46 protein-coding genes and 10 pseudogenes (1 of these 56 running past the window's edge) are annotated in these 57,671 nt (G+C 56.3%); 37 read left to right on the top strand and 19 right to left on the bottom strand.

Annotated elements, in window-relative coordinates; translation table 11 throughout:
- The 6 genes and pseudogenes from SJQ66_RS12955 to SJQ66_RS12930 form a co-directional block, all read left to right on the top strand.
- Positions 1 to 328: the 3' portion of a LysE family translocator gene (locus SJQ66_RS12955; protein WP_024906151.1), read on the top strand. The gene continues 278 nt to the left of window position 1, outside the view; only the last 328 of its 606 coding nucleotides appear in the window; its start codon lies off the left edge, out of view; it ends in the stop codon at positions 326 to 328.
- Positions 329 to 391: 63 nt separating this feature from the next.
- Positions 392 to 1,345, top strand: a complete 954-nt coding sequence (locus SJQ66_RS12950; RefSeq protein WP_082103275.1) for a homoserine O-succinyltransferase — start codon at positions 392 to 394, stop codon at positions 1,343 to 1,345.
- 108 nt (positions 1,346 to 1,453) lie between these two features.
- Positions 1,454 to 2,806, top strand: coding sequence for a glutamine synthetase family protein (locus SJQ66_RS12945; RefSeq protein ID WP_320534511.1), 1,353 nt, complete (start codon positions 1,454 to 1,456; stop codon positions 2,804 to 2,806).
- A 58-nt stretch (positions 2,807 to 2,864) separates the two neighbouring features.
- Positions 2,865 to 3,035, top strand: a pseudogene (locus SJQ66_RS12940) (IS6 family transposase); the annotation flags it as partial.
- Positions 3,036 to 3,099: 64 nt separating this feature from the next.
- Positions 3,100 to 3,816 (top strand): annotated as a pseudogene (locus tag SJQ66_RS12935) (IS6 family transposase).
- 165 nt (positions 3,817 to 3,981) lie between these two features.
- Positions 3,982 to 5,304 (top strand): annotated as a pseudogene (locus SJQ66_RS12930) (IS5 family transposase).
- Between the two features lie 83 nt (positions 5,305 to 5,387).
- Here SJQ66_RS12930 and pdxR read toward each other — a convergent pair.
- Entirely contained in the window at positions 5,388 to 6,887 is a 1,500-nt protein-coding gene (gene pdxR, locus SJQ66_RS12925) for a MocR-like pyridoxine biosynthesis transcription factor PdxR (protein WP_320534510.1), read from the bottom strand.
- A 104-nt stretch (positions 6,888 to 6,991) separates the two neighbouring features.
- On the opposite strand from pdxR, the gene SJQ66_RS12920 reads away from it, so the two are divergent.
- The 6 genes from SJQ66_RS12920 (at position 6,992) to SJQ66_RS12895 (ending at position 13,892) form a co-directional block, all read left to right on the top strand.
- Positions 6,992 to 7,447: a GNAT family N-acetyltransferase gene (locus SJQ66_RS12920; protein WP_320534509.1), complete on the top strand. Its 456-nt coding sequence runs from the start codon at positions 6,992 to 6,994 to the stop codon at positions 7,445 to 7,447.
- Between the two features lie 189 nt (positions 7,448 to 7,636).
- Positions 7,637 to 9,046 (top strand): diaminobutyrate--2-oxoglutarate transaminase family protein, encoded by a 1,410-nt coding sequence (locus SJQ66_RS12915; protein WP_320534508.1) that lies wholly within the window; start codon positions 7,637 to 7,639, stop codon positions 9,044 to 9,046.
- Between the two features lie 61 nt (positions 9,047 to 9,107).
- The gene (locus SJQ66_RS12910) at positions 9,108 to 10,607 is read left to right on the top strand and encodes a pyridoxal phosphate-dependent decarboxylase family protein (protein WP_320534507.1); all 1,500 of its coding nucleotides are present in this window, start codon (positions 9,108 to 9,110) and stop codon (positions 10,605 to 10,607) included.
- Positions 10,604 to 12,022 (top strand): lysine N(6)-hydroxylase/L-ornithine N(5)-oxygenase family protein, encoded by a 1,419-nt coding sequence (locus tag SJQ66_RS12905; protein WP_320534506.1) that lies wholly within the window; start codon positions 10,604 to 10,606, stop codon positions 12,020 to 12,022. Before SJQ66_RS12910 ends, SJQ66_RS12905 begins: the two co-directional genes overlap by 4 nt.
- A gap of 20 nt (positions 12,023 to 12,042) precedes the next feature.
- The gene (locus tag SJQ66_RS12900) at positions 12,043 to 13,533 is read left to right on the top strand and encodes a methionine--tRNA ligase (protein WP_320534505.1); all 1,491 of its coding nucleotides are present in this window, start codon (positions 12,043 to 12,045) and stop codon (positions 13,531 to 13,533) included.
- Complete coding sequence (locus SJQ66_RS12895; protein WP_320534504.1) at positions 13,530 to 13,892, top strand: cupin domain-containing protein; 363 nt, start codon at positions 13,530 to 13,532, stop codon at positions 13,890 to 13,892. Before SJQ66_RS12900 ends, SJQ66_RS12895 begins: the two co-directional genes overlap by 4 nt.
- 80 nt (positions 13,893 to 13,972) lie before the next feature.
- Here the strand turns inward: SJQ66_RS12895 and SJQ66_RS12890 are convergent, their stop codons facing one another.
- Positions 13,973 to 14,698 (bottom strand): IS6 family transposase, encoded by a 726-nt coding sequence (locus tag SJQ66_RS12890; protein WP_320534503.1) that lies wholly within the window; start codon positions 14,696 to 14,698, stop codon positions 13,973 to 13,975.
- 43 nt (positions 14,699 to 14,741) lie between these two features.
- On the opposite strand from SJQ66_RS12890, the pseudogene SJQ66_RS12885 reads away from it, so the two are divergent.
- Positions 14,742 to 15,250: pseudogene (locus tag SJQ66_RS12885) on the top strand (IS5 family transposase); the annotation flags it as partial.
- On the opposite strand, the gene xopQ reads toward SJQ66_RS12885, so the two are convergent.
- Positions 15,217 to 16,539, bottom strand: coding sequence for a type III secretion system effector XopQ (gene xopQ, locus SJQ66_RS12880; protein ID WP_407691511.1), 1,323 nt, complete (start codon positions 16,537 to 16,539; stop codon positions 15,217 to 15,219). The pseudogene SJQ66_RS12885 and the gene xopQ overlap by 34 nt on opposite strands.
- A 663-nt stretch (positions 16,540 to 17,202) precedes the next feature.
- Between xopQ and SJQ66_RS12875 the strand changes: the two are divergent.
- From SJQ66_RS12875 to SJQ66_RS29700, 3 genes and pseudogenes are all read left to right on the top strand, one after another.
- Positions 17,203 to 17,358, top strand: a pseudogene (locus SJQ66_RS12875) (IS6 family transposase); the annotation flags it as partial.
- A 62-nt stretch (positions 17,359 to 17,420) separates the two neighbouring features.
- Positions 17,421 to 18,098, top strand: coding sequence for an IS6 family transposase (locus tag SJQ66_RS12870; protein WP_407691510.1), 678 nt, complete (start codon positions 17,421 to 17,423; stop codon positions 18,096 to 18,098).
- A 214-nt stretch (positions 18,099 to 18,312) separates the two neighbouring features.
- A pseudogene (locus tag SJQ66_RS29700) lies at positions 18,313 to 18,678 on the top strand (helix-turn-helix domain-containing protein); the annotation flags it as partial.
- Between the two features lie 13 nt (positions 18,679 to 18,691).
- Here SJQ66_RS29700 and SJQ66_RS12860 read toward each other — a convergent pair.
- The gene (locus tag SJQ66_RS12860; protein ID WP_320534433.1) at positions 18,692 to 19,834 is read right to left on the bottom strand and encodes an IS30 family transposase; all 1,143 of its coding nucleotides are present in this window, start codon (positions 19,832 to 19,834) and stop codon (positions 18,692 to 18,694) included.
- A gap of 64 nt (positions 19,835 to 19,898) precedes the next feature.
- On the opposite strand from SJQ66_RS12860, the pseudogene SJQ66_RS12855 reads away from it, so the two are divergent.
- A pseudogene (locus SJQ66_RS12855) lies at positions 19,899 to 20,678 on the top strand (IS30 family transposase); the annotation flags it as partial.
- Here the strand turns inward: SJQ66_RS12855 and SJQ66_RS12850 are convergent.
- Together SJQ66_RS12850 and SJQ66_RS12845 are read right to left on the bottom strand one after the other, a co-directional pair.
- Positions 20,586 to 24,656, bottom strand: coding sequence for a C80 family cysteine peptidase (locus SJQ66_RS12850; RefSeq protein WP_320534499.1), 4,071 nt, complete (start codon positions 24,654 to 24,656; stop codon positions 20,586 to 20,588). The pseudogene SJQ66_RS12855 and the gene SJQ66_RS12850 overlap by 93 nt on opposite strands.
- A gap of 92 nt (positions 24,657 to 24,748) precedes the next feature.
- Positions 24,749 to 24,985 carry a DDE-type integrase/transposase/recombinase gene (locus SJQ66_RS12845; protein WP_407691509.1) on the bottom strand — a complete coding sequence of 79 codons (237 nt, stop codon included), beginning with the start codon at positions 24,983 to 24,985 and terminating at the stop codon, positions 24,749 to 24,751.
- A gap of 381 nt (positions 24,986 to 25,366) precedes the next feature.
- On the opposite strand from SJQ66_RS12845, the pseudogene SJQ66_RS12840 reads away from it, so the two are divergent.
- From SJQ66_RS12840 to SJQ66_RS12830, 3 genes and pseudogenes are all read left to right on the top strand, one after another.
- A pseudogene (locus SJQ66_RS12840) lies at positions 25,367 to 26,066 on the top strand (IS6 family transposase).
- A gap of 111 nt (positions 26,067 to 26,177) precedes the next feature.
- Positions 26,178 to 26,878 (top strand): IS6 family transposase gene (locus tag SJQ66_RS12835; protein ID WP_320534498.1). Its coding sequence is split into 2 segments (ribosomal slippage): positions 26,178 to 26,265 and positions 26,265 to 26,878, totalling 702 coding nucleotides; the frame shifts between segments, so codons are not numbered across the junction.
- An 880-nt stretch (positions 26,879 to 27,758) separates the two neighbouring features.
- Positions 27,759 to 29,291, top strand: coding sequence for an ISNCY family transposase (locus SJQ66_RS12830; RefSeq protein ID WP_320534497.1), 1,533 nt, complete (start codon positions 27,759 to 27,761; stop codon positions 29,289 to 29,291).
- A 557-nt stretch (positions 29,292 to 29,848) separates the two neighbouring features.
- On the opposite strand, the gene SJQ66_RS12825 is transcribed toward SJQ66_RS12830, so the two are convergent.
- Positions 29,849 to 30,910: a HoxN/HupN/NixA family nickel/cobalt transporter gene (locus SJQ66_RS12825; protein WP_320534496.1), complete on the bottom strand. Its 1,062-nt coding sequence runs from the start codon at positions 30,908 to 30,910 to the stop codon at positions 29,849 to 29,851.
- Between the two features lie 352 nt (positions 30,911 to 31,262).
- Between SJQ66_RS12825 and SJQ66_RS12820 the strand changes: the two genes are divergently transcribed.
- The 6 genes from SJQ66_RS12820 to SJQ66_RS12795 all read left to right on the top strand — a co-directional run bounded on the left by SJQ66_RS12820 (position 31,263) and on the right by SJQ66_RS12795 (position 36,216).
- Positions 31,263 to 31,643, top strand: coding sequence for a DUF2946 family protein (locus SJQ66_RS12820; protein ID WP_320534495.1), 381 nt, complete (start codon positions 31,263 to 31,265; stop codon positions 31,641 to 31,643).
- A gap of 102 nt (positions 31,644 to 31,745) precedes the next feature.
- Positions 31,746 to 32,633, top strand: coding sequence for a hypothetical protein (locus tag SJQ66_RS12815; RefSeq protein WP_320534494.1), 888 nt, complete (start codon positions 31,746 to 31,748; stop codon positions 32,631 to 32,633).
- Positions 32,634 to 32,662: 29 nt separating this feature from the next.
- Positions 32,663 to 33,025 (top strand): copper resistance protein CopC, encoded by a 363-nt coding sequence (locus tag SJQ66_RS12810; RefSeq protein WP_024906168.1) that lies wholly within the window; start codon positions 32,663 to 32,665, stop codon positions 33,023 to 33,025.
- Positions 32,962 to 33,930, top strand: coding sequence for a CopD family protein (locus SJQ66_RS12805; protein WP_320534493.1), 969 nt, complete (start codon positions 32,962 to 32,964; stop codon positions 33,928 to 33,930). Before SJQ66_RS12810 ends, SJQ66_RS12805 begins: the two co-directional genes overlap by 64 nt.
- A 239-nt stretch (positions 33,931 to 34,169) precedes the next feature.
- On the top strand, positions 34,170 to 34,901 hold the full coding sequence (locus tag SJQ66_RS12800) for a DUF5677 domain-containing protein (protein WP_320534492.1): 732 nt from the start codon (positions 34,170 to 34,172) through the stop codon (positions 34,899 to 34,901).
- Between the two features lie 217 nt (positions 34,902 to 35,118).
- Complete coding sequence (locus SJQ66_RS12795; protein ID WP_320534491.1) at positions 35,119 to 36,216, top strand: hypothetical protein; 1,098 nt, start codon at positions 35,119 to 35,121, stop codon at positions 36,214 to 36,216.
- 620 nt (positions 36,217 to 36,836) lie between these two features.
- Here the strand turns inward: SJQ66_RS12795 and SJQ66_RS12790 are convergent.
- The 4 genes from SJQ66_RS12790 to SJQ66_RS12775 all read right to left on the bottom strand — a co-directional run bounded on the left by SJQ66_RS12790 (position 36,837) and on the right by SJQ66_RS12775 (position 42,160).
- Positions 36,837 to 37,397 carry a hypothetical protein gene (locus SJQ66_RS12790; RefSeq protein ID WP_320534490.1) on the bottom strand — a complete coding sequence of 187 codons (561 nt, stop codon included), beginning with the start codon at positions 37,395 to 37,397 and terminating at the stop codon, positions 36,837 to 36,839.
- Positions 37,398 to 37,548: 151 nt separating this feature from the next.
- The gene (locus SJQ66_RS12785) at positions 37,549 to 40,971 is read right to left on the bottom strand and encodes a UvrD-helicase domain-containing protein (RefSeq protein WP_320534489.1); all 3,423 of its coding nucleotides are present in this window, start codon (positions 40,969 to 40,971) and stop codon (positions 37,549 to 37,551) included.
- A gap of 1 nt (position 40,972) precedes the next feature.
- Positions 40,973 to 41,488, bottom strand: coding sequence for a hypothetical protein (locus tag SJQ66_RS12780; protein WP_320534488.1), 516 nt, complete (start codon positions 41,486 to 41,488; stop codon positions 40,973 to 40,975).
- A gap of 3 nt (positions 41,489 to 41,491) precedes the next feature.
- Positions 41,492 to 42,160, bottom strand: a complete 669-nt coding sequence (locus SJQ66_RS12775; protein WP_320534487.1) for a hypothetical protein — start codon at positions 42,158 to 42,160, stop codon at positions 41,492 to 41,494.
- 149 nt (positions 42,161 to 42,309) lie between these two features.
- On the opposite strand from SJQ66_RS12775, the gene SJQ66_RS12770 reads away from it, so the two are divergent.
- The 4 genes from SJQ66_RS12770 to SJQ66_RS12755 all read left to right on the top strand — a co-directional run bounded on the left by SJQ66_RS12770 (position 42,310) and on the right by SJQ66_RS12755 (position 45,572).
- Positions 42,310 to 43,395, top strand: coding sequence for a multiubiquitin domain-containing protein (locus SJQ66_RS12770; protein WP_320534486.1), 1,086 nt, complete (start codon positions 42,310 to 42,312; stop codon positions 43,393 to 43,395).
- Positions 43,392 to 44,777 carry a ThiF family adenylyltransferase gene (locus SJQ66_RS12765; RefSeq protein ID WP_320534485.1) on the top strand — a complete coding sequence of 462 codons (1,386 nt, stop codon included), beginning with the start codon at positions 43,392 to 43,394 and terminating at the stop codon, positions 44,775 to 44,777. The genes SJQ66_RS12770 and SJQ66_RS12765 overlap by 4 nt, the downstream gene beginning before the upstream one ends.
- A gap of 5 nt (positions 44,778 to 44,782) precedes the next feature.
- Complete coding sequence (locus SJQ66_RS12760) at positions 44,783 to 45,133, top strand: ubiquitination-like system serine protease family protein (protein ID WP_320534484.1); 351 nt, start codon at positions 44,783 to 44,785, stop codon at positions 45,131 to 45,133.
- Positions 45,134 to 45,299: 166 nt separating this feature from the next.
- The gene (locus tag SJQ66_RS12755; protein WP_320534483.1) at positions 45,300 to 45,572 is read left to right on the top strand and encodes a hypothetical protein; all 273 of its coding nucleotides are present in this window, start codon (positions 45,300 to 45,302) and stop codon (positions 45,570 to 45,572) included.
- 119 nt (positions 45,573 to 45,691) lie between these two features.
- Here the strand turns inward: SJQ66_RS12755 and SJQ66_RS12750 are convergent.
- Positions 45,692 to 45,832 (bottom strand): annotated as a pseudogene (locus SJQ66_RS12750) (IS5/IS1182 family transposase); the annotation flags it as partial.
- Here SJQ66_RS12750 and SJQ66_RS12745 point away from each other — a divergent pair.
- Positions 45,818 to 46,057, top strand: a pseudogene (locus SJQ66_RS12745) (Tn3 family transposase); the annotation flags it as partial. The pseudogenes SJQ66_RS12750 and SJQ66_RS12745 sit on opposite strands and share 15 nt — an antisense overlap.
- Before the next feature lie 450 nt (positions 46,058 to 46,507).
- Here the strand turns inward: SJQ66_RS12745 and SJQ66_RS12740 are convergent.
- The 4 genes from SJQ66_RS12740 to SJQ66_RS12725 form a co-directional block, all read right to left on the bottom strand.
- Positions 46,508 to 47,128 carry a type VI secretion system amidase effector protein Tae4 gene (locus SJQ66_RS12740; RefSeq protein ID WP_320534482.1) on the bottom strand — a complete coding sequence of 207 codons (621 nt, stop codon included), beginning with the start codon at positions 47,126 to 47,128 and terminating at the stop codon, positions 46,508 to 46,510.
- A gap of 3 nt (positions 47,129 to 47,131) precedes the next feature.
- A complete protein-coding gene (locus SJQ66_RS12735) occupies positions 47,132 to 47,686 on the bottom strand; it encodes a PAAR domain-containing protein (protein ID WP_320534481.1) in 555 nt (184 codons plus the stop codon).
- Positions 47,687 to 48,039: 353 nt separating this feature from the next.
- Complete coding sequence (locus tag SJQ66_RS12730; RefSeq protein WP_320534480.1) at positions 48,040 to 48,396, bottom strand: helix-turn-helix domain-containing protein; 357 nt, start codon at positions 48,394 to 48,396, stop codon at positions 48,040 to 48,042.
- Between the two features lie 5 nt (positions 48,397 to 48,401).
- A complete protein-coding gene (locus tag SJQ66_RS12725) occupies positions 48,402 to 48,704 on the bottom strand; it encodes a type II toxin-antitoxin system HigB family toxin (protein WP_320534479.1) in 303 nt (100 codons plus the stop codon).
- Positions 48,705 to 49,359: 655 nt separating this feature from the next.
- Between SJQ66_RS12725 and SJQ66_RS12720 the strand changes: the two genes are divergently transcribed.
- On the top strand, positions 49,360 to 49,740 hold the full coding sequence (locus tag SJQ66_RS12720; protein ID WP_320534478.1) for a hypothetical protein: 381 nt from the start codon (positions 49,360 to 49,362) through the stop codon (positions 49,738 to 49,740).
- Between the two features lie 21 nt (positions 49,741 to 49,761).
- On the opposite strand, the gene SJQ66_RS12715 is transcribed toward SJQ66_RS12720, so the two are convergent.
- Positions 49,762 to 50,031, bottom strand: a complete 270-nt coding sequence (locus SJQ66_RS12715; RefSeq protein ID WP_320534477.1) for a hypothetical protein — start codon at positions 50,029 to 50,031, stop codon at positions 49,762 to 49,764.
- Positions 50,032 to 50,322: 291 nt separating this feature from the next.
- Between SJQ66_RS12715 and imuA the strand changes: the two genes are divergently transcribed.
- From imuA to SJQ66_RS12690, 5 genes are read left to right on the top strand one after another with little or no spacing between them, the layout of a single operon-like run.
- Positions 50,323 to 51,021: a translesion DNA synthesis-associated protein ImuA gene (imuA, locus tag SJQ66_RS12710; RefSeq protein WP_320534476.1), complete on the top strand. Its 699-nt coding sequence runs from the start codon at positions 50,323 to 50,325 to the stop codon at positions 51,019 to 51,021.
- Positions 50,951 to 52,408, top strand: coding sequence for a Y-family DNA polymerase (locus SJQ66_RS12705; protein ID WP_320534475.1), 1,458 nt, complete (start codon positions 50,951 to 50,953; stop codon positions 52,406 to 52,408). Before imuA ends, SJQ66_RS12705 begins: the two co-directional genes overlap by 71 nt.
- 6 nt (positions 52,409 to 52,414) lie before the next feature.
- Complete coding sequence (locus tag SJQ66_RS12700) at positions 52,415 to 55,564, top strand: error-prone DNA polymerase (RefSeq protein WP_320534474.1); 3,150 nt, start codon at positions 52,415 to 52,417, stop codon at positions 55,562 to 55,564.
- 59 nt (positions 55,565 to 55,623) lie between these two features.
- The gene (locus SJQ66_RS12695; RefSeq protein ID WP_407691506.1) at positions 55,624 to 55,782 is read left to right on the top strand and encodes an H-NS family nucleoid-associated regulatory protein; all 159 of its coding nucleotides are present in this window, start codon (positions 55,624 to 55,626) and stop codon (positions 55,780 to 55,782) included.
- Between the two features lie 5 nt (positions 55,783 to 55,787).
- The gene (locus SJQ66_RS12690; protein WP_320534199.1) at positions 55,788 to 55,985 is read left to right on the top strand and encodes a hypothetical protein; all 198 of its coding nucleotides are present in this window, start codon (positions 55,788 to 55,790) and stop codon (positions 55,983 to 55,985) included.
- Between the two features lie 208 nt (positions 55,986 to 56,193).
- Here SJQ66_RS12690 and SJQ66_RS12685 read toward each other — a convergent pair whose 3' ends face one another.
- The gene (locus SJQ66_RS12685; RefSeq protein WP_320534473.1) at positions 56,194 to 56,814 is read right to left on the bottom strand and encodes an AcrVA2 family anti-CRISPR protein; all 621 of its coding nucleotides are present in this window, start codon (positions 56,812 to 56,814) and stop codon (positions 56,194 to 56,196) included.
- Between the two features lie 42 nt (positions 56,815 to 56,856).
- Positions 56,857 to 57,633 (bottom strand): hypothetical protein, encoded by a 777-nt coding sequence (locus tag SJQ66_RS12680; protein WP_320534472.1) that lies wholly within the window; start codon positions 57,631 to 57,633, stop codon positions 56,857 to 56,859.
- Between the last annotated feature and the right edge of the window lie 38 nt (positions 57,634 to 57,671).

Genomic DNA, 57,671 nt, shown 5'->3' with positions numbered 1-57,671 from the left:
AAAACCCTCTCCCAGCGACCAAAAAGTTGTCGTTTCGAGTCAAAATAAGATTTTTATCGATTCTCTGCTAGTCGCTTTAATCAACCCAAAAGGTTGGTTAGCGACCTTGCTTACCTATCCTGCTTTCATCAGCTCACATGTACCTTACATTCATCAAGCACTAACGCTGAGTGTGGTGGGCGTGATTGTTTCACTGATTATATACGGCGGCTACATGTTCCTCGCTCAAAAAGCACGAGCTGCCTTTGATAACGTCTCCATCATCAATAGGGTAACTGGGTCTTTTTATGCTGCGATCGCACTTTGTCTAGTGATCTTTTCCTGGTAACTCTGATGCAAAAATCGATAAATTATCGAACTAAGAAAGAAACATAGCGGAGGCTCAAAGCATATGTCAATCATAATTCCCAAAGGCCTACCCGCAGGTTACACGCTTGCGGCCGAAGGCATCATGGTTCTGGATAGAGAAAATAAGGGCTATACGTGCCTCCGACCGTTACGTGTAGGTTTGTTAAACCTTATGCCGAACAAAAGAAATACAGAAATACAGATAGCACGTTTGCTAGGCTCTACCGCGCTGCAAGTCGAACTGACGCTGATTAAAATAACAAGCCATTCGCCCAAGAACACGCCACCCGAGCATCTAGCATCTTTTTACCACGATTGGCATGAGCTTCAGGAGCAGAAGTTTGACGGGCTCATCGTGACTGGCGCGCCGGTCGAAACGATTCCTTTCGAACAAGTTTATTATTGGAATGAACTCACCAAAATTTTTCGGTGGACGCTAACCAACGTTCACAGGTGCTTTAATATTTGTTGGGCAGCTCAAGCAGCCATTCATTATTTTCACGGCATGCCCAAGTACACCTTATTTGAAAAAGCTTTTGGCGTATTTAAGCATCGCTGTGTAGGAAATAAATCTCCTTATTTGAAGGGACTATCTGACGACTTCGACATCCCAGTTTCACGCTGGACAGAAATGCGACAGACAGATATACCGCCCGATAGCGGTCTATCCGTTTTAATTGACTCGCCGCACACAGGCCTATGCCTACTCGACGATCCTAATCATAACGCGCTTCATTTCTTCAATCATATCGAATACGATTCGAACTCACTGGCCGATGAGTATTTCCGAGACAGAAAGGCAGGTAAATGTGTTAGTCGCCCGCGAAACTATTTTCCCGGTGACTGTGAAGCGTCAGCTCCGACAAATCTGTGGCGCAGTCACGCCCATCTCTTGTTCGGAAATTGGATTAATCATATTTCCCAATCAACTCCTGCCGATTTGAATCACATCGGTCAAGACTACTCTAGCACTACTTCAACCGGAGAAATTTCATGATCGATGACCTAAATCCTGCTAAAACCGACGTTACTGCTTTACTTGTAATAGCCTATTGGTAAAACTAGCATAAAAATTTATTCTTTACTGTTGGGTAGGAGTACGAAAATGACATTCGAAGAATTAAAGCGCGCTGTAGCCGCTGGTTCAATCGATACGGTACTTATGTGCATAGTAGATATGCAAGGCAGACTGATGGGAAAGCGCTGTCATGCAGCGTTTTTTGTCCGGCATGGCTACCAAGAAGCTCACGCATGCAATTACCTGTTAGCGGATGACATGGAGATGCTTCCAGTTGAAGGTTACCGTTGCGCCAGTTGGGACCGCGGATATGGAGACTTACTCCTCAAACCAGACCTTTCAACGATACGACCGCTGCCATGGTTGGACGCAACCGCACTTGTAATTTGCGATACCTTTGATGCTAAGGGCGCACCTATAGCACATTCGCCCAGACAAATTCTGCAGAAACAGATGCGCCGGCTAGCTGATTTGGGCATGCGCGCTGGTTTTGCATCGGAACTGGAATTTTATTTGTTTGATGAACCCTACGATGTGATAACTAAGAAAAGCTTTACTAACCTGAAAACATTTGGCACCTATAATCAAGATTACCATATTCTATCGACCACACGTCAAGAGTCTGTTATGCGTCCAATTAGAAATGGGCTTTACGAGGCAGGCGTTCCTATTGAATGCTCAAAAGGAGAAGGCGGACCAGGTCAAGGCGAAATCAATGTGCGTTATGCTGATCCACTGTTAATGGCAGATCACCATGTGCTAATCAAGCACGGTAGCAAGGAGATCGCGGAGCAGCACTGCAAGGCTATTACCTACATGGCTAAGTGGAATTATCAACTTGCCGGTTCCTCGTGCCATATCCACTCATCACTTTGGTCTCTTGACGGTCGGCCTCTTTTTTACGATTCGTCAGCCCCGAGTGGTATGTCTGCGTTGATGAGAAGCTACTTGGGAGGTCTGATGAAATACTCGAAAGACATTACTCTCTTGTTGGCTCCATATATAAACTCCTATAAGAGGTTTCAAATGGACACTTTCGCACCGACGAAGATTGCCTGGAGCCAAGACAACCGTACAGTTGGCTTCCGTGTTTGCGGCGAAGGTTCAGGCGCAATTCGAGCAGAGTGCCGTATTGGTGGTGCGGATCTTAACCCTTACCTCGCTTTCGCAGGTCTTATAGCAGCAGGCCTGGCGGGTATTGAAGAAAAGCTGGATCTGCCACCGCCGTTTGTCGGTGATGGCTATCGGGAGACCTCGCTACCAGAAATTCCGAAAACGCTTAGAAATGCTATTGAAATTACGTCAAAATCAGTATGGCTTCGCGAGATTCTGGGAGGTGAAGTGGTTGACCACTATGTGCACGCGGCGCAGTGGGAGCAAACAGAACATGATCGACGTATTACTGATTGGGAGTTGCGCAGAGGATTTGAGAGAAGTTGAGCCAGCATTTTCGGCTCCGCATTGTCACGTTGTCGAGGCGTTCGGGTAAGCTTGGCACATGAAAACCTCGTCCATTTACCGCGGCCATCGTTTCCCACCTGCCATCATCAGCCTTGCGGTGCGCTGGTACTTTCGCTTCTCGCTGAGCTTGCGCCACATCGAAGGATTATTGCTCGAGCGCTGCTTGATCGTCAGCTACGAATCGATACGGCGGTGGTGCGATAAATGGCTCTGGTGCAAATAGGCGGTGCGAATCGGTTAAAGTATTGAGCGTAACAATCACGTGAACGCTGATGAGCAAGCCAAAAGGTCAGAGCGGGCTGTTTGATGGCCGACATTTTGATCGCAAAATCATCATTCTGTGTGTTCGCTGGTACCTTCGTTACAAGCTCAGCCTACGCGATCTGGTGGAAATGATGGCAGAGCGCGGTTTATCGCTGGCTCACACCACCATCATGCGCTGGGTGAAACGCTTTACCCCGGAGTTCGTTAAACGCTGGAACCGATTTGCGATCCCTTCGGGTGGCTCGTGGCGAGTCGACTAGACCTATATGAGGAGTCGTGGCAAATGGGTCTATCTGTACCTGGCTGTCGATCGAGTTGGCCAGACGGTGGACTTCTTACTCAGGGCCAAACGCGATGTCGCAGCAGCCAAAGCCTTTTTTCGCAAGGCGATCATGCACCAGGGGCAGCCACCAGAGACTATCACGCTCGATGGTTACGCTGCCTCGCACCGAGCGGTGCGGGAGATGAAGGCCGATGGCCTGCTGCCCGAAGACACGAAGGTCCGATCCTCGAAGTATCTGAACAATATGATTGAGCAGGACCATCGAAACATCAAGTCCAGAACGAACGTGATGCTCGGCTTCAAACGGTTCAGAAACGCCTTGGCAACGATCTCAGGCATCGAATTGATGCATCGCATTAGCAAGGGCCAGTTCGATCTGACTAAAATCGGTCTCAAGGATACCGCTCTGCCTGCCGTATGGAATGCAGTTCTGTCTTCTTGATCAGATATCCTACATGTAAGAACATTCTCAACACTTTTACCTAGTCGGCCCTGAACGATTCGTAGAGCCGCGTGGCATAAGGCTTTGACGCTGTATCACGGTTGAGGGATTTGCAAGGAACGTGCATATTACGTGTTGAATGCTGCAAATTCTGACGAGGTTTTGATGGGTCCGAAGAAGGTGGTGCCCGAGAGAGATTTCTTTCGACAGCCGCTGCGCGAGCAGATCAACCTGAGGCATCGCTTGGTCAAGCTGAGCGACTTGATCGATTGGGAGCGCCTGAGCGTTGCGATGAGTGCGAGCTTCGTATCGTCGCGTGGGCGGCCGGCTAGTTCGCCGCGCTTGATCGCGGGTCTACTGTATTTGCAGCATACCTTTAACTTGTCCGATGAGGACGTGGTATGGCAATGGATCGAGAATCAGTACTGGCAGGTTTTTACCGGCGAGACGTATTTCCAAACGACGCCGCCAATCGATCCGTCGAGCCTCGCGCGCTGGCGCAAGCGCCTCGGTGAGGCAGGTGTAGAGGAGTTGCTGGCAGAGACGATCGAAGCGGCCAAACGTGCCCAGGTTGTTAAAAGCGCGAGTCTGAAGCAGGTCATTGTCGATACGACGGTGATGGAAAAAGCCATTGCGCACCCGACTGATTCGCGCTTGCTCGAACGCTGCCGCGAGCAATTGGTGACGACTGCATCACAACATGGTTTAGCACTGCGCCAGAACTACAATCGTGAAGCCCCGCGTTTGGCAAGTCAGATTGGTCGATATGCACACGCCAAGCAATTCAAGCGGATGAAGAAGGCATTACGAACGCTGCGTTCGCGCGTTGGTCGCGTCATGCGCGATGTAGAACGTCAAATTGACGGGGTCGCGCAACAAAGCCGCGCGGCACTCGAGACGCTGCTGCTCAAATCGAAACGGCTTCTCGCGCAACAACCCAAGGATAAAAACAAGCTGTAAGCGTTGCACGCGCCTGAGGTAGAGTGCATCTCAAAAGGCAAGGCCCGACGCCCGTATGAGTTTGGCGTGAAGGTGTCGATCACCACGACACATCGCGAGGGCTTGGTGATCGGTGCGCGCTCGATCCCGGGGAACCCCTACGATGGACATACGTTGGCCGAAGCCTTGGAACAGGCAGCGATTCTGAGTGACGTTAAAGCAAACATCGCGGTGGTAGATCGTGGTTATAGGGGCGTAGCGATAAGTGGGGTGAAGATCTATCACGCTGGTCTACGACGTGGCATTACGCGCGGGCTACGAGCGATGATCAACAGACGCAGTGCGATCGAGGCGGCGATTGGCCACATGAAGTCGGACGGCAAACTAGATCGGAACTGGCTCAAGGGTGCGCTCGGCGACGCGATCCATGCTGTCATGTGCGGCGCGGGCCACAACCTGCGGATGATCCTGAGGAAGCTGCGGTTTTTTTGCGCTCTGCTATTGGCTATGGCTCGGGGTGCGCAGTACGTCACGCCGCCAACAGCTTGACCATTTGCCAATCGAATTCCGTCAGGAAACGAATTGTTCAGGTCCGACTACCTATTTGCACCAGAACCGTTGGTGGCGGGCGGTCATGAGATAGCGCGCCTGGCGTGCTTGGGCTCGTTATTGCCGACGCGTTCATGCTGCTCGATGGCGGCACCGAACTGCGCCGCGGCTTGCTCGATGATCGCGTCGCGCAATCCCGAGTAACCCAATACGAATCCGTTATACATCCGGCCGTCACCGACCCGATAGCTGCTAAGCGGCTGGAGCATTAGACCGAAGCCCGACGCAACGCGGGCAATTTCAATGTCTTGGAGCGGCAACAAGATCTCTGACGAAAGATGCATGCCGCCCTGGCTCTCCTGCACGCTCAGGCTTGAACCGAGGTGGCGAGCCAGTGCAGCTTTGAGGCAGCTGCGGCGGTGGGCATACAACGTCCTCATGCGGCGCAAATGTCGCGCGAACAGACCGCTGTCGATAAATTCGGCCATAGCCAATTGCTCGGCCGGATGACCACGATGCACGAGTTCACGCAACGTGTGGGTGACGCGGTTCACCAGCATGGGCGGTACGACCATGAAGCCAAGCCGCAACGCGGGAAACATCGTCTTGCTGAACGTCCCGAGGTAGCAGACAGGCGCATTGGCAAACAAGCTCTGGATGGCGGGGAGCGGCTGTCCGTCGCGCCGGAATTCGCTGTCGTAGTCGTCTTCTATAATCCAGGCGCCGCATGCGCGAGCTCTTTCGGCGAGCGCGCTGCGCCGCCGCGTGCTCATCAGCCGGCCAAGCGGATACTGGTGGGATGGGGTCACGTAAATCAGCTTTGGAGGATGCTTTCGCCACTGGTCTTCGGTCGGTGCGAGTCCTTCGTGATCGACCTCAATGGGCACGACTTGCAGGCCAGTCGATCGGAAAGCAGTTCGTGCGCCGTTGTAGCAGGGGTTTTCCAACCAGCCGTACTCACCGGGATTCGCCAGCATGCGTGCGCACAGTTCCAGGCTGCTCTGGGTGCCGTCCGTGATGAAAACCTGCTCGATATCGCAACGCACGCCCCGGGAAATACGGATATAGGCCGCAACGGCCTTGCGTAATTCCGGCATGCCTTCGGCTGGTCCGTAGGCGAGATGCGCGGACTTGATGTTTCTCCATTCGCGCTCCACGCAGCGGCGCCATTGAACGAGCGGAAATTCCTCAAGCGATGGCAGCCCCGGTACGAATGGCAACATCGTGTCGGGTTCGGGGTTGGGATTCTCCAGTCCCATAACTCGATCGGCTAGGCGAAACGATTGCAAACAGCTTTCGCTTTCCTGGCTCGCATGAATCTTTCCGTCCCACGCGGTGACCGTGCCGTTTCGCGTGGCCACCACGAAACCTTCTTCCGCAAGCCTTTCGTAGGCATAGACCACGGAATTTCTCGCGATGTCAAGTTCTACCGCGAGTGTGCGCGTCGACACGAGCCGTGTGCCCGCGGGGATCTGCCCATCCATCAGCATGTCACGTAAGCATTTGTAAAGCGCTTCCTGCTGGCTTTGCCCGACCACACTTTTCTGTGCAGAGAATGATGATACTAGCGACGCTAGGTCCATATTGTGGTTCTAAACTTTTTTGAGGTAGTGGATCTTTTTCGGTGCCATTAAGCGCAGTATCATTCGCACTCCGACGCTGATGGTCGCTAACCAGATAATTCCGAATGAATTCAACGAACGTTAGAAAATATCAACCCGGAGACTTGGACGGGGTGGCACGACTATTTAATGAATACCGAATTTTTTATGGGCATAACTCGGACATTGGTCTCGCAGTCCGTTTCATATCGGACAGAATAGCAAATACTGAATCAGTCATTTTTGTAGCTGATGCCGACAGCGGGCCACTGGTCGGCCTGTGCCAACTATACCCGACGTTTTGCTCGGTAGCGGCCGCACCCATTTACATTTTATATGATCTCTTCGTCGCACCCAACGCCCGCCGTGCCGGTCTGGCGAAGCAGCTTCTGCTGGCAGCCATCGAGCAGGCGTCGACTGATGGCAAGGCCCGTGTGGATTTGACTACAGCCAAGCAGAATTTCGGTGCTCAGGCGCTATACGAAAGTCTCGGCTGGAAGCGTGACGAGATTTTCTATACCTACAGCCTTTCGATTCAATAAGGTTGCCCGGGTGCGCAATGTCGCGGGCATTGCGCGTCCGTTTCATGTCAAAGGTTTAAATGCTCGCCTGGCGTGGAACCCCGAGCAAGGCTCCCCGCATATGCTGCGCCTGGATAACGAGAGGTAAATTTTCAATGGACTCAATGTAAAACGGTTGGCAGAGTCTGTTCGCTTGTGGATAACAAGCCAATGAGTAAATTCATTCCGAGTGGGACGATGCAGAAATTTAAAGCGAGCAATACAACCAATCGGTATTTCTTGGATCGGCAGGCCAAGTTCGAATCGAATGCGCGCAGCTATCCGCGCAAAATACCGATCGCTATCCGCTCTGCAAGTGGTTCCTACATAACGGACGTTGAGGGTCGTCGATATCTGGATTGTTTGGCCGGCGCGGGCACACTCGCACTGGGGCACAACCACCCGGATGTCACCGAGGCAATCGGGGCGGTATTGCAAAGCGGCTTGCCCCTGCACACGCTTGACCTGACCACCCCGCTGAAGGATGAATTTTCGGAGAAGCTGCTCGGTCTGTTACCAGGCAATGCGTCCGACTGGCGACTGCACTTCTGCGGACCGACCGGGGCCGACGCGGTTGAAGCAGCATTGAAGTTGGCCAAGACGGCAACGGGACACGCGACGATTCTTAGTTTTTCAGGCGGTTACCACGGCATGACGCATGGTGCGCTGAGCGTGACCGGCAGCTTGGCACCGAAGCGCTCCGTATTGTCGCTGATGCCCGGCGTGCAATTCATGCCGTTCCCGTATAGCTACCGTTGCCCGCTCGGCTTGGGCGGTGCGCAAGCCGAGAACGCGCTTGCCACTTACCTGGAGTGCTTTCTCGACGACGTCGAAAGCGGTGTCACGCAACCGGCTGCGGTCATCGTTGAAGCGGTCCAGGGTGAAGGCGGGGTGATTCCCGCTCCAGATGCATGGCTGCGGCGCTTGCGAGCGGCAACGCAGGCGCGCGGCGTCGCGCTGATCCTCGACGAAGTACAGGCCGGCATTGGCCGCACCGGCGACTGGTTCGCATTCGAACGGTCCGGCGTCGTCCCCGATATGATCGTAATTTCCAAAGCGGTCGGAGGAGGGCTACCGCTTGCGGTGCTGGCTTATCGCAAGCAATGGGACGAATGGCTGCCGGGCGCTCACACTGGCACGTTCCGCGGCAATCAGTTGGCGATGGCGGCCGGCCTCACCACTATGCGCGTGATGGAGCGGGATGGAGTGTTGTCGCAAGTCGTCTCACGTGGCGAGCAATTGCGTGCCGGAGTTGACAAGCTTGCCGGCAAGCATGCCTGCATCGGCGATATTCGCGGCCGTGGCCTGATGTTCGGTATTGAAATCGTTGATAGGGCGCAGCCCGCCGACCCGCTAGGCAGCTATCCCGCCAATCCGGCACTGGCTACGCGCGTTCAGGCCGAGTGCTTCGCCAACGGGCTGATCCTCGAGCGCGGTGGCCGACATGGCACCGTGTTGCGTATGCTTCCGCCCCTGAACATCACTCAAGCTGAACTCTGCTGCGCCCTTGAGCGGCTCGATCACGCATTGTCCAGCGCGACGGAGAGCAAACCAGCAACCGAGGGGGCAGAACATGCGTAACAGCTCACTGGAAAGTCTGACGTCTTGTGGTGCAGGAAGCGGACAGCGGTACCGATTCGTGATGAACGAAGCGGTGCGGATGGCAGGCGCGTGGCTTGAAGAAGGAATTCTGTTCAACGGCGACACGCCCCAAGCACTTGGCGCTCGCCTGAGAGCTATCGAGGTACTGCCTCAAGTAGGCGTCGGCGACATACAAGCACTCACTGATGCGGCGCAAATCGTGCTCTCCCGGAGCTTGCAGGTTCATCATCCACTTTGCATCGCTCATTTGCATTGTCCGACGACTTTGAGCGCGCAAGGAGCCGAGGTGCTGATCAACGCTGCCAACCAATCAATGGACTCGTGGGACCAAAGTCCTGCAGCGACGGTACTCGAGCAGCACATGCTGTCGTGGCTACGCGATCGCATAGGCTACGGCACGGAGGATGCGGGCGTGTTTACGAGCGGCGGGACGCAGAGCAATTTGATGGCTCTGCTGCTGGCGCGCGACCATGCGGTCGCTGCACATTGGAAGCGTTCGGTACGCGAGCTGGGTTTGCCCGCCGATGCCGCTCGGCTCAAGGTGATGTGCTCGGAAAAGGCCCATTTTTCCGTGCGCCAGGCACTTTATCTGCTTGGGCTCGGCGGCGATGCATGCATCAATGTTCCGGCCGATCGCTACGATCGCATCGATATGGGGGCGCTCGAGGAGGCGCTTAAAAAAGCTGCGGACCGCGGCCAGATCGTGTTCGCGATCGTGGCGACCGCCGGCACCACTGATGCAGGCGCTATTGATCCGCTCTCCAGCCTGGCAGATTGCGCCGCGATGTATGGCATTTGGCTGCACGTCGATGCCGCGTGGGGCGGAGCCCTTCTGCTGTCAGAGAAATACCGGGGTCAACTGAATGGATTCGAGCGCGCCGACTCGGTCACTCTCGACTTCCACAAGCACTTCTTCCAGCCAATCAGCTGTAGCGCATTCTTGCTTAGAGACGGCCACCATTTCAACGCAATGCGGGAGCATGCCGATTATCTCAATCCTGCTGAAGACGAAGCGCTCGGGATCCCCAATCTGGTCGACCGGTCGCTTCAGACAACACGCCGGTTCGATGCGCTGAAACTGTGGACGAGCCTGCGCAGCCTCGGTGCGCGCCGCTTCAGCGAACTTGTCGACGCTGGTATTGACCTTGCGCGCGAAGTCGCCAAGACCCTCGAAGCTGACCCAGCGTTCGAGCTGATCCAGCCTCCCCAACTTGCCAGTGTCCTGTTCAGGCTTCGGGCGCCACATATAGACGAGCTTGAGCGCGACGCGCTTAACCAATCGGTGGCGTATGGGCTGCTGAACCAGGGGGTGGCCAACTTGGGCGTGACGCGCCGTGATGGCCGGACAGCTCTGAAAATGACGTTGCTCAATCCTGCCACCGATATGTTGCATATCGTCGATCTCATGCGGCACCTTAAGCGCTTGGCCATCGAATACGAGACGCAGACCATAAACGGTCCCCACGCCCAATCTCGTCCGCTGGTCCCGGAGGGAGTGGCGGTGTCATCAGTTGGGACGGCCTTGCGGGAGACCGCATGACTAGATTCATGGAATCCACACTGGTGCCCACGGGCATTCTAGACGTGGTCGGCGTCGGCGTTGGCCCGTTCAATCTGAGCCTGGCGGCACTGCTCGCTGAAGCGGGGCTCGACCGCGCGGTATTTCTCGAACGCAAGCCGAGTTTCAGTTGGCATCCAGGCATGTTGCTTGAGGGAGCCACGCTACAGGTGCCGTTTCTTGCCGACTTGGTGAGTCTCGTCGCGCCAACCAGCCGCTTCGGTTTTCTGAGCTACCTGCAAGCTCATGACCGTCTGTATAAGTTCTACTTCTTCGAGAATTTTCATATCCCGCGCCGGGAGTATGACCACTATTGCCAATGGGTCAGCAATCAGCTTACGAGCCTGCATTTCGGAAGCGAAGTTGTAGGCGTGGACGTGATGGACGATTGCTATCGCGTCACTACGCGGGAAGCGCACGAGGAACGCGTCTATTACGGCCGAAACCTCGTGCTCGGCACCGGGACACAACCATGGTTGCCGGCGTGCCTGCAGACGCTCGCACGACGATTTCCGGGAAAGATCATGCATACAGCCGACTACGCGGATCGCTTCGATATCGCGGGAAAACAGCAGGTGCTGGTGCTCGGATCGGGCCAGTCCGCGGCTGAGGTGGTGCATACAATGCTCGACAAGCAGTTCAATGACGAAAACGTGGCGCAATTCGACTTGCACTGGTATACGCGAGCCGCGGGCTTTCTGCCGATGGAATATTCAAAGTTGGGGCTCGAGCATTTCACGCCGGACTACACCACGTATTTCCACGGGCTTCCCCAAGACGTCAAGGACCGCGTGGTGCCTCAGCAAGGTCTCTTCTACAAGGGCATCAGCTTCAAGACCATAGCGGATATCTACGACCGCCTTTACCACCGCAGTGCCGGCGGTACGCCTGTTCCAGTACACTTGCGTGCTTATAGCGAATTGCGGCAAGTGGAGCCGACGGTGAACGGACAGCTCGACGCACAGTTCGTGCACCTCCAGACGGGGCGCGTATTTTCGATTGCGGTCGACGCAATCATAGCCGGCTCGGGCTACCGCTACTCGTTGCCATCGTGTCTCAGTGGACTCGGCGACAAACTGAACCTCGACGCATCGAAACGCTTAAAGATCGACGCCGGCTACCGGGTAGATCATCGTGGTCCCGGACAGATCTTTATCCAGAACGGGGAGTTGCACACACACGGTATTGGCGCGCCGGACCTCGGTCTCGGCGCTTGGCGGGCAGCACGAATCGCCAACCAGATTGCCGCGCGTGAACTGTATCGCCTGCCATCGAGGGTTGCATTTCAGGAATTCGGAGCGGGTGCTGATATCGGGATTGACCTTGTCGCCGGCCCGAACTTCGGCATCGGCTCGGGCGATACGTCGCCAGCGAGCCGTGCCTCTACTGTTTCATAGTCGAATATCGAGGTTGTTTGATGACCGCTTACGCCACTTATGTGCTCATCCCAGTGATGCCGACACCGAATGGCCCGCTCCATCTTGGTCACGTCGCGGGCCCGTTTCTCAAGATGGACATGCTCGCGCGGCACTTGCGACGCAATGGTGCAACGGTCGCGCTCGTCTCGGCGACCGACCCCTACGAGACCCACGTGCTGCCTCGCGCCGAAGAACATGACAAGCCAGTCGAGCAGATCTGTGCCGACTACCATCGGGGGATTGCCGGCTGCCTTGAGGCACTCGATATTCGCTACGACGCGTTTCTCAATCCGCTCGATCCACCGTACCGGGCGCGCCTTCACAGCATCACTTGCGAGGTACTTGCCGATCTGGACACGCAAGGCCTGCTGCAGCCATACGACGAACTTGTCCACATCAGCGGTCGGAGCGGGCGGATGATCGTCGGCAGTAGGATCGCCGGCACTTGCCCTTCCTGCGGCGTTGAAATGGGTGGCTACCACTGCGAGGCATGCGGCATAGAAGTGTCGCCGCGCGATCTAATCGCCCCGCGAGCGGAACCGGCCGACGCCACCATCGAGGTCACCGAGCGGGCCAGCGTTTTTCTCGATGCAGACGTCCCTGCGCTCACGCAGCGGATGCTGGAGATGCGGGTGCCGGCCGACGTCCGGCGTATCGCGGCGCGATTTATGCGGACTTCGGCTGGCAAGGTGCGGCTGTCGAATCCCGGCGAGTGGGGAGAGCCTTGGCCTGATGCGCGGGCCTCCGCGCCTTCGGTCGTGTTCACCTATACGGCGCTGTTCATGTTGTCGCTGCTCTGCGGCGAAGTCGCGCAAGACATCCTGGCGCTTGAGCGCAATCCGTTCGATGTGGCCTCTGGCACCGTGAACGTGACTAGCTTCGGCTTTGACAATACGGTGCCGTTCTGCGTGGGCGTGGAGACACTCGCGCAGCGTAGCCGCCTCTACCGCGGCTTCGATCGTTATCTAACGAATTTCTTCTACACGCTCGACGGCCGCAAGTTTTCGACGAGCCGTCAGCATTGCATCTGGGCCGACCAAGCGGTGCGGGAGTTGGGCGCATCGTCCGACGTGCTGCGCTATTTCCTCGCAAAAACCAGTCCGGAGGCCGGGCCGAGCGATTTTTCCCGCGATGGCTTCCAAGCGTTCCGCCGCATCGTCGAGCCCCGCTTGGCGCAGATGCAATCCGCTCTCGATGTCGGGCGGAGCGATGACGCAGTCGATCCGTATGCGGACACGCTCGCGCGACTCGTGGCCGACATGGATGCGACTTTCGACGTCGATCATTTCAGCGTGCGAGCGGCAACGCGTTGCATCGACCAATGGCTCGCGCTGGAATGGCGGCCACAGGCTGCCAGGCAGTATGTGCGCGGATTCTGCGTTCTTGCTTATCCGGTTATGCCGGGTGTCGCGTCGGCGCTGTGGAAGAAACTTGGATACTCGTGTTCCCCTAGCTACGTGGCCATCGCAGCATTGGAGGAACCCGTATGAACGGTCTTCACGATCCAGTCCTGTCGCCTATCGTCCTGGCTTTCCAGGCGCCCCACGTTTGGGAAACGGGTTTGCGTGTAGAAGAAATTGATTTCGGCTCTTTGCGCGCGGGCACCACGTTCGAGGCATCACGTTTCGAGGTTGCCATTGGCGGTTTTTCTCCGCCAGAAGAGCACCCGGAGCGAGAGATATGGATGATCGCAGCCGGGACTGGTAGGCTCTATTACCGCGGCGAAGTCACGGATGTGCGAAGCGGAGATTGCCTGACGTTCGATCCGAACACCGAGCATAGCGTGCATAACACCGGGGGCGAGCCGTTGCGCATCTTCTCCGTCTGGTGGACCGAGCGCGGGGCGTGAGGGTTCTGTCGCAATAAGAACTGAGGGCATTGTCACGTTGAGGATGATTAAGCGAAAAAGAGGCGCTTTACGGCTATTGCTTAAAGCGCAGACGGATTTTGGCCCTGGAGTGTCAAGTGATGCCACGATTCCAAGCGCAGCGTAAGCTCGCGACGATGTTCGGCTGCACAAATCAGGTGTCGTTTCAGAGCGAAATGCTGTCGAATCGGGCCGAAGTTCGAGAGGAAGCCCTGGGCACGTCGCCGATCTCTTAAGCCGCGCATGCGGCGCTCGCGTTCACGTGTTGGTTGATGGCTATTTTCGGCGCGGTTATTCACGCGTGCGGCAGCACGTACGAAGATGTGCTTCGTCTTGGCCAGCGCGGGCACTCGGGCTTTGGCAGCCGGATAGCTACGAAGCTGATCGGTCACGATGACGCGCGGTGCCGGGTGGTTGCGCAAAATCCTCATGAAGAACTGTTTGGCTGCGGCAGTATCTCGATGCTTTTGCAACAGGATGTCGAGTTCGCGACCGTGTTCGTCGACGGCACGCCATAGCCAGTAAGGCTCACCACGCAGACGCACGAACATTTCGTCCAGATGCCAGGTTTTGGCGATACGGCCGTTGATCTTTACCTGTGCGGCAAACCGGGCGCCGAATTTATCGCACCACCGCCGTATCGATTCGTAGCTGACGATCACGCCGCGCTCGAGCAATAATTCTTCGATGTCGCGCAGGCTCAGCGAGAATCGAAAGTACCAGCGCACCGCAAGGCTGATGATGGCAGGTGGGAAACGATGGCCGCGGTAAATAGATGAGCTTTTCATGTGCCAAGCTTACCCGAACGCCTCGACAACGTGACAATGCCGCCCGAACCCCACGGATCGCGCGCGTCCGGGTTCCAAGCATCACATCCTCGTAGACGCCAACGGCATTCCCGTCGTCGCCATCCTCACTGGCGCGAACACCAACGACGTTGCGCAACTGCTGCCGCTCGTCGAGGCGATTGCGCCGATTCGAGGCGAGCGTGGCCGACCCCTTAAAAAGCCTGGGATCGTCTACGCCGATCGTGGCTACGACTCCAAACGACATCGTCGCGCACTGCGCGAACGTGGCACAAGCCCGTGATCGCAAAGCGCCGTACCGAGCACGGTAGTGGACTCGGCACGTATCGTTGGGTCGTCGAACGCACTCACTCTTGGCTCCACAGTTTCCGCCGTCTACGCATTCGCTTCGATCGTCGCGCTGACATTCACGAAGCGTTCCTGAAACTTGGCTGCTCGCTCATCTGTTGGAAAATCTTCAGGCGTGCTAAGCACAACTTTCGAACTGGCCTCTTAAATAGTCAGAAATGCTGTGGCATATGTGGTTCAACATGATTCTCCGTCGACTGGGCAAGCGCGGACTTTACTAGAGCGGACATCAATAACTTCGCCTTCTCTGGATACGCAACCTCGTCTGAACCTATCTGCTCTACGCGACTGAATCCTTCTGCTTGAATAGCCTTTGGTTTAAATAGCAGTTTTGCCGCGTTAGGCACTGAAGCCAGTAATGTCAGAGGATCATACAGGTTCAGTTTCGTCACCTTAGGCCAGATAGCATCAAAGGACACATTGTTTTTATTGTCGTGTTGTCCTACATCGATTTGTGAGTTCGGCATGAACGTACGGAAGAACCAAGCGTTATCCAGGCCAGGAAGTAATCCATTTTGAATTCCCTCCCATAGGCCTTTTAGGGCACTCTTTTGAACATCTCTCAAGTATTGGCCCACTGGATGTCCACTCATTGCCATTCCTTCGTAGAATGATGGTGAAACGGCGGTTTTGTAGGCGGCCTCCTTTGTCACGATACGTAATGGAATGCCAAGCTCCTGTGCTTTGCGATAAAGACTGCGGGCAGCATCCAAGTCGGTGACGTTATTGTAGGCACGTGCATCAGGCTGTATAAAACCATCTGCGTCCTTTAAAGGCTCCACTCCGCCCATAATGGTGATATCGTCAACGCGCTCGCGCATAATCTCTGGGCAAGTAGTGATAAGCCCATTGAGATCACCCATGCCTGCGATCACGACAATACTAAGCGGATGTGGCGCATGCTTTAGGCGCAATCTCATATCCTGCAAGCTGTCACGATGAATTTCACTAGATGCGGCACGTAAAGCATGACCTTCTCGTAAAAACTTGGCATGCTCTTTAGACTGCAGCGGGTTCATTCTGTAATCTTGACCACGCGACACATGCACATCAGGCAATCGAAGTTTATTAAATACTCCCTTCGCCATCTCAGCACGTTGACATCGAACTTCAGCATCACCCAGCGTCGTAACCACATCCTTGATCTGTATAAAGCCTTCAATCTGCAGTTGCCTTCCCAAAGTATAAGCGACGACATCATCTGGATCTTTATTCGGGTCGCTAAAAAACCATACATCTTTCGGTAACTGTGGCTTTTGTGATCGCAGATCATTGATGGCAATGGTTTCGTCTGGGGTCAGACGATAGTCCGATGCGCTCAATTGTGCAAGTATTGTGTTTCGCGCCGCAATCAGCGAATCCGGCGGGCTTTCCAAGCGCCCCAAAATAGCACGACTTAGGCTTGCTTTCGGGGCGGAAGCCGACGTCAATCCGCATTCCGATTGGGTATAGGCTTGTTCGCTGGGCGACCGTATATCCGGGGAATGCCGGTCCACGGTTGAAGGAAGGTCGAAAACAGGCGTGTGCGCAGAATTTTGTAATGTATCGGTGAATGTGGGCTGTCCTGCAAGGGGAAGCGAAAACGTGCGCCTGAAGCGGTTTGTTGTCTGACGCTGTACAAAGGATGGCAAGGGTTCGGGGAACCTGGCGGAGTAGGAGACCAGTCGCCGGGACGGCCCTGAACCGGCGGTGCTAGCCGAGCCGAGAAAAGCGACTTGCTCGTTTGGGCCAGGCGATGACGTGAAGGCGTTATCATCCGGCGACTGCGGCTGGTTCGTGCGATTGATGTGCATTGTAAGGACGGAATTTTTTAGTTGGAAGAAAACCTGGATATTATTGGACTTGGCTAATTCCAGCGCTAGTCATTACGCGCCTTTCGATATTGATCTCACCTCTTCATTTTAACGAGTGGCGTTTATGGCATTAGCGTGTGCGGCGAACAGCTTGCTCCGAAAGCGCAATTGGCCGGTTTTGCGTACACTTCGCCCGGTAGGCGGCTACTCACCAGTAGGCTACGAGCTAATGGCAAGACTGGTGTATGGGCAGTCTAAAGGCGCGTGATTTCAAGCGGCGAGTTTCTGCTGAACCGGTTGATCGGGCATTGTCACGTTGTCGAGGCGTTCGGATAAGCTTGGCACATGAAAACCTCGTCTAGTTACCGCGGCCATCGTTTCCCACCTGCCATCATCAGCCTTGCGGTGCGATGGTACTTTCGCTTCTCGCTGAGCTTGCGCGACATCGAAGAATTATTGCTCGAGCGCGGCGTGATCGTCAGCTACGAATCAATACGGCGGTCTGTTATTCTAAAGGCCCCGAGCGAACAATCAGATCCATGAAGCAAAAGCTGACTGCGGCGATGGTGAAAGTGTTTAAACGGCTCTACTATCCGCTGGACGTGATGCTCCTATGTGTACGTTGGTATGTTGCGTATCCGTTGAGCTTACGGCACCTCGAAGAGATGATGGCAGAGCGCGGAATTGCTGTGGACCATTCGACCGTCCATCGCTGGGCGATCAAACTATTGCCGCTACTTGAAAAAGCGTTCCGGCGGTGCAAACGCACGGTGGGCAGAAGCTGGAGGATGGACGAGACATACGTTCGAATCGGGGGTGAGTGGCGATATCTGTACCGGGCCGTCGACAAAGCCGGCAACACCGTTGATTTACTGCTGCGAGCCCGCCGGGACAAGGTGGCCGCGCAGGCATATTTAGAGCGGGCAATCGCGCTAAACGGCGAACCCGAGACCGTGACGATTGATAAGAGCGGATCGAACCTCGCCGCTTTGAAAGCGATCAAAGCCAATCGGGAAATACCGATTAAGATTCGCCAGCAAAAGTATCTCAACAACATTGTTGAACAGGATCATCGCGCGATAAAACGTCGAACGCGGCCTATGACGGGTTTCAAGAATTTTCGCTGCGCACGCATGATCCTTGGTGGAATCGAGACAATGCACATGGTTCGCAAAGGTCAGATGAGCTACTGCGCTAAGGCACGCTCGACTTCTCAGAAATTCAACTCCTTATTTGTATAAGTATTCCTCTGCATATAGACATTCTTACACCATCCAGTTCTTATTGCGACATAACCGCTGATTCCGGTGGCACCCCGAAATCGGTCACGATGAACCGGAATACCCAGCCACGACAGTTCTTATCGCGACAGCCGCCCCTAAAATCGCCAAGGGCGGATTCAACCGGTCACTGCAACACCCCGATATTGATTGTTATAAAATCTGAGGTGTTGTCATGGCGAGCATATTTGGCCCGATGACGGATGCACGTAAGACCCGTATCTGGACTTTATGGCGAGGCGGCATTCCGATGAGCGAGATTGCGCGGGACATCGCAAAACCACCGGCGACGGTGTATTCGTACTTGCTTTACCACGGCGGGATTGAGCCTCGACAGCATATTCGCAGGCAGGGCAGTTTATCGCTGGAAGAGCGAGAGACTATTTCTCGGGAACTAGCGAGCGGTGCGAGCATGCGATCAATCGCTAAGAGCTTGAATCGGTCCGCCTCGACGATATCGCGCGAGATATCGCGTAACGGCGGCATTACTCGGTATCGCGCCTGCCATGCAGAGGCTGCTTTCTTCAAGCGATGTAAGCGGCGGATTCAACCGGTCACTGCAACGCGGCTTGAAGAACCTGTGCCGGGGTTTTGAACTTCAAGGTTTTTCTGGGTCTCGTGTTCAGCTTTTCCGCAATCTTGTCTAACTCCTTCTGCGAGAAGCCCGAAAGACAAGTGCCTTTCGGGAAATACTGACGCAGCAGTCCGTTAGTATTCTCGTTCGTGCCGCGCTGCCAGGGGCTGCTGGGGTCACAGAAGTAGACCGCCATATCAGTGGCAAGTGAGAACGCCTTATGCGCAGACAGTTCCTGACCTCTGTCCCAGGTAAGACTCTTCGATAACTCTCGGGGTAGTTTGTGCATCTGTCCGGCAAGAGCCTCTATCACGGTGAGTGCGCCTTTGTTCTTTACCTTGCATAACAGCGTAAATCGAGAATGTCGCTCAACAATTGTTGCGATCGCGCTGTTCAGCGAACCGACGATCAAATCACCTTCCCAGTGACCGGGTATCGCGCGATCTTCAATTTCAGCTGGACGCTCCCGAATTGAAACCGCTCCTTGAATGTTCCCGCGACTCGGCGTCTGGTGGTTTCTGGCACGCCGGAACATACGCTTCATACGAAGATGCTTTTTTAATTCTTCACGCAATACGCCACGCGTTTGAATAAAAAGGGACTTGTAGATCGTCTCGTGCGAAATACTCATGCCAACACCGGTCCCATTTTCCTGTCTCAGCCAGCCCGAAATCTGCTCAGGCGACCAATCCTGCTTCAGCAACGCGATAACCTGTCGACACAGCTTCGGATACCGGCGTAACAACAACGATTTAGGCCGCTTACATCGCTTGAAGAAAGCAGCCTCTGCATGGCAGGCGCGATACCGAGTAATGCCGCCGTTACGCGATATCTCGCGCGATATCGTCGAGGCGGACCGATTCAAGCTCTTAGCGATTGATCGCATGCTCGCACCGCTCGCTAGTTCCCGAGAAATAGTCTCTCGCTCTTCCAGCGATAAACTGCCCTGCCTGCGAATATGCTGTCGAGGCTCAATCCCGCCGTGGTAAAGCAAGTACGAATACACCGTCGCCGGTGGTTTTGCGATGTCCCGCGCAATCTCGCTCATCGGAATGCCGCCTCGCCATAAAGTCCAGATACGGGTCTTACGTGCATCCGTCATCGGGCCAAATATGCTCGCCATGACAACACCTCAGATTTTATAACAATCAATATCGGGGTGTTGCAGTGACCGGTTGAATCCGCCGCGGCCTAAATCGTTGTTGTTACGCCGGTATCCGAAGCTGTGTCGACAGGTTATCGCGTTGCTGAAGCAGGATTGGTCGCCTGAGCAGATTTCGGGCTGGCTGAGACAGGAAAATGGGACCGGTGTTGGCATGAGTATTTCGCACGAGACGATCTACAAGTCCCTTTTTATTCAAACGCGTGGCGTATTGCGTGAAGAATTAAAAAAGCATCTTCGTATGAAGCGTATGTTCCGGCGTGCCAGAAACCACCAGACGCCGAGTCGCGGGAACATTCAAGGAGCGGTTTCAATTCGGGAGCGTCCAGCTGAAATTGAAGATCGCGCGATACCCGGTCACTGGGAAGGTGATTTGATCGTCGGTTCGCTGAACAGCGCGATCGCAACAATTGTTGAGCGACATTCTCGATTTACGCTGTTATGCAAGGTAAAGAACAAAGGCGCACTCACCGTGATAGAGGCTCTTGCCGGACAGATGCACAAACTACCCCGAGAGTTATCGAAGAGTCTTACCTGGGACAGAGGTCAGGAACTGTCTGCGCATAAGGCGTTCTCACTTGCCACTGATATGGCGGTTTACTTCTGTGACCCCAGCAGCCCCTGGCAGCGCGGCACGAACGAGAATACTAACGGACTGCTGCGTCAGTATTTCCCGAAAGGCACTTGTCTTTCGGGCTTCTCGCAGAAGGAGTTAGACAAGATTGCGGAAAAGCTGAACACGAGACCCAGAAAAACCTTGAAGTTCAAAACCCCGGCACAGGTTCTTCAAGCCGCGTTGCAGTGACCGGTTGAATCCGCCAGGATTGAAAATTGAGATTGGGTAGCACGTTGGCATGTCTGGCGCTTCTGATGATCGCTGGTCTTGTTTTTGACTCGGTTTGGCAACATTCGCTACTGGATGGTGGGTAGAAAGTTTTGATCTTCTCAATACCGCCAATTCCAGAGGGCTCAAGGTGGCAGTGGATGCGACACGAGGTGGCGTAATATGCGGGGACGATATACCTGTTTGCCTCGCCGGCAGTCTGGTATCAATCTGCATCTGCACAGTGTGCGCTTGCGCATGCAATTGGCCACGATCGTCAACGGCAAGCGTGACTTTTCTCAGATTGGCAGGCTCACGGCCTGCATCGTTCCATAAGACCGTCTGCTTTCGCCCTTGCTTGTTGACAACGACTTCCCCATTGATACCCGAGACAGGTACGGAAATTCCTTTTTCATACAAGGCCTGTGCAAATCGCCCAGCTAACGACTCTGATGCCGCAGTGAGATTGTTGATCTCAGGTGCTGTGTAACATACACCGGTCAAGCTGATCTTGCGAGGGGCTGGGATACCTAGATCCCCAAGCAGCGCGACCAGAGAATCGGCTAGGATCTCTGGTCGTTGCGCTGCCATTGTCCCATCCTCGCGGAAATGTCCGACCAGCACACACTTAGCTTGCTGATGCACTTTCAAGGTGAGGGGATCGATCAGCGGGCCGCCAGGTGTGCTCACCGCTCGCCACTGCTTGCTCTCCGGATTCCATTCGATACACAAGGTCTCGCCAACATGTTTTTCGCACAACAGGCGGGCGGCTTGTGTCGATTTATCGTCCGCTTCCATTACCACCACAATACGGGCATATGGCGTTGAGGCATCGGCTACTACTGAATTCTGGGCTGGGGCGAATGAAAACGGTTGTCGCAGATGAACTTCAGCCTGACCCGTAGTTTTAGGAAAGGGGGCGCTTCTCACAACACGGTTGCGATTCGGCAACTCCAGAAGATTGTTTAGGTGTAGATCAGTGACCAGCTCAGAGAATCGGCCACCGGCAGAGCCCAATGCGCGAGTAATATCTTCTGCTGTAAAGCGTTGCCGTAACAATTGGAATTCTGAGGGCCCCTGGTCAACTCCTGGCGACGTTACAAATCTCTGAAGTTGTTGTGTCAATTCGCCGAAATTACTTCCGGCGCCGTCGAGAATATGCGCAATCTGATCCGCGCTTAGTCCCGCGTCTCTGATATGTTGGAAGACCGACGGTGCTCCATGGGGTCCCGGGCGTATAAAGTCTTGCAGATCTTGCACGATGTGGTCGAAATTGCCGCCCGCGCCATGCAAGACACTGGCGATGTTGTTCGTGCTTAGGCCCGCCGCGTTGAGCAGCTGGAGCACCGACTGATCGCCAAGATGTGCCTGCGGCGTGGCCAGATTGGTGAGCCCGTTGACGATGGGCAGAAAATTGCCGCCCGCGCCATGCAAGACACTGGCGATGTTGTTCGTGCTCAGGCCCGCCGCGTTGAACAGCTGGAGCCCTGACTGATCTCCAAGATATGCCTGCGGCGTAGCCAGCTCGGTGAGCCCGTTGACAATGGACAGAAAATTGCCGCCCGCGCTACTTAGGATACTGGCGATGTTGTTAGTGCTCAGGCCAGCCTCGTTGAATAGTTGGAACACAGATTGATTGCCAAGATGTGCTTGCGGCGAAGCCAGCTCGGTGAGGCCATTGACAATGGGCAGGAAATTGCCGCCTGCGCTACTCAGAATACTGGCGATGTTGTTCGTACTCAGGCCTGCCGAGTTCAACAGCTGGAGCACAGATTGATTGCCAAGATGTGCTTGCGGCGAGGCTAGATCGGTGAGCCCGTTGACGATGGGTAGGAAATTGCCGCCCGCGCTACTTAGGATACTGGCGATGTTGTTAGTGCTCAGGCCAGCCTCGTTGAATAGTTGGAACACAGATTGATTGCCAAGATGTGCTTGCGGCGAAGCCAGCTCGGTGAGGCCATTGACAATGGGCAGGAAATTGCCGCCTGCGCTACTCAGAATACTGGCGATGTTGTTCGTACTCAGGCCTGCCGAGTTCAACAGCTGGAGCACAGATTGATTGCCAAGATGTGCTTGCGGCGAGGCTAGATTGGTGAGCCCGTTGACGATGGGCAGGAAATTGCCGCCCGCGCCACTCAGAATACTGGCGATGTTGTTGGTGCTCAGGCCCGCCGCGTTGAACAGCTGGAGCACCGACTGGTTACCGAGATGTGCCTGCGGCGTGGCCAGATTGGTGAGCCCGTTGACGATGGGCAGGAAATTGCCGCCCGCGCCATTTAAAATACTGGCGATGTTTGTCGTACTCAAGCCGGTTGCATTGAACAGCTGTAGCACCGACTGATCGCCAAGATATGCCTGCGGCGTAGCAAGCTCGGTGAGCCCGTTGACGATAGACAGAAAATTGCCTCCCGCGCGATGCAACACACTGGCGATGTTGCTCGTGCTCAGGCCTGCTGTGTCGAACAGCTGTAGCACTGACTTCCCCCCAAGATATGCTTGCGGCGAAGCCAGCTCGGTGAGGCCATTGACAATGGGCAGAAAATTGCCGCCCGCGCTACTCAGAATACTGGCGACGTTGTTCGTACTCAGGCCTGCCGCATTGTACAGCTGGAGCAGCGACTGATCGCCAAGACATACTTGCGGCGAGGCCAGATTCGTGAGCCCGTTGATGATGGGTAGAAAATTGCCACCCACGCCATGTAACACACTGGCGATATTGTTCGTACTCAGGCCTGCCGCATTAAACAGCTCGAGCACCGACTGATCGCCAAGATGTGCATGAGGCGTGGCCAGATTGGTGAGCCCGTTGACGATGGGCAGAAAATTGCCGCCCGCGCCATTTAAAATACTGGCGATGTTATTCGTGCTCAGACCTGCCGCGTTAAACAACTTGAGCACCGACTGATCGCCAAGATATGCCTGCGGCGTAGCCAGCTCGGTGAGTCCGTTGACGATGGGCAGGAAATTGCCGCCCGCGCCATTTAAAATACTAGCGAAGTTCTTCGTACTCAGGCCTGCCGCGTTGAACAGCTGGAGGACCGACTGATCCCCAAGATATGCCTGCGGCGTAGTTAGCTCGGTGAGTCCATTGACAATGGGCTGAAAATTACCGCCCGCTCTACTCAGAATACTTGCAATGTTGTTCGTACTCAGGCCTGCCGCGTTGAACAACTGGAGCACTGACTGGTTATCGAGGTGTGCTTGCGGTGCGCTCAGATTGGTGAGCCCGTTAACGATGGACAGAAAATTGCCGCCCGCGCTACTCAAAATACTTGCGATGTTGTTCGTACTCAGGCCTGCCGCGTTCAAAAGCTGGAGCGCCGACTGGTTGTTGAGGTATGCTTGCGGGCTGGCCAGATTTATGAGTCCGTTGACGATGGGTAGGAAATTACCGCCCGCTTTACTCAGAATACTGGCGATGTTGTTTGTGCTTAGGCCTGCCTGATTCAACACAGCGACTGGCGACTGAAACTGTCCGGGCGGCACTTCCACCAGCGCGCTGATGTTCCCGACATTGGCGATGAAGTTCTCCGCCGAACCGCTGAGCATGCTCGCGATATTTTTAGGTTGAAATCCAGCGTCGATAAACGCCGCAATTGGGGCGTGTCCACCTTGTGGGGTGGGTGAGCTTAGCCGGCTAATCTCGTTGACGATAGATATGAACGTATTGTGATTGCCATATGCCTTATCCAACATACTCGAAATGTTGGCGTCACTAAAGCGCTGGGCGCGAGGCAGTTGAGGATTTTTGATGACGTCAACGAGCTCATTTAATGCCTGCAATCGCGCCTGCAAATTGATTCCGGATCTTTGCAGCACGGTCGTGGCTCTCTTCGTGTCAAAAAATGCCTGCAAGGCGACACTGGCATTGGATAAAATGTGCTGCTGAGCAATAGGCGTCTGGTGGCTACCACGACCGTTTATTCTTTTAAGCTGCTGTTCATTAAAGTTCCATGGCATGGCGATATTCCTCTGAGGGGGACGGTGGCTGTAAAGGGTTCTGTCGCAATAAGAACTAGATGGTGTAAGAACGTCTATATGTATAGGATTACTTATGCAAATAAGGAGTTGAATTGCTGAGCAGGTGAGCCTGCCTTAGCGCAGCCACTCATCTGACCTTTACGAATCATGTGCATGGTCTCGATTCCACCAAGGATGACGCGTGCATAGCGAAAAGTCTTAAAGCCCATCATTGGCCGCGCGCGACGTTTGATCGCGCGGTGATCCTGTTCAACAATGCCGTTTAGATACTTTTTCTGGAACCGGATCGAACTCGTGTCGCTGCGCATAATCCGGTGCTGAGCATAATCGCGAATATGCGAAGCTTCGCATATTCGCGAATCCGAGTCACCCTCGAACAGGCTTATAGTATTACGGCTGCCTTCGGGCCTCGAACTTAACGCCAATGCTTCGTTGAGCGACAAACAACTTCGCTGAGCCGCGCCACGCGGTTTGCAACTTCGCGGGCGATATGCACCTCCCGACCGAAGCAGAAGAGTCGACATGTCAAAAATATCGGCGGAAGGGGGCGTCAAGGCGCCTGCTGAATTCGTAGAGTCCGCTTCCGGCGAAGCTGTTGGCGCGCGAATTCCCGTGCATGCGAAGGCTAAAGGTTCTGTCGCAATAAGGCGGTCTGTTATTCTGAATACCCCGTGCGAACAATCAGATCCATGAAGCAAAAGCTGACTGCGGCGATGTCGAAAGTGTTTAAACGGCTCCACTATCCGCTGGACGTGATGCTCCTATGTGTGCGTTGGTATGTTGCGTATCCGTTGAGCTTACGACACCTCGAAGAGATGATGGCAGAGCGCGGTATTGCTGTGGACCATTCGACCGTCCATCGCTGGGCGATCAAACTATTGCCGCTACTTAAAAAAGCGTTCCGGCGGTGCAAACGCACGTTGGGCAGAAGCTGGAGGATGGACGAGACCTACGTTCGAATCGGGGGGAGTGGCGATATCTCTACCGGGCTGTCGGCAAAGCTGGAAACACGGTTGATTTTCTGCTACGAGCCCGCCGGGACAAGGCTGCCGCGCAGGCTTATTTCGAGAAGGCAATCGCGGTAAACCGCGAACCCGAGACCGTGACGATCGATAGAGCGGATCGAACCTCGCAGCATTGAAAGCGATCAACGCCAATCGGGAAATACAGATCAAGATTCGCCAGCAAAAGTATCTAAACAACATTGTCGAACAGGATCACCGCGCGATCAAACGTCGAACGCGGCCCATGATGGGCTTTAAGAGTTTTCGCTGCGCGCGCATCATCCTTGGTGGAATCGAGACCATGCACATGATTCGCAAAGGTCAGATGAACAGCGGCGCTAAGGCACTCTCGCCCGCCCAGCAATTCAACTCCTTAGTTGTATAAGTAGTACTATACATATAGGCGTTTTTTCCACCACTCAGTTCTTATGGTTCTGGTGCAAATAGGCGGTGTGAATCGGTTAAAGTATTGAACCTAACAATCAGGTTATCGCTGATGGGCAAGCCAAAAGGTCAGAGCGGGCTGTTTGATGGCCGACATTTTGATCGCGAAATCATCATTCTGTGCGTGCGCTGGTACCTCGCTACAAGCTCAGCCGGCGCGATCTGGTGGAAATGATGGCCGAGCGCGGTTTATCGCTGGCTCATACCACCATCATGCGCTTTATCCCGGAGCTGGTTGAACGCTGGAACCGCATCGCGATCCCTGCGGGCGGCTCGTGGCGGGTTGATGAGACCTATATGAGGATTCGTGGCAAATGGTTTTACCTGTACCGGGCTGTCGATCGAGATGGCCAGACGGTGGACTTCTTCAGGGCCAAACGCGATGTCGCAGCAGCCGAAGCCTTTTTTCGCAAGGCGATCATGCACCAGGGGCAGCCACCAGAGACTATCACGCTCGATGGTTACGCTGCCTCGCACCGCGCGGTGCGCGAGATGAAGGCCGATGGGCTGCTGCCTGAACACACAAAAGTCCGATCCTCGAAGTATCTGAACAATATGATTGAGCAAGACCATCGAAACATCAAGTCCAGAATGAACGTGATGCTCGGCTTCAAACGGTTCAGAAATTCCTTGGCAACGATCTCAGGCATCGAATTGATGTATCGCATTCGCAAGGGCCAGTTCGATCTGACTAAACTCGGTATCGAGGATGCCGCTCCGCCTTCCGTATGGAGTGCTGCTCTGTCTTCTTGATCAGATATCCTACATATATTTACGTTCTCAAAAATCTTACCTATTTGCACCAGAACCCGGTGGATAGTGCAGCCATCTAAACAGGTTTCCCATGCGCGGAGTCAGATTTTGTTTCAGGGATCGCATAGTTCAATTTGGATATCCAGAATACGAAAGCGCGTTATTACGACAAAATCTCCATAGCATTAATCGTGAAAATCTGAAAGACTATTCATTTAGGCATTACGATAAAGATGAAAATAAATTTTTTGAATAGTATTATGCCGCGTGGAATTCGAACGCCTTACTTCGCATCCCGAGACCGCTGGCAAATACCTGCTGGCAGCAAAGAAAAAATACAAACTGCCGTTCAAGTCTGTTTTTCGTAATACTGATCCTAAGCCCGGGCTGTAAATCGGAAAACCGGGTCATCTGCGCCATGGCAGTTCATTTGGTGTACCGTTTTCCACCAGCATCAAGCAACTTAATCGAGGCTTATCCTTTGAAGCGTTTATCATTGGTTCTGTTAGCTTTCCTCGCTAGCTGCGCTAGCTCTGGCGTCGTTCCTCTCGATAATGACAGGTTTATGATTTCTAAGAATACGGCAAAATTCGGCGGTGGTATTTCAGCGTCTGCCGCGTCCGAGGTAAACAAAGAAGCGAGCGACTTCTGCGCCAGGGAAGGGAAAAAAGTACAGGCCGTTGATCTGCAACTAACCCCCGGCCGTGCAGGCTCGTTGGGAAATGTAACCCTCCAATTTCGATGTATCTGATTTAACATAATTATATTTAGCAATCCTTTTGGTGTAGGTCCAAAATTCAGAGGTCGTGTTTCTCCCAAGTACAGATGTCGTTTTCTTGACCTACATTGGTCGGTGTAGCCCACCCAGGGAGCGCCGAGCATGGATGCGAGTGAGACGATTACCATGAGTATTTGTGAATTGGATCGGCTGAAGGTTATTCAGGCCGTACATGAGCGACGGTTAAAGCCTGGTCAGGCTGCGCAACGACTCGCGCTGAGTGTTCGCCAAGTCGAGCGCCTAGTAAAGCGCTTTGACGCATTGGGTGCTGTGGGTTTGGTTTCTGGTAAGCGTGGCCGTCGGAGTAATCACCAGCTTCCCGACGGGCTAGTTTGCCGCGCCGTGGCGTTGCTCCGCGAACGTTACGCCGATTTTGGGCCAACGTTGGCGTGCGAGAAGTTGCGCGAAGCGCATGGCATGGTTATATCGGTAGAGACGGTCAGAACGCTGATGAGGGCCGCAGGCTTATGGATTCCGCGTAAAGAGCGTCCGCCCAAGGTATATCAGCCGCGCAATCGCCGTGCGTGTTACGGCGAGTTGATACAGATCGACGGCAGCGACCACTATTGGTTCGAAGATCGGGCGCCGTCGTGCACGCTGCTGGTGTTTATCGACGACGCAACGGGCAAGCTGATGACGTTGCATTTTACCGAGACCGAATCGACGTTCAGCTATTTTGAGGCGTTGCAAAAGTACTTGGTTGCGCACGGCAAACCGGTGGCGTTGTACAGCGATAAATTCAGCGTTTTTTACGTCAAGAATCGGGCTAGCACGGCGGGCAAAGGCGTCACGCAGTTCGGCCGGGCCACGTATGAGCTTAATATCGAGACGTTTTGCGCGAATACGAGTCAAGCCAAGGGGCGCGTCGAGCGCGCGAATAAGACCCTGCAAGATCGCCTGGTGAAGGAATTGCGACTGCGCGACATCAAGACCAAAGAGGCAGCCAATGTCTATGCGCCCTCCTTCATCGCGGACTTTAATCAGCGTTTTGGCAAGGTGCCGAAGCGCGATTATGACGCGCATCGGCAGGTACGCGCCGATGAAGATTTGCGACAGATCCTGGCCTATCGGGAGCCGCGCAAGGTGTCTCAGGCGCTGACGCTGCAATACGACCGGGTGCTGTACATGCTACAAGATACGATCAGCAATCGGCGACTGATTGGCCGTTATATTGAGGTGGTCGAGTACCCGGACGGGGTGATCGAGGTGCAAGCTGATGGCGTAGTGGTGCCCTACCGCGAATACGATCGCATCACACGCATCGATCAAGCGGCGGAGGTGGAGAATAAGCGTTTATCGGCTGCCTTGGACGTGGCGCGGGCGTTGCAATCGTTACGGGACGATCGGCGCAGCTCGAACGCGCCTTCGCGGGCACATCGCGGCGAGATGGTGAATGCGAAGAAAGCGATTGAAGGTTTGAAGAGACAGCGCGCGATCACGATTGCCGACTATGGTAATGCGGTGCAACAATTCACGCAAAAAGCCCAAGCTGAACGGAAAAACCAAGCCAAAACCCAAAACAAAACCCGACATCTCTATTTAGCGGACGACACGACATCTGAACATTGCGACGACATTTGGTGTAGAAAATTTTTAGTAATGTCTGGTTTTCCTCAAACGGACCCCGTCCAGTAGCTATCTGCACCTTTGCAGCCACCGTAACGAGCGCCGGTTAGCGGTCAAAAGAAATTCTGAGCCGTACCCTATTTCGGACGCCAGCTGACCTTTGTTTGTCTGTCTGTCCGTCAGCGGTCGCTGGGGGAGTAGGTAGCGAGTGACGCAAATGGCCGGGGATCCGGCAGTTCACTGCGATACTGCAGTCGACAGCTATTCGGCCGAAACGGTCGCTCAGTGTGAGCGCTACCAATGTCTAAAGCGGGCTAGCAAGCGGTCGTTAATGATATGGCAGGTGAAAATCGCGGACGGCGGTCGCTTATCGACCCTGAGCGGTTTTATCCAGCCTCCTGATGCGGCGGCCGTTTGCCTGCGCAGACCGGGCACTCGAACCATCAATGCGGACTCACCTTCGTTAACGAAGCGGTTCTATAAACCAACCAAACACCGGCGCGCCGTCCCTGTGCTTTTCGCCCGGCAGCTGCGAAAGGCTGCCCGTCGAGCCACATGGTTTATCGTGTGACTTGACGGCAACTAGAGCGCGGAGGCACCTTCGTTCACCTGCGGCATGAGTCGGATCAGACTTGCTGACTCGTCTGCACCTCGTCAAGACGCCTCATTCTGTAAATGACGAGCGAGGCTATCCAGCTCAGCACAAAGATGCCAATGATGATGTAGCCGAGCGTGCCGAAGTTGTCGTTGAGCGAACCAATTGCGTTCCACGCTGGACCTTTCAGAGCGAACTGGTCTGCGAGCAGTCCGAGTGCCTCAATACCGCCGATCACCACTGCGACCACAATCGAAACGAGTGTGATCGTCATGTTGTAGTAGATCTTGCGCAAGGGTTTCTCGTAGGCCCAACCATAGGCACCCAGCATCAGATGGCCGTCGAGCGTGTCGACGAGGGACATCCCTGCGCTAAAGAGTACCGGAAAGACCATGATGGCCCACGGCGAAAGGCCCTTTGCTGCCTGAGTCGCTGCGATGCCGAGCAGACTGATTTCGGTTGCGGTATCGAAACCGAGACCGAACAGGAATCCGATTGGATACATGTGCCAGCCACGCGTCACGAGGCGAAAAAGCGGGCGGAAGAGGCGGGCAATGAGCCCCCGGTTTGCGAGCAGCATATCGAAGTCGTCATCGATATACGAGCCGCCTGCGCGGACATGCTTCCACGCGCGAAAGATGCCGCGCAGGATCAGGAAGTTCATGAGCGCGAGTGCGAAAAGGAAGAATGCCGAAACGAGCGTGCTGACTATTCCGCCAATTTCCTTGAAGTTGTCGAACCGTCCCTGAAGGGCAGACGTTGTCAGTGCGACGGCAACTGCGGCGAGCACTACCACTGTCGAATGGCCGAGCGAAAAGAAGAAGCCAACGGCGACGGGGCGCTTCCTTTCCTGCATCAGCTTGCGCGTCACGTTGTCGATGGCCGCAATGTGGTCGGCGTCGACGGCATGACGTAGCCCGAAGCCATACGCGAGCAAGGCCGTCCCAAGCAGAACGGGGTACGCGTGAAAGGCAACGAGTGCCCACACCCACGCGAGTACGTTGATGGCGATGAGCACGCCGTAAATGCCGAACAACTTGCTGCGGACTTTCGAGTCCGAGTCGTTGAAAATCTGGCGTAGATGGTCAAGCATCGTTAAACTCCCGGAATTATCGCGTTCCGTGTCAGGGTGAAGGATGACACTGAGAGGTCTGGCTCCGGGAAACTGACCGATATTCGGCTTCCCCCAATACAGTGGCGCGACCGCGCCGGAATCTCACCGGCTTCCCGCAGTGTCCGTGTTTAGGCATGGCCAGATGCGCTTATACATCACTGATACCGAAAAGTCGATTGCTTCGTGGGGCGTACGGATTCAGTAAGCGTCCCCGAATGCTTTCGCATTGCTTCTATTTTCGGGCTCGGATAATCCGCTGGATCACAGCCGAGGATCATTTCCCTGGCGTGGCATAATCCATAGCCTCCGCTTTCCATTTAATACGCGCGCCATGTACCGCGTTCGCCTCCATCGCCTTGGCTGCCTGCTGGGATTGCTTGCAATCCTGTTGGTGACGCTCGCGCCGGTGGTCTCGCAGGTGCTCGCGTCGCATCACCGTCTCAGTGATGCGCTGGCTACCTATTGCTCAGCCGATGACAAAGTTGGGTCGTCGACACATGACAGCAAGCCTGCGCACGGAGTTGCTCCGCATTGGCAGGCCTGCGCTTATTGCAGCGTGGTCGGGCATGTCCCGACGCTGCCCGGCAGTGCGGCTGGGCTCGCCGCACCGCTCGCCGCAAAGACGATGCCGGCCACCGTTGCGTCGGTCGCCGTTCGTGCTGGTGTAACCCACACGGTAGCGCAACCCAGGGCGCCCCCGGTTTTCTCCTGATCCCGTTTATGACTTGCAAATCTGCCGCTTTGCGCTTGCCGCAAGCGGCAGCTTGTCGCGCTTCTGCGCGACAGCATCGAACGACAACTGGAGATAACCAATATGCGAACCTTTATCAGTCGCTATGCGCCCCCGGCACGCTGCGCGCTGCTGGCCACCATTGCCTGCCTGGCCCATGCTTCCCCTGGTCATGCGCACGCCATCGCGGGCGACCGCGTATTTCCCTCCACGCTTTCCGTCGACGACCCAGGCGTTGGCGACGAAGCCAACCTCGAATTCGGGCACCAGCGTGTGCCGGGCGACGTCGGCGACCAAAGTATCAACAGCTTTAGCTTCGAGTACGACAAGCTCATCACGCCGCGGCTCGCCTTCTCCGTGGACGGCAGCTACGTCATGCAGAACAACCCGACGGCGCGCGGTTTCGACAACTTCGGCGTGGGCCTGAAGTACTTGCTCTACGTGAACGACGCGCATGAGTTCATGACGTCAGTGGGCGTGAACGCCGAACTCGGCGACACGGGCAGCCGCGCGATCGCCGCCAACTTCTCGACGATCTCACCCACGATCTTCGCCGGCAAGGGCATGGGCGACCTGCCCGACTCGCTCGCGTGGCTGCGGCCCGTCGCCATCACCGGCGAGGCGGGGCCATCGTTCACGACGGGCGGCGGCCAGCCGAACTCGTTCGACTACGGCTTCACGTTTCAGTATAGCCTGCCCTACCTCCAGCAGCACGTGCACGACCTCGGCTTGCCGCGGCCGTTGTCCAACCTGATCCCCCTAGTCGAAGTGCCCCTGTCGAGAAGCCAGGGGCAAACAACGGGAACTGTCAACCCCGGCTTCATCTGGATGAACCGCTACGGCCAGCTCGGCATCGAAGCGCAGATACCGATCAACCGGGCAAGCGGGTCGCACGTCGGCATCCTCGCCCAGGTGCACATCTTCTTCGACGATGTCGCGCCGCGCACGATCGGCAAGCCACTTTTCCAGTAAGCCCGCACATTCACACACGGAATACCGCCATGAAACTCGCTACTTTGCGCACGACTGTCGCCACGGTCGCGTTGCTGAGCGCCCCCCTCGCGTGGGCGCACGCTTATCCGAAGCATCAGGAACCGCCCGCGGGATCGACCGCGCCGGCCACGCTCAACGCCGTCGTGATCGACTTCGACGACGGGCTTGAGCCCGCGTTCAGTTCCATCGACGTGAAAGACGCGCAGGGCAAGTCTGTTATCCGCGAGAAAGCCAAGGTCGATGCGAACGACAACAAGCGCATGTCGGTGGGCCTCACTCCGTTGACGCCAGGCGTCTATACGGTTGCATGGGTGGCTGTCGCTGCGGACGGGCATCGCACGCAGGGGCACTACCAGTTTACGGTGAAGTGACCGTGGAGCCGCTCGTCGCCACGCAGATCGCCGTAGCAGCCGTGCAGAACGTGCTATTCGCGACGGCAGCCGGTTCCCTGGCTTGCGAGGCAGTGGGGAGCCGCAGCGGTATCGGCCCGCCGACCGCTCTGCGCGGCTGGCAGGCGGGTCTCTCGATGGTGTTGGCACTCACGACCCTCGCGTACCTGTGGCTGCAGGCAGCCGTAATGAGCGGCTCGCCACTTTCCGATGCAGGCGCCGCTGTCATTGCCGTGCTCACGCAATCGCACTACGGGGTTGCGTGGTCGGTCGGGTTCGTCGGTGCGCTGCTGGCGACGCTGAGCCGACTTTCCGACCGTCGCGGGCTGCCGCTGTTCATCGCGGGCCTGGTTGCTTGGGCCGCGGGCAAGGCCGCGGCCAGCCACGCGGCCGATGCGGGCGACTTCTCGGCGCGTGAAGCCATCCATGTCGCACATCTGTGCGCGACAGCACTGTGGGCCGGTAGCGTGATCGTCGCCGCAATTATGCTCCGACGCTCAGCGACCGCTCACGCAACGACAGAAAGAAGGGCAGCTTTCTGCGGTGAGCTATCGTACCTGGCGACGGCTGCGCTCGTCGTCGTGCTGGTCACCGGTTTATACAACGTGATGCAGGACACCGGGCAGGCAGACGTGCGGCTCTTCACGATGCCCTGGGGCCGGATACTTGCCGCTAAGCTCGTGTGCGTCGCTGCGGCCGTGGGATTGGGTGGCTGGAACCGGCTGGTGGTTCTTCCCGAACTTCGCGCGCAGGCGCATCAGGACGGCTCTGCTTTTATGGCCACACAGGAGCGCTTCCACGCGTGGCTGTTCGTCGAGGCGCTCGCCATGCTGGCCATTCTTGCGATCGCAGCCGTACTGGGGCATACGTCTCCGACAGGAGGTTGATGCTTGCCGAATCGCAGAGATATCACAATGTCCGACCATGGCCGATGAGCAGCCGTTCGATGAAACGACGCGAGCGTCTCTTCGTGGCCGATCAGTGACAATCTACCTGATTATTTCCGCGCTAGTATTGTGAGTCGGCAATCGGCCACCAAGGGACAGTCGGCTAGCTTCATCGAATGACCGAAGTTCGGCGTATATTCGACGCCGAATGGGTCCGCCACACGCGAGAAGGGAATCCAATGCCGAACATACCCGCAATGCTTGTGGCCGCGCACGATATAAAGGCACAGATCGATGGGCTGCTGGTGCGTGGGCGCGTGCAGGATAGTGGCGAACATCGTGTCGCTGCAACGCTGTGTCTGACTATCGCCGAACAGTTTGCGGCGACCCTGCACTTGATAGAGGGCGGCTTCTCGTCCCATGCACCAGTCATGGTGCGCTCAATGCTAGAGGGACATGCGAATCTGCTGAACCTAGTAAGCGACCCTGCGTTCGTCGACCAGATCAGGTACGACAACGCGCGTGCCGATCTCGTGTTGTTCACAGAATATGCGGCGGACCCCGAGATGCAGGGCAACGCGGACGCGAAGGAAACATTGGCCAGATGGAAAGCCGATGCGGAACCGGTGCGCGATGAGTTGGAAGCGAAGGGCTATGGCAAGCTCGACGTGTACCAGCGATTCAAGAGAGCAAACATTTCGTCTACATACGTGGCCTACCGCGTCTTTTGCTCGTTCGCACATAACCAACTCACAACATTGTTGGCGCGTCATGCTGACCGTTTCGAGCTTCGCTACCATGTCGAAGCGCCGAAAGCGCTAACTGCCAGCCTGCTGAATGTAGCCGTCAGCATTCTGTGCCAAGCGGTTGTAACGGCATCGCACTACACCGACCTGACCGACGCCGATCTGCGGCAAGTAATCGACGCTGCCGACGCAACATGGAGCGCAGCGCAGGCACTCGTCGAGTAGGCCCCGGTTAGCTGGGGGGCTGGAAGGGAAGTGCGCTGCATGGAGAGGGAAGCATGAGCGACCGGACCAGTCGCGCTACTTTACAAACGCCGGAGGCCAAGGCTCTAGTCGAGCGGCTTCCGCCGTTGGTTGGCTGTAAGATCAGCGTTCACGGTCACCGGTCGGGGTGCCGAACTGACTGATCAAATTCGCAGAAATCCTCATATTTACTCATGTTATGGCTGGCATCTATACACTTAACGCGCGCGGCAACGTGCTGCTCCCGGTTATCCGGAAGCACTACCGCTGGACTGATTCGCGCACCTTCCATGAGATTCAGCGCTTTCACATCGATTTCCTAACGATCCTTCGCGCGAAGGGTGTCAACTACTCGTCACTCCGAAGTGCGCTGACGCCGCAACCGACAAAGCACGAGGCGGCATTTCTTTTCGACGAGCATCGCTGCGAGAACACGTTCGTTCCGGGTGTGGAATGCGCCGACGCGCTGTTCAAGGCGCTCGACCGCGGAACGACGCACAGCATTCTTGGCGGCGAGTTGGTCGACGACAGGGACGAGATCGCACGCGCGCTGCTTCGCTGTTCAGCGATTGTCTCCAAAGACTTGAACTTCAAGCATCCATGCTTCTGCTACGTCATCTACGTCAACAACCTTTCCGAGGGCAGCGTCACCGCCATCGACAGCACGCTACGGACACACAAAGCCTACCTTGGCTACGTCCCTTGCACCTATGCAAGCCTTGCCAAGACATTCGTGTCGATGCATCTCGTGAATCTGGTGATCAAGCAGGGAAATACCGTCATCCTCGGACATGAGAATGACCGGCCGAACACCGAGAACTGCAACCTGCATCTCCATGACTACACAGCCCTTGGCCTCCAGCTAAAGAGCCTTCAGGCGATGTACTTCAACACCTTCTTGTCCTACAAGCCCGAGCAGATGTTCCTAAAGGAGTCGGACGACGATCTTGAAATCGCGTTGCGAGCGATGTCTAGGGAGATCGCCCCGCTTGATGAGTTCAGAGTTGTCATCGAGGACGACAAATTCGAGAAGTATCTGAAGACCGTGAAGCGTGGGAAAATGATGAAGGCTGGCCTCGCCGACTTGACCAAAGCGGAGCTGGAGGCGGCTATCCGCGAGAAACTGCGGATGAGCTACCTGTACAACATGGAGTGGGTCGATGAGCCCACGCACCAGCTCAGCAAGTTCAATATCATGCTCGAATTCGCGAGGGCAGACGGGTATCCGGAGCGAATGGTCGTTTCCCTCGAATACCGGCCCGTCGAGCGCGTGCTGCGACTGGTGACGGTTTCATGAGTTATTACGTTCTCGTGCGAACGCCGGGTCTTGATCTGCTGCAGCCGAATCGTGCAATTCCAGAAGGCCACTGCACCGGAAGGTGTCGGTCTGATCGGCCACCGGTCTCCAAAAGTCGTGGGAATATCGCGTCCGCTATTCGCTGCATTGCGGCCGTTTAGCGGTATATGGCGAACGGCCACACTGGGTCGATAGTGGCCTTTTGTCAGTAACACAAGGCGACGTAGAGAAAGCTACAAGTTTTGTTGAAAACGCTTATTTCTCTACAACATTAGTTGAAATTTGACGCTCCATATACAATTTTAGTTGAAAGGCGGGCTGGAATAAATCGCGATAATTCAATGACCTATTGGAGATTCCGGCAGATGCTTTGTATACAACATTAGTTGCGCAGGCGTATTATTCGAGTTCTCCCTCGATGCACCACACCGTGCTTCCCGCGGGTGCTCGCTCGACACGTATGCTCTTACGCGCTCATACCGAATGCGAGATGGGATAACCAGCCGCTTACGTGTAAACGGAATAACAGCGAAGTGCGACAGCGGTCCGACCACATCCGCTGAGAATAGGCGACAACCCACCGCTCCGAAATCTTCATCGCAGCGGCCGAATCTCTTCCCTTATTCTTCGATCGGACTCCAATTCAGCGCGGCTTCGATGCGTCGACGGTAGAGCGTATCGATCTGTCGGGGAGCATTGCGCACATACTGCTCGGCAATTTCGCGCTTTCGACCTTCAAGACCGACAAGATACGCGGTTACTTCATCAGCGCTCGCGCGATGCCCGTCCTGCCCGCCAAACTTCGGTGGGAGCGCTGTCCAGACGACGCCGTCTAACCCGCAGGACTGTGCCCAATGATTGAGCGTCGGCATCGCTGCGGGCGGCGAACCGTCCGAGCGTTGCCACACCCCGATATGCTTTTGCCAGTTCTTCTCCGGAATCTCTTCGCGTGCGCCAAGCGCGTGACGCGCACCTTCAATGTTCGTCGAGTCCATGAGCGCCCAAAGCACGCGCATGGGCTGACCACCTTCGTCAATCACCAGCGTTACTCGCCCGTCTTTCGACTGTCGCAGGAATTCGACTGGCGCAAGCGGACCGTCTTCAAACCATCCCCTCCGAATTGGGAGTCCCCGCACGTCCCAAACCAGTGACCCCCAGCCGAGGCACGCTATCGTCTGCATTTTTTCCCTCGCATTGAGTTGCTGCGACTGCCGCTACGTATCGCGATAGCTCGTGCCGCAATGCCGCCCCCGATGACAAATCTAACACAGGCTACTTTCGAAACAACAGTCGAGGGCCGGTTTCTGCCTCTCGCATGCGATGCGACGCACCTTACGTACTGCTCCCGATTTCCCGTATCTCAGGCCTAAACCGACCTTGTGGAACTGGCCCACACACGAAGAAAGCCGGACAGTTCGGACACGAATACGAAGAGGCACGTGCCGGAAATTTCCCGCTTCGGATCGCGTCCAAATTCTGCACAATCGTATCCCGACGGTTAGCCATTTTTCTGGACGTAAGGCCGATCGCCCTCTCTTGTCTGTCCGCCAAATACACCAACTCCGCGGTCGCATCTCGGAACGCGCGTTCAACTGCCGCCAAAAATGCAGCTGTACCCAGACTCTCATCGTCCTCAGAACGACTGTGACCTGTCATTACTCTTCGCACCTTGATGGCGCCATCCGAAGCAGTTAGCAGATCGTCCGGCGTCACGATTACCTCCTCCGCACCGAAACTAACCAGAAGTGCTTGAGTCGCCATCGGCAGGTAGCCCGCACGCGACTCGGCAAAAAACCGAATCATCGTTACAGCAAATTCGCGATAGTGCTCGAAATAACCGTGCTCTCCAAGGCCGTGCTCATGCAACTCCCTCTCCATCGCCGCATCAAGATGTTCGATGCTCAGCGGGCTTGTATCGGCGACCAGCTTTTGGCACAAGTTGCGAACTGCGTCATGCATTAGAAGGAATGGCGTGGCATCGCGCCGCCCTCCCGTTCGCAATACGTGCGTATAGAAAAAACGTCTTGGGCATCGCTCGTAGAGCGCCACCTGATGTTCACTCAATTGCAGCGGGCCATCCAGGTCCAAGGCAATCGGTTCGTCTTCGGGCGCCTGCGGAAGGGATTGCGAGGTTGCGACATTCTTTCTGATGAGATTCGCACCGATTCGAGACAGGAAACCTTCGGACAGCTGGCGACTCCGCCCCCCCCGATTCTTGGAGCAGGCGTACAGCACGAGCCTATCTCGCGCCCTCGACATGGCCACATAGAACAGGCACTCCTGTTCCTCCATACGACTGTGGTCCAGAAATTCGGCGACGGTCCCAGTAACCCCTTGAATCATCCCCGCAGGCGGCGGGCAAGCGGGCGCGGGTCGCCGACCTCCAGGAATAGTGTCCTCGTTTAAGCCGGGAATATGAACTGCACGGAACTCAAGGCCTTTTGCTCCGTGGATAGTCATCAAACGCACACCATCAACACCCTGCGCAGCCATAGGTAATTGTCGGAGGTCCCGATCGTCACTTAACCGAAGCAGCCTGCGGATACGCGCAAGCAAGCGGCTGATGGGTAATCCCGCGCCGGTCGGTTGTGACTTAACGAAGTTCATGAACTGCCAAATAGCGATGCCCTTCGCCCGTGACGCAATCGACTCGTCTCCAGCAATCCCCGCAGCGAGCCCGGTGCGGTCCAACAGTACCGCTGTGAGTACACTCCACGGTGAATGCAACACCGTCAATCCATTGAAGACCTTTTTCAGCCGCCCAAGCGCATCGATAGCGGCCTGATTCAACTCGGGAATGGCAGCTGCATCTTCCAGAAAAGAAAGGGGCTTCCCTTCATTGCGTCTCAAGTGAGCAAGCACACAAGCCACGTCCTGGAGATTCATCCGAAAGCCTGGCAGGTTCGCCAGTCTGACTAAGCCCATGGCGCGGGCGTCCACCATCAACGAGAGGAACGCCAGCAAATCCTTGACCTCTGCGCGCTCAAACAAACTGCCAAGAAAGAGGACGGGTATGCCCAACATCTCCAGACTGCGCGCAAGCTCAGAGAGCTTGGCGTTCCCCGTGCACAGAACCGCTTGGTCCCGGTAGGTAATTCCCTTTTCTTTTAGTTCTTCGATACACTCCGCTATTGCTACGGTTTGCTCATCCGGCCCAGCTGTAATGCGCAGTTCTGGTGGCGGCCCCGCTTCTTTTCGAAATGGCTTCAGTTCGCTGCCAGATCCACCAGCACGCATGTCGCGGGAAAAAGCGGAGTAAGCTTGGACGATTGCTCCAACAGAGCGGTAGTTCAGCTCCAGATGGCCGTCTGCGGCTTTCGGAAAATCCTCGTTGCCAAACCGGGAGACATTAAACGAGGAAGCTCCGCGGAAACGGTAAATCGATTGCTTGGCATCGCCTACGACCCACAAGTTTATGCCGGTCGGCTTTAGCGCCTGCAGCAGCCGTACGCTGCTTCGGTTGACGTCCTGATATTCGTCCACCACGATGTGGTCGTAAGTTGCTGCCAAGTGCGCCCGAGTCACAGAGTCGCGCTCCAGGAGCCACGCGGGCAGGTACACCAAGTCGCCAAAGTCAATGCAGTTGCGCTCGCGCTTCAGCCTCTCGTACGCGTCGTAAACTTCAGCGACCTCCTTGGCTTTGGCCGCTGCTATCCGCTCTTCCTCGGTGCCGGCATCACTTAACATCCGCTTCGCCAGTTGCGCGTACTCCTCGGGCCCAACGACTTCGTCCTTGGCGCGTGAAATCGCGCTCAGAATCTCGGTGATTTTGTCGGTTGGGTCGTACAGGTCGCGATAGTGCACCAAGTTCAAACGCGGAAACTCGTGCTCCAGAAGTTCTGCGGCCTCGGTCCGATCAAGCATTCGTGGCTCGCTGGATAATCCGAAGGCACGATGAAATCGACGAATCACATCCAATCCAAACGCATGGAAGGTGCCAACCCATAGAGCTGCTGCCGCTTCAGGCTGCTTTTGTGCGATACGTTCGGCCATCTCGCCAGCAGCTTTGTTCGAAAATGTGAGCAGCAGGATACGTCGCGGATCGACGCCCTCGGCCAGTAACCCCTCAACGCGGGTCACCAAAGTCTGCGTCTTGCCAGTACCGGGCCCCGCCTCGAGAAGATACGGAACTCCACGATGTTTCGCAGCCGAATCCTGCCTGTCGTTAAGGGGACGCTCTGTCTTTCCTTGCTCATCAACCGTCACTGCCGGTAGAAGAAGAGCATCGAGAAGTTGCTGAGCAACCACCTCATAAGGCGCGTCAAGCTTTCCTGCAATATCCGCGGCTGTCATGCCTTGCTCGATATGAAGCTTGCGTACATATGGCCTAGGAAGCAGGAACTCCCTTGCAAAGAGATCCATCTGGATCTCCCGCCGTTGTTTTCGACTATAGTCGACCACACGATCTTCGCCCACCGGCGACGGCTCGGAGCTACGCGCAAAATCGATCTTGTTCGAGGGCGTCGAGTCGTCGGCATCGCCGAGTAACGCGTGCCCGAGCTCATGCGCAACCAGTAAGGCCCGCTCGAACAATGAGCCTTTCTTTTCGTGAAGAATCAACGCCGAGCTGGGCATGAGCTTTGCCCGCCCACCGTCGAGCATAGCGCCGCCGGGGGTGACATCCTCAACGTCAAACCCCTGATGACAGGCCTCTTTAACTGCGAACTCGTATGCACTCCAAGGCGATAAGCCACGCTGGGCTGCTTGATTGTGCAGATCCGCTGCGCGTTGTCGAGCGAGTTCGACAGCATCCATGTTAGTTTTCCTCTCGCATCAATTCAGCGATTTCCGCTTCTGTCATTGATGCATCTCTCAGAAGACGCTCAAATCTGACCTGCTTGGGGATCTCAGGCGTTTGATCCGATTTGTGCTGCACGGCCACGGCACGAACCGGCCCGGAGAGCGCAAGCGAAAGCGCTTCGAATGTTGCGCCAACCTCGTTCGCGAACAGTCGAAGAAATTTCTTGGGTATCGTCTCAACTATCGCGCGGTGTTCAGCTAAAGCAGCTAGGACACTTCGACGTATGCCCAAGCGCTCAGCAATATCCCGTTGCCTAGCGATCGGCAGCGAATTCAATTCGTCCGATGCCTTCCGAGCTTCATCTATCGCTGAACAGGCCCGTTCTATTGCAACCGTACCTTTGGATGCCAAGGCATCTCCGTCAAGTTCTGCTGCTTGTAACAACTCCTCCAGCTCCGCACTCGAAGCACCCATAATCAGAGAAATTTGTGCATCCAGAAACCGCTGGTCCGGGGTCTTTTTAGCGTTCATGGCTCACTCCTTGGGTTCAAGCTTCGTCGCTGCACGCATCAAAACCTTCCACGCGTTGCGATATTCAGCTTCCGGCACTCCAAGTACAGAACGAACTTCCTCGTGGCTTTCGAGTGACTTTTCGATGATGACGCCAAGAATCCTCGCTGGCAGTGTCTCAGGCTCATACTGTGCCTTCAGGATCGCAAACAGGCTTTGCTCTTCCGCGTCGCTTTCCACGGCCTCCAACTGTTCTGCTGGAGTGCGATGGTCTGCTGAGGTCTCCTCCAGATTAAGGCCTTCGTCGCCGTCCTCTGAGGACGCGAGCTCGTGCTCCATGACTACCATGTCATCCTCTCTGGACTTGGTCTTCTCCAGACTCGAAGCCCAGCTCTTCATCACGCCGATAACCAATCCAACGAAATCCACTCGATTCTTCGGCCAGGCACGCACACCCATGCCAATGCGTTCGAGCGCCTCTTGAAAAAGGTCTTCCGGCTGATATTGACGCTTTAGATGAGGCTTCGCACGAAGAATCAAGGCGGCCACTGCCATCAGTCGCTTCTTCGTCGATACGTCGCCGTACAGACCATCGATTGCTTCAAGAATATCGGCCTCGCTCGCGACGATGTCGATAGGCCGGATATCCGTCGGGTCGTCCTTGGCGCGCTCATCATCTTCTTCCGTTCGCACTGTGCTTACTCCTTCCCATGCTCTTGTACGTGGGCGGCTTGCCACCGTTTAGAGTGTTTACTCTAAATTGTCTCAGCCGTGGCAAGCGAGGCGCGATGCAGAGCATGGGTATATGAGGGGGGCGGTTCCCCCGTTAAGGAAAAGCTCATATGAACCCCAGCCACAACGCTATCGTGCGACTTGCCAACGACGAAACGCTGAATTTTCGTGACGTCGAGGTACCGCATACCAACCCTACGGGTGCAGAGATCCTAGACGCGGACCATGCTTGCGGCCCCGACAGCATCCTCCTGCAGCGACTCTCCGGCGGCGACCTGGAGACAATCCGCCTCACCGAAATCCCGGACCTGAAAGCTGGCAACGAATTTATTGTAAGTCACGGGGACCGAACCTACTCCCTCACCGTCGATGGTGCGCAGATGGTGTGGACGGCCCGGCACATTTCCGGAGCAACCATCAGGAAGTTGGCACAGCTTGCCCCGAATCTTGAGCTGGTTTTCCTCCGTCATGGCCACGAGCAGCGCGTTATCGAAGATAGCGCCGTCATCGATCTGGGGCAGCCCGGCGTGGAACAGTTCGTCTCCTACCAAAAAATGTGGAAGCTGCGCGTTCAGGGCGTCACGCTGGAGTACGACGTCCCCCAAGTAAGGGTGGGCGACGCCATGAAACGGGCGGGCTTCGATCCGATGAAGGCATGGGACATTTATCTGCTCGTCGCGGGGCTCCCCAAGCAGAAGGTGGACGTAGAGTTCGTAGTGGACCTGCGCACGCCGGGCATTGAACGGATTCGCTTGATGCAGCGCAACGTTGACAACGGGGAGGCACCACTGACGGTTTCGCGCCGGGAGTTTCGGCTCCTGGGCGTCGACGAGGAACATCTGAACGCGACCGGCCTCCAGTGGGAGACAGTCAAGTGCAGTGAGCGGCGCTGGCTCGTGATTCACAACTACCCGCTGCCCTCAGGGTACTCGCCGGCAGTGGCGAAGCTCGCACTGGATATTCCGATTGACTATCCCCAGGCTCAGCTGGACATGTTTTATTTCCAGCCGGCAGTGGCGCGCGTCGATGGAGTGGCGATTCCTAATACCCATATTCAGGCCATCATCGAGGGGGTGCAGTTTCAAGGTTGGTCGCGCCACCGTAATGGCGCTCACCCATGGGACCCGTTCTCGGACAATGTAGCCACACAGTTGGCTTTGGTCGAGCACTCTCTGGCTCGGGAGTTCGGAGAATGATGCCCGCGCGCACCCTAACCATGACGCAGCGGCTACATGAGCAGTTGCAGCAGCATCTCTTTCGGGGTGATCTGAAGGAGGCTGCCGCTGTACTCGTGTGCACCCGCGCTCCCGGAACACGCCTGCGGCTTCTCGTGCAGCGCGTCATCCCGGTTCCCTATTCAGCGTGCAGTCGGCGCGACGATGTATCCATCACTTGGCCTTCCGAGTACATCGAGCAAGGTATTGACGCGGCCTGCGAGAAAGGGTTGTCGCTAATCCTCATTCACTCGCACCCGTACGGCACACCGGTGTTTTCCAACGTAGACGACGAGAGCGACCAGGAAATTATCCCTTGCATCTTTGCCGCTTGCGGCAGCATGCATGGCACCGCCATCATGCTGCCCAGCGGATTCATCTTTGGCCGGGTCTATGCTCAGGATATGACCGTTTCGCCAATCGACCTCGTCAGCGTTGTCGGATCGGATTTACGGTTCTTCTGGGCAGACGACGCTGCTCGTCGCGTAGAACGGCCGATGGCCTTCACGAGTGACATGACAGCCGAACTGGGTCGTCTGAGCGCCTGTGTCGTTGGCGTCTCAGGTACCGGATCCATTGTCGCCGAGCAACTCTGTCGGCTTGGCTTCGGGCGCGTTACGCTCATCGAGTTTGACAAGGTAGAAAGCAAGAATCTCAACCGCATCCTCAATACAACCAAGCGGGATGCTGACTGCGAGCTTCCCAAGGTGCAGGCCTTCGCAGATCGCGTCAATCAATACCGTAGCGAGCCCTATGTGCTTCCTGTTGACGCGAATGTCTTTACGCGAGAAGCGGTCCTGGCTGCGGCAGAGACCGACCTGCTGTTCTGCTGCGTCGACAAACTGCGAGCGCGAAGTGTTGCAGACAGGCTCGCACAAGCATTCCTTCTGCCTTTGCTCGATGTAGGCGTCGGCATCTCGACGCGGCGAACCGAGAACGGTGGATTGGCAGTCGATGAAGTCGTCGGCCGAGTTGACTACGTTCAACCCGAGGGAAGTAGCTTGCTCGACCGAGGCGTCTATACCGCCGCGTCGCTTCAGGCTGAGGCGCTACGTGACGTGGACCCAGCCGCCCACGCCGACCAGGTTCGTCGGGGTTACATAGACGATGTCCCCGAGCAAGCCCCAGCGGTTATCACGTTGAATATGCGTGCCGCTAGTATCTGTGTCATGGAATTTCTCGCTCGAGCATTCCCGTTCCGGCAGGAACCGAGCGATCGTTATGCACGTACGCGCTTTATGCTTTCTGAAGCCATCGAGGAGTTCACGGGAGAAGATGAATTCGCGTCGAGGCCATCTCCCATACTTGCCCGTGGTGACGAAGAGCCATTACTTGGACTGCCCGCCCTGGGCAACGAAAGGTGATACAGATGAGATGGCCCATTTGGATTCTTAGCCTTCTGGAGGAGATTCTTCCAGCCAGAAAGTTGGAAGTCGTCGAGGGGGAAACCCTCCCGGGGAAACTCCCTCGCCGCAACCTTGTGCTACTTAAGGATAGCGGGGAGAACTGGAGCGTTGGCATGCGTTGCCCGTGCGGCTGCGGGCAGCCAATTGAACTAGCTCTTATCCCCGAAGCTCGCCCTAAATGGAGGCTTCAGGTCGAGCATAACCACACACCAACGCTTTCACCTTCGATCTGGCTGAAAGAAGGCTGCCGTTCACACTTCTTTCTCCGGCATGGGCGTGTTGAGTGGGTCAGACCAAAGGATGCCCGGATGTAAGCGGCCGCAGAGGTGTCCGTAGCGATACAAAAACGAAGAATCGGGACGATTCGACCTGCTTCTGAACTGAAGTATCACCTTCGCCGCGAGACAAAATTGGCATCGACCGCCTGCTCCAACTGCGCAACGACACGAATCCAATAAACAAACAACCAACGCCACCGCCATGAATTTTCTCTACCCTTACATCTCCCTCTTACACGGGGCAGCGTGGAATATTCATCAATCGCTTGAAGGCATAGGAGTATTGAACTCCAGCTTTGTCGAGAGAGATGCAGCCGGCCACATCGTTTCCGGATACTGGTCGCCGGCGGAAGCAGTATTGCCGACACTTGGCTTCCTGATTCTCGTGGCGCTCAGCTTATCGGCGGCCGTAGCTGTCGCCGGCTATATTATCAACCGCAAAAGAGGCCTATTCATTGCGCTAGGGAAACACTGATTAATAGGCCAACGCGCGAGCTTGTCGGCGATGCTGACGCGCAAATTCCGGATGCCGAAGTGAAGCGCAGCGAATTCGGGGAAGTTTGCCCCGGGAAAGCGCCTCATTTCCTGCATTTTTCATACACGTGACGGACTACTCCCGTGAACCGACCGAAACCGGTTTTGCGCAATCACCAAGTTCGCCAAGCCGAACAGGCGGAACAGTTGCGCCGTGTTCTTCGCCAGTCCCTTGTAGCGCACCTTGCGATCAGCAACCAGTGCGCAAGGCTGATCGCCAACGCGATCATTTTTTACAACTCGGCAATCTTGTCGCGGCTGGTGACCAAGTACGAGACGGCCGGCAACAGCAAGGCGCTGGCACTCATCGCCAAAATTTCGCCGGCGGCATGGCGGCACCTCCTGCTCAACGGGCACTACACCTTTCAAAGCACCGGCAAGACGATCGACCTCGATGCGCTCGTCGCGGGCCTGGAACTGGAGTAGCAGAGTTTCTGGGGCGCCGGCGTCGTCCTGCAGCACCACGCCACCCAAATTCCACAATGCGAAATGGCGGAATTTTCTGGGATTCCCGCTTGGAACCCCTTATAGCATAGACTCAAACGTGTAGAATCCGTGTGCCGACGAACGTTAAAATCCATTGCAAAACTATTGCGCATGCGAGGTACGTGAGCACAGCGCGGGCGGAAGGACGTCTGGCAAACAAACAGAAACCGAGGACGGCAAATAAGAGAGTAGGAGCGAACAGGTATGCGAACAGGTCTATGGTCGAGTGGGTCGTTTGCGCGCAAGCATCTAATCCACCCCCGCATTCACCCATCGGCGGAGCACACAGCCGTCCAAACACGCCACATAAGCGACTGTCTATCGCTGCCCACACGATCACGCTAAGCAGCCCCGTAATCGCAAATCCGATCGTCCCGGCAAGGCGTCGCATCATTTAATTTCCCAAAAAAGAATCCGCTTTGAATTGCGAAGATCGGAAAAGCCGAAACGAGCGCCAGGGAATATCGATTGAATCCCTATTACGCGGCCAAATGTGGCGATCGCGTCCGGCGCGCTACTCACGGTTAAACGTGATCCGTTCCAAAGATCGATATGGCCGCCACTGGCATCCGATGCCGCTTCGCCGGTGCGTGTCCAGTAATGTGAAAACTGAATGATCCCGGTCCGGCCTTGTACCTTCGATTCCCAGTCTGGCCCGGTGATGTCCTCCGCTTTAGGCAAGCCCGCAAACGGCTGATGCTCAAGCCATTCGCCTAGCTCGTCGGCGCGTGTAGCAGTAGGCTTTCCGTCGAGAATAATGCGGCCGATCGTCGGAGAGCCCGACATAGGCGTCACGGTCTTTTGTGAAAAAGACTTCATTTCCACGCCGACGCGGTGCAGCGTGACGCTCATCCGAATAGCACATTGATCCGTGTAAGCGGGATTGTCGTACGGGTCGCCAGAAGGATAATTGGACCACAATTCTTGGAAGGTTATAGCTTTAACCGGAATTTCCCATTGCGAGCCGGTGGCTGCATGCGTGGTAACTTTGGAGTGTTTGGTATGTGGCATCCACTATTCCCCGTAGTGCTTTGCCAGCGCGTCATCGCCCCAATACACGGTATAAGTGCCCGGCGCGTCGCCTGTGTAAATGCGAGGCAAAATTCCACTTGCGTCAAGCCTTCCAAAAGACACACGCCCATCCTCGGTCTCGATGTAATACGGCAAACCCTCTGCCTTGTACTCGGTCGCCTTCACTTGCTCATCAAAGGCGCCTTTCTTGACCGACGTCACGCCACCAGTGGCGTTGAGGCTGGAAACGACACTACCTTGCCCTTCCACCATGTCATCACACCACGATTCGCCGCTCAGCATAGCGAGAATCTGTGGCGGCCGAGCACACTTGCAAAGCACGATATCTCCATCAAGTGCAGCCTCCCCCATCGTGCTGATGCGATAGGGACCGCCTGATTTTGCGATACGGCCGGTTTCCTTGCAAGCACTGCAGAAAGCGAGGCCTCCGATCAAAGCGACCCGATGCCCATACATCGTTACTTGAGGACCGTCGTGTGGCAGAACGGTGCCTCCGCTGGACAACGTGTCTCCTATCACAGCAATTCTGCGTTTCATGTATATCAGCTCGCCAGTACAACGTTTGCAGAGGGTTTGTATCTATGTTTTTCTATTAACGCTGTTTCGATGCGCGGTAGATTAAATAGATGGCGTGTACTGAAACCACGAATCCCATGTACCATCCAAAATTCGTTGCTATGAACCTAGCAGGATGGTCTGCTTCAAGCATAAAAGGCGACACGTCGGTAGGGTTTGACCCAGGTGGCAAACTCGACTCCCATCCATGCATCCACGCTAAGACACCACAAAGAATCATCGCCGTCATGATGGCGGCTCGCACTAAAAAAAGGATGGCGACGATTGCGAAATCTTTAGCTTGCTCTGCGGCACTAGTCACTCACAATCGTTTCCTAGGCAATGAGGACCTCAGCGGGGATCTTCAATTCGCGGCTCAAACGACGAATCATGGCTAAGCTTAGGCCACGCTTTCGATTCAGAACCTCGTAGACGCGATTCAAGTTACCGATATACGGTTGCATGTCGCGGGCCGTGAGTCCAGCCTGCTCCATACGGAACTTGATCGCCTCGATAGGATCGGGCAGGTCGAGCGGAAAATGCTCCGCTTCGTATTTTTCAAGCAGCGTAGCGAGAATTTCAAGTTGATCTCCGGCCGGTGTACCTGGTGCTGGGTCGGCATCAACCAAGCTTGAGACAATCTGCAATGCCTCATGGTAGTCGTGAGTGTTATGGATTGGGCGGATTTCCATTGTCGTTACTCCACTTCAACGGTTTCAGCATTGATCTTGTCGTACTCGCCGTGCGTACCAATAAATTTTATGTATATGACACCGATGCGGTAAGCAATGGCTACGATCAGCCGGTACTCGTTTCCCTTGATGTTGAACACCACACGATTTCGACCGACAAAACTTGCGCTCGCGTATCTGGCCTTGATGTCCTGAGGTGTCATCCATACCGCTTTAACGGCTTCTTCATGCCATGCAAGCACGGACTGCCGCGCGGCTGGGTGTTTGTCACAGAACGCCAACAGGATTTTTTTCGCAATGACTCTCATTGCCAAAGTGTAGTCCCGTATTGGGACTAACGCAAGTACCTCGTTATAACGGGTATGAACACGGTAAGCGCAAATTCCTATCATAAGCCTTGAAGTTATGACAATTCTTGCGCTTATACCAAAAACGGAATAAGCCGATGGCCTACTGCTTGAAATCCCTTGAGCTAAATGCCTGATCGAATTGCCGAGCTTACTGCACCTCGTCGCTGTGCAGGTACAGCGTGCGTCCGTGTCGGGTCGATGGCGGTCCCTCGTGCCGGCATGTCCCATGCGTATGCGCCAATGTCCGTTGCGCGGCCGACTGCTGCCATCGGCAGAGTCGGTGTCGAACGGCGGCTCTGGCCGAGCAACGGAAGTTGGCCGCTCGTTCGGGTACGGTTGCCCCAGTTAAGGATGGGAAGCTAGTATTTCTCGTTACCGTAACGCAAAATACCAGAAGATACCGGAGACCATCGTGGATTTGCCCACGGACGCAAACGTTATTCCGTTACCATTTACCGTAAAGAAAAAATGAGCAAGAGGACGGCCTAGAAAAGAAAACGCCCCGTCGAACGCGGAGCGCCAAAAAGCGTTTCGTGCGCGCCAGGCAGCTGCCATTAAATCCGTTACTGTAACGAAAAATATTGACGGCGATTCAGCGGAAATCCAACGACTGTTGGGTATTATCCGTGAGGTAGAAAATGAAGCAGAACGCAGAAAAAACGAAATCGCTCTATGGCGCTCCCGCATTGCTGAGTTGGAAAAGCTGATCCAAAAAAATGCCCGCGCGGCGAAGAAGACCATTCCGCAAAGATTGAATGTTAGACAGGCGCTAACAGGTCCAGAACCATATCTCGTAAAAATGTCGCTGGGACGTAGTCCGGCTCGTCGCAGATCATTCACGCTTGATCCCTCACGTTGGATGGATCTCGAACTGCTTGCGAAGTGGTTTGGAATATCAGAGGCCGAGGTGCTCGGACGTGCCATTTCGCTATTGCACCACGAGCTTACAGACTCGCTAGATTCGAAGGAGCGAGAAAAATACTACGGGGTTTAGAACCCAAGTGCCCTTATTGTTTCAAAAATCCGCAGACGCCGGTGAGCGCTCACATTCGCGAGCAGTACCAACACACTCGCCATGACAACCGCGGCACCAGCCGCGATCAAGGGACGAAATCCGCGGCAAACCGTCAAAGCGGGAGGGAGGACATTTCACGCCCAACTCTCGCCCGTTTTCTCTCGCGTAGAACGTGGGTTCTCCCCCTACCCCTGATCGAATCGCCTGATCGATCGTATCCGCACCAAATGCCGCGCGCATCTCGTCGATCCAGCGGGTGACAACGAGCATCTCTTCACGTAAAGATCCGCGCTTTTTATGGGTTTGCCCGCTGTCGCCGCTCATCAGTTGTTTGATATTGCTTTTAGGGTATTGCGTTTTTTGGACGCGCATTTGCGCAACTACCGCATCGCGAGCAAGCCATTCCGGCGAATGACACGGTACCGCATCCGTAAAAATTACGGCATCGCGCCATCCAGTTTCATCACATTGACGACGCTTCCCGCGTGGCGTTTGCCAAAATCCCAAACGTGAATGATACTGTACATCCATACAGCATTATTGCCTAGCGCTCCGATCATCATGATTGCCGCCCCCGAAACCATTCATCCAGCGCTGTGGCGGGCCTCCTCCCTTGGCCGGGGTGCCACGCGCTGCCTGGCGTCAGGACATGCGCATCTGGATACCGAATTGCCGGGTGGTGGCTGGCCCGTCGGCACTTTGGTCGATCTACTTACTCCACACGCAGGCGTCGGTGAGGTACGGCTGCTTCAGCCCGCGTTGACCTCCTTGGGAGCCCGTCCCATTTTCTTCGTCTCGCCGCCCCATAGCCCGAGCATGCAGGCCCTGGCCAATTGGGGCGTACCGACAGGCGGGCTCCACTTGGTCGAACCGCAAACCTTAGCCGACGCGCTGTGGTCGACCGAGCAGATTTTAAGGGCCGGCACCGCCGGTGCGCTGCTGTTTTGGCAACCACAAGTGCGCTCCGAAGCGTTGAGACGACTGCATCTGGCCGCACAAACCAGCGAGACGGCATTTTTTATGATCCGGCCATTGAATGCAGCCAATCTGGCCTCGCCCTCCCCGCTGCGGCTGCGCCTTGAGCCCGCGCCCGATGGCGTGTCCGTGTTTTTCTTGAAGCGGCGTGGCCCCGCGCGCGACGAGCCGCTTTTCGTGCCGCTTTACCCCTCACCTTTTGCGAGCAAGCGTCATGCGCCTGTGGATCGGCGTACATCTCCCCTACCTCTGCCTCGAAGCGTATCGGCCGACCTGGACGCCTGATGGCGCCGGTCTGGTTGTGCTTGAGCGCGAGAGCGTACTCGCGGTAAGCCGCGCGGCACGTGACGCAGGCGTCCACTCAGGCATGCGGCGCGCCGGCGCGCTTACGCTCGCGCCTCACGTCACCCTGGTCGAGCGCGATGAGCTGCGCGAGGCCGCGGTGTTGCAGGCCCTTGGGATGGCACTGCTGCGCTTCTCGCCGCAGGTGACGCTTGCAAGCGAGGCGACGGTGTTAATGGATATCGGGGCGAGTTTGCGCCTGTTCGGCGGCATCCGAGCGCTTCGCAGGCACGTGATCGACACTGTCAAAGTACTCGCGCTGACGGGCCGCGTGGCGCTCTCGCCGACCGGTACCGGGGCGTGGCTTCTCGCCAGGCGCGCGCAAATTGCGCTAAGCGAGGCGTCGTTGCGTCGCAAAATCACCCCCTTGCCAGTCGCGCTGTTGCCACAGGCGCGACCGGTGGCGACCTGGTTAGCAGGCGTCGGATGCCACACCTTGGGTGCGGTACTGCGCCTGCCGCGCGCAGGTCTGTCGCGTCGCGCTGATCCTGGCCTCTTACTGGCGCTCGATCGGGCCGTTGGCGCCGTCCCTGAAGGCTTTGCGTGGCTGATACCGCCGCCGACATTTGATGCCAGGCAGGAGCTACCTGATCGCACGGATCGCGCCGATCTGATCGCCTGCTACGCGCAAGCCCTTGTGGTCCAACTGACCGGTTGGCTGGCCGCGGGCTTTCGGGCGATTACCGCTTTGACCATACTGCTTGAGCATGAGCGCGGGCGAGACGCGGTCGCGCCGACAGAAATCAAGGTGATGTTCGCCGAGCCGGCCAACGAGACCACCCGTATCCAGCGCTTGATCAAAGAGCGCATTGAGCGCACCGAACTGCCGGCGCCAGCGATTGTGCTGCGCTTGCGCGTTGACGATGTTCGAGCTGCCGAGCAATTGAGCGACTCGCTCTTTCCTGAGCCCGGCGGCACTCCCGCCGATCACGCGCGCCTGATCGAGCTACTCGCCGCGCGCCTTGGCGAGGAGCGGTTGCGCAGGCCCGCACCGATTGCCGATCATCGACCAGAGGTCGCCAACCGGTGGGTTCCCTATCATCGCCCAGGGACAATCGCGCCGGCGAAACACTTGCGTCGCCCGCTTTGGTTATTGGACAAGCCGATCGAGCTTAAAACCCGCAATCACCGCCCCTTCTACGGAAGCGCGCTGCGTTTGGCATCCGCACCTGAGCGCATCGAGGCTGGCTGGTGGAGCGAACCATTCGCCGCGCGCGACTACTTCGTCGCGCAGGGCGCCGACCATCGCTGCTATTGGATCTATCGGGAACGCGGCAGTCTCTCCGACGATACCGACCCACGCTGGTTCCTGCACGGACTGTTCGGGTAAAACGCCATGCTCGCATCCGTCTTCCTACCCGCCTACGCGGAGCTTCAATGCTTCACGAATTTCTCGTTCTTGCGCGGCGCATCGCACGCCGAGGAACTGGTAACGCGCGCCAAGGCACTCGGTTATACGGCCTTGGCCATCACGGACGAGTGTTCGCTCGCGGGGGTGGTTCGCGCGCATGCCGAAGCGAAAGCGGCAGGGATGCCGCTGTTGATCGGAGCCTATTTCCAACTGAGCGGGCCGGATGGTCAACCCGATGCCTCACTAACGATCCTTGCCCGCAACCGAGAGGGTTACGGCAACCTCTCAGAATTCATCACCATGGCGCGCGCGCGTGCGGACAAAGGCACCTACCAGGTTGACCGGGACGACTTCGCACGGCCCGCACGCCCTTATGGCCATCTACGCGCCCTTCCCGACTGCACCGTGATCATCGGCACTCCGCCTGGTGCCGGAGCGGCGGTGGACCAAGCGTTTTTAACGCAAGTCGCTTGGGCTCTTGAAACTTTCGGCGCGCGACTGTGGATCGGCTTGGCGCTGCATGGCGGACCAGACGACGATTTACTGCGCGAGCGCGCCGAGAGCGCCGCCGCAGCGTACGGTGTGAAGATCGTCGCGCTCGGCGGGGTGTACATGCACGTGCGCTCCCGAAAGCCGCTTCAAGACACGCTCACAGCTACGCGACTGCGCAAGTCGATCGCCGAGTGCGGCTATGCGCTGGAACCCAACGCCGAGCGGCACCTGCGTGCGCGTCTGCGCCTGGCTAACGTGTATGCGCCGGCGATGCTTGCAGCAACGCTCGACGTCGCCGCGCAATGCGCTTTCTCGCTCGAGACGCTGCGCTATGAATATCCGGACGAATTGGCTCCCCCAGGCGTCACCCCCGCTGCCTATCTGCGCCAGGAAACGTATATCGGCGCGTGGCGCCGCTATCGCAACGGCATTCCCTATGTCGTACAGGCGCAGATCGAGCACGAATTGCAACTCATCGCGGATCTGAAATACGAGCCCTACTTTCTCACTGTCTACGACATCGTCCGATTTGCCCGCGAGGAAGGCATTCTTTGTCAGGGCCGCGGCTCCGCCGCCAACTCGGCTATCTGCTATTGCCTGGGCGTCACCGAGGTCGATCCACAGCGCGGCAATATGCTGTTTGAGCGCTTTATCAGCAAGGAGCGTAACGAGCCCCCTGACATCGATGTCGACTTCGAGCATCAGCGGCGTGAGGAGGTGATCCAGTACATCTATCGAAAGTACGGCCGTCATCGCGCAGCACTTGCTGCGGCGGTGGCCACGTACCGACCGAAAAGCGCGCTTCGCGACGCAGGCCGTGCGCTCGGTGTCGATCCGTCAATCATCGACAAGGTCGCCAAGTCCCACCACTGGTTCGACTCGAAAGAGGATTTGCTTGCGCGCTTTGTGGAAAGCGGCCTGGATGCCGATACGCCCATGATTCAGCAGTGGGCGAGGCTGGCCATCCAACTGCTGGGTTTTCCCCGGCATTTATCGCAGCACTCCGGTGGTTTCGTCATCAGCGCGGGCAAGCTATCGCGCATGGTGCCCATCGAAAACGCCGCGATGCCCGATCGTAGTGTGATCCAGTGGGACAAAGACGATCTCGACGCCGTTGGCCTGCTTAAAGTCGACGTGCTCGCCCTCGGCATGCTCACCGCGATTCGCCGCACGCTCGATCTGGTGTCGGAGCAACGCGGTGAGTTTTTTGAACTGCAGGACATTCCGCCTGAGGACAGCGCGACGTACGACATGATCTGCCAGGCGGACACGATCGGCGTATTCCAGATTGAATCACGCGCGCAGATGAGCATGCTGCCGCGTTTGCAACCGCGCACATTCTACGACCTGGTCATCGAGGTTGCCATCGTGCGCCCAGGCCCCGTACAGGGTGGTATGGTGCATCCGTACTTGCGGCGCCGGCAAGGCCTGGAGAAAATCTCCTATCCGAGCGACGAGGTGCGAGGCGCGCTTGAGCGCACCCTGGGTGTGCCGATCTTCCAGGAACAGGTGATGCAAATCGCCATGGTGGCCGCCGGCTTCAGCGCCGGCGAGGCCGACCAGCTACGCCGCGCGATGGCAGCATGGAAGCGCAAGGGCGGACTTGGCCACTATTACGACAGCATCGTCAACGGAATGCTTGAGCGCGGATACCAAAAGGCATTCGCGGATGCCTTGTTTGCACAGATCGAGGGGTTTGGCGAGTATGGCTTTCCGGAAAGCCATGCGGCAAGCTTCGCCCTGCTCGTCTACGCGAGTAGCTGGCTGAAGTGCCACTATCCTGCCGCCTTCCTCTGCGCCATGCTCAACAGTCAGCCAATGGGCTTTTATTCACCCTCTCAGTTGGTTCAGGACGCAAGACGCCATGGCGTCACCGTCTTGCCGGTGGATATCACCGCGAGCGACTGGGATAGCACCTTGGAAGGCGATATGGCACGCCCGGCCGTGCGCCTCGGCCTATCCCGAATTACTGGTCTACGACAAGAGGCCGGCTGGCGTATCGAGGCCTCGCGCGCAATGCGGCCCTTCAAGGATGTCGCAGACCTCGGGCGGCGCGCCGATCTCAACCGCCGCGACTTACAGATCCTGGCTACGGCCGACGCCCTGCGGTCAATCGCTGGGCACCGGCGCGAAGCCCTGTGGCAAGCGATCGCATCGGTACCGGAAAAATCGCTGCTTCGTGACGCTGGCCAGGACGATGACACACCGAGCCTGGCCGCGCCACGAGAAGCCGAATCGATCGTCGCGGACTACCAAAGCACGGGCCTTACCCTTGGGCGCCACCCCGTCGCGCTCTTACGCACACACCTCGACAAACTCGGACTGATGAATGCCCAGACGCTGGCCACTTATAAAAACGGACGCGTCACACGCGGTTGCGGCATCGTCACCGTGCGGCAGCGCCCTGGCACGGCCAAGGGTGTGCTGTTCATGACCCTTGAGGACGAAAGCGGGTCGGTAAATGTCATAGTTTGGCCATCGCTCCTGGAGCGGTACCGTAAGGAAGCGCTTGGCGCCACGCTGCTCGGCGTGCATGGCGTCTGGCAAACCGACGGCAAGGTCAAGCACTTGGTCGCCAGGCGGCTTTTTGATATGACTGCCCTGCTCGGCGATCTCACAACGACGAGTCGTGACTTTTGCTAAACGGCGGTAGGCAGTTTTTTACAATGCGTTGACTAAAGATCGCGCTGTTCGGTTTCTCGATGGCTGAATCGGGCGTCCCGAAAACGCAAAAGTCCAAACCTAAAAATGGGAAAGTCCAGCCGATATATCGAGATCCAGAGACTGGCCGGACCTGGTCCGGTCGCGGCAAGCGGCCGCAGTCGATTGTCGGCAAGGATCACGGCCAATTCTTGATCTAACGCCCATGATCACGCGCAAGCCTGAGCGGCTTCCATTAACCGGGCGGGGCACCAAATTCTTCTATCGTCCTGCATGTCTTGCATCGATAGGTATGAACGCCCGTGCCGTGAAGGAGATATCCATAGTCCGCGTGTTGTTGCCACTGATGCCTGCCGAAAAAACACTTTACGACGCAAATAATTATTTGGCGCATCATTTTTAACTTGTCGAGAAAAGACGCTGATCACTTGCCCGGAGCACATAAGTCGGACTATTCAGAACACCCGCCGCGGCACCACTCATACAGTTTTATTCCGTGGACAGGCGCGATATCAACACGGCCCCACATCACGTTTTATGCCCGTCGAGCGCAACCGCCTTCTCATCAACAATGCAATTCGGATTGCCTTCGACGATTAGAAGGTCAATGATCAGTTAAGACGGTCCGGCCGTACGATCGTCGGTCCCACGAAAATCAACTTGCGCAGCGCTGCCTGCGGCCCATGCGGCTGCATCCGGAAGTGCGGTCGCCGCCAATGTCCTCGAACCTCGTGATGGCCTCCGTCTCCACCAAGGGACGGTGCCAGCCCCGCATCCAGAATCGCCGGGCCAACAATATGCCGGTCATAGAGTTGTTCGATCTCAGCCAGTCGCTCGGCTCGCCGGCGCTTGCCCAGCCCATTGAACTGACGGGGTGCCTTGGTATACGCCTGCTCGTGTACGATCTGCGCATCTCGCGCATTCAGGTACAGCAACATTTTGATGCTGTAATCCATGGCACCGCGCCAGAGCGCAAGTGTCTCCGCATCCTCAGGGTCCCGTGAGTTGCGAAAGGATTCATCGAGCAGCGCATGAATGGTTTTATCCGGATCGTCCAACGACAAGCTGATGACGTCCATCGCGCCGGTCGCCGCGCTATCCTGGCATGTCCACGCAACCAGGTCGAGCGTCTGTTCGGTGCGAAAAATGGCGATCGCCTCGACATCACCGGCCTTCTTCCACCGCGACGGTTCAGGAATGATGCACACCGTGTCGGCTGGCAGCGTGATCATTCCGACCGGCACGTCGTCAGCAATGTAAGAGTCGTCGAGCAGTCAGTGCAATGGGGGCGTCGGCTCATAGAACACACCATGACGCACCTCGAATGCAAGCCAGATGATGCTGTATTGCGCGATCATCCGGACCTGCATGGCGTCGAATCCGTCTGCCCCTTTAGGCAGTATGTCTCGGGTGAACGGATCGATGAATCGCATCAGCGCAAGCAGCCCTTTTGTCCTTAGCGCCTGAGTGAAGCTCTGCGAGTCCGCCGCGTCTAGCGCGTCCCGGGCAGCGTGCCACGCTTTCATTGCGCCACTCACACGATACCGCACGAGGCCCGGCAAGCGAGCGAGCTTCGGGTTGGCTGTATCGCTACTGCGGCCGATCGCTTCGATGAGCAAGGCACGAATCGTTGCGTGCTGCTGACGCGTTTCTTCTTCCCGTGTGGGCGCTCGCTCCACCAGTGGCTGCGAGCGGCGACGTTTGCGATACTGGGCGATTGCCTCTGGCGCGTGCCGCACCTGAATCTCCATGGCGCCGGCCTGTCCACGATGCCGATCGTCCCACCCGGCTTCGAGGCGCAAATCACGGAACGCCATTTTTACGGCTGCGGGCGACGCGGGCACGCCCAACCATTCGATGAGTCTCGGGCGGATCTTCTGCCAAGTGTAGTCAAGCAGTTCATCTGGGTCTTCGCCGTCCATCGGACGCAAGTGACCCGCGCTCAACCATAGCGTGACCCCTGGTAAGAAACCGGCGCACCGTAGAGGTTGGCCCTCCAGCGCCATCGAGCCCGACAGCACCACCTTGAAAAGGTCGCCGGATGCAAGCATTGCGCCATCAGAAAGCACGACGTGCTTCCCGAGCGCAA

The organism is Robbsia andropogonis, assembly GCF_034047095.1.
GTDB classification, from domain to species: domain Bacteria; phylum Pseudomonadota; class Gammaproteobacteria; order Burkholderiales; family Burkholderiaceae; genus Robbsia; species Robbsia andropogonis.
This window is presented reverse-complemented; position numbering and strand designations above follow the sequence as displayed.

Coding starts and splice junctions, on each gene's coding strand:
- SJQ66_RS12950 (WP_082103275.1), top strand. CDS start 392: ATGTCAATCATAATTCCCAAAGGCCTACCCGCAGGTTACACGCTTGCG.
- SJQ66_RS12945 (WP_320534511.1), top strand. CDS start 1,454: ATGACATTCGAAGAATTAAAGCGCGCTGTAGCCGCTGGTTCAATCGAT.
- pdxR (WP_320534510.1), bottom strand. CDS start 6,887: ATGGACCTAGCGTCGCTAGTATCATCATTCTCTGCACAGAAAAGTGTG.
- SJQ66_RS12920 (WP_320534509.1), top strand. CDS start 6,992: ATGAATTCAACGAACGTTAGAAAATATCAACCCGGAGACTTGGACGGG.
- SJQ66_RS12915 (WP_320534508.1), top strand. CDS start 7,637: ATGAGTAAATTCATTCCGAGTGGGACGATGCAGAAATTTAAAGCGAGC.
- SJQ66_RS12910 (WP_320534507.1), top strand. CDS start 9,108: ATGAACGAAGCGGTGCGGATGGCAGGCGCGTGGCTTGAAGAAGGAATT.
- SJQ66_RS12905 (WP_320534506.1), top strand. CDS start 10,604: ATGACTAGATTCATGGAATCCACACTGGTGCCCACGGGCATTCTAGAC.
- SJQ66_RS12900 (WP_320534505.1), top strand. CDS start 12,043: ATGACCGCTTACGCCACTTATGTGCTCATCCCAGTGATGCCGACACCG.
- SJQ66_RS12895 (WP_320534504.1), top strand. CDS start 13,530: ATGAACGGTCTTCACGATCCAGTCCTGTCGCCTATCGTCCTGGCTTTC.
- SJQ66_RS12890 (WP_320534503.1), bottom strand. CDS start 14,698: ATGAAAAGCTCATCTATTTACCGCGGCCATCGTTTCCCACCTGCCATC.
- SJQ66_RS12870 (WP_407691510.1), top strand. CDS start 17,421: ATGGTGAAAGTGTTTAAACGGCTCTACTATCCGCTGGACGTGATGCTC.
- SJQ66_RS12860 (WP_320534433.1), bottom strand. CDS start 19,834: ATGGCGAGCATATTTGGCCCGATGACGGATGCACGTAAGACCCGTATC.
- SJQ66_RS12850 (WP_320534499.1), bottom strand. CDS start 24,656: ATGCCATGGAACTTTAATGAACAGCAGCTTAAAAGAATAAACGGTCGT.
- SJQ66_RS12845 (WP_407691509.1), bottom strand. CDS start 24,985: ATGCGCAGCGACACGAGTTCGATCCGGTTCCAGAAAAAGTATCTAAAC.
- SJQ66_RS12830 (WP_320534497.1), top strand. CDS start 27,759: ATGGATGCGAGTGAGACGATTACCATGAGTATTTGTGAATTGGATCGG.
- SJQ66_RS12825 (WP_320534496.1), bottom strand. CDS start 30,910: ATGCTTGACCATCTACGCCAGATTTTCAACGACTCGGACTCGAAAGTC.
- SJQ66_RS12820 (WP_320534495.1), top strand. CDS start 31,263: ATGTACCGCGTTCGCCTCCATCGCCTTGGCTGCCTGCTGGGATTGCTT.
- SJQ66_RS12815 (WP_320534494.1), top strand. CDS start 31,746: ATGCGAACCTTTATCAGTCGCTATGCGCCCCCGGCACGCTGCGCGCTG.
- SJQ66_RS12810 (WP_024906168.1), top strand. CDS start 32,663: ATGAAACTCGCTACTTTGCGCACGACTGTCGCCACGGTCGCGTTGCTG.
- SJQ66_RS12805 (WP_320534493.1), top strand. CDS start 32,962: ATGGGTGGCTGTCGCTGCGGACGGGCATCGCACGCAGGGGCACTACCA.
- SJQ66_RS12800 (WP_320534492.1), top strand. CDS start 34,170: ATGCCGAACATACCCGCAATGCTTGTGGCCGCGCACGATATAAAGGCA.
- SJQ66_RS12795 (WP_320534491.1), top strand. CDS start 35,119: ATGGCTGGCATCTATACACTTAACGCGCGCGGCAACGTGCTGCTCCCG.
- SJQ66_RS12790 (WP_320534490.1), bottom strand. CDS start 37,397: ATGCAGACGATAGCGTGCCTCGGCTGGGGGTCACTGGTTTGGGACGTG.
- SJQ66_RS12785 (WP_320534489.1), bottom strand. CDS start 40,971: ATGGATGCTGTCGAACTCGCTCGACAACGCGCAGCGGATCTGCACAAT.
- SJQ66_RS12780 (WP_320534488.1), bottom strand. CDS start 41,488: ATGAACGCTAAAAAGACCCCGGACCAGCGGTTTCTGGATGCACAAATT.
- SJQ66_RS12770 (WP_320534486.1), top strand. CDS start 42,310: ATGAACCCCAGCCACAACGCTATCGTGCGACTTGCCAACGACGAAACG.
- SJQ66_RS12765 (WP_320534485.1), top strand. CDS start 43,392: ATGATGCCCGCGCGCACCCTAACCATGACGCAGCGGCTACATGAGCAG.
- SJQ66_RS12760 (WP_320534484.1), top strand. CDS start 44,783: ATGAGATGGCCCATTTGGATTCTTAGCCTTCTGGAGGAGATTCTTCCA.
- SJQ66_RS12755 (WP_320534483.1), top strand. CDS start 45,300: ATGAATTTTCTCTACCCTTACATCTCCCTCTTACACGGGGCAGCGTGG.
- SJQ66_RS12740 (WP_320534482.1), bottom strand. CDS start 47,128: ATGCCACATACCAAACACTCCAAAGTTACCACGCATGCAGCCACCGGC.
- SJQ66_RS12735 (WP_320534481.1), bottom strand. CDS start 47,686: ATGAAACGCAGAATTGCTGTGATAGGAGACACGTTGTCCAGCGGAGGC.
- SJQ66_RS12730 (WP_320534480.1), bottom strand. CDS start 48,396: ATGGAAATCCGCCCAATCCATAACACTCACGACTACCATGAGGCATTG.
- SJQ66_RS12725 (WP_320534479.1), bottom strand. CDS start 48,704: ATGAGAGTCATTGCGAAAAAAATCCTGTTGGCGTTCTGTGACAAACAC.
- SJQ66_RS12715 (WP_320534477.1), bottom strand. CDS start 50,031: ATGCTCGTTGTCACCCGCTGGATCGACGAGATGCGCGCGGCATTTGGT.
- imuA (WP_320534476.1), top strand. CDS start 50,323: ATGATTGCCGCCCCCGAAACCATTCATCCAGCGCTGTGGCGGGCCTCC.
- SJQ66_RS12705 (WP_320534475.1), top strand. CDS start 50,951: ATGCGCCTGTGGATCGGCGTACATCTCCCCTACCTCTGCCTCGAAGCG.
- SJQ66_RS12700 (WP_320534474.1), top strand. CDS start 52,415: ATGCTCGCATCCGTCTTCCTACCCGCCTACGCGGAGCTTCAATGCTTC.
- SJQ66_RS12695 (WP_407691506.1), top strand. CDS start 55,624: ATGGCTGAATCGGGCGTCCCGAAAACGCAAAAGTCCAAACCTAAAAAT.
- SJQ66_RS12690 (WP_320534199.1), top strand. CDS start 55,788: ATGATCACGCGCAAGCCTGAGCGGCTTCCATTAACCGGGCGGGGCACC.
- SJQ66_RS12685 (WP_320534473.1), bottom strand. CDS start 56,814: ATGATCACGCTGCCAGCCGACACGGTGTGCATCATTCCTGAACCGTCG.
- SJQ66_RS12680 (WP_320534472.1), bottom strand. CDS start 57,633: ATGCTTGCATCCGGCGACCTTTTCAAGGTGGTGCTGTCGGGCTCGATG.